The 41,800-nt window shown below is 71.7% G+C and carries 42 protein-coding genes and 1 pseudogene; 15 read left to right on the plus strand and 28 right to left on the minus strand.

Annotated elements, in window-relative coordinates:
• The 7 genes from TR50_RS29345 to hemL form a co-directional block, all read right to left on the minus strand.
• Positions 1-550 (minus strand): sacsin N-terminal ATP-binding-like domain-containing protein (locus TR50_RS29345; protein ID WP_042428813.1); only part of this gene is annotated, 550 nt, incomplete at its 3' end.
• Between the two features lie 131 nt (positions 551-681).
• Positions 682-1,839 carry a c-type cytochrome biogenesis protein CcsB gene (ccsB, locus tag TR50_RS29350; protein ID WP_042428916.1) on the minus strand — a complete coding sequence of 386 codons (1,158 nt, stop codon included), beginning with the start codon at positions 1,837-1,839 and terminating at the stop codon, positions 682-684.
• 5 nt (positions 1,840-1,844) lie between these two features.
• Entirely contained in the window at positions 1,845-3,566 is a 1,722-nt protein-coding gene (resB, locus tag TR50_RS29355) for a cytochrome c biogenesis protein ResB (protein ID WP_042428816.1), read from the minus strand.
• A complete protein-coding gene (locus tag TR50_RS29360) occupies positions 3,566-4,312 on the minus strand; it encodes a cytochrome c biogenesis CcdA family protein (protein WP_042428819.1) in 747 nt (248 codons plus the stop codon). Before TR50_RS29360 ends, resB begins: the two co-directional genes overlap by 1 nt.
• Positions 4,309-4,902, minus strand: a complete 594-nt coding sequence (locus TR50_RS29365) for a TlpA family protein disulfide reductase (protein ID WP_042428822.1) — start codon at positions 4,900-4,902, stop codon at positions 4,309-4,311. Before TR50_RS29365 ends, TR50_RS29360 begins: the two co-directional genes overlap by 4 nt.
• A gap of 110 nt (positions 4,903-5,012) precedes the next feature.
• Complete coding sequence (locus TR50_RS29370) at positions 5,013-5,654, minus strand: histidine phosphatase family protein (RefSeq protein ID WP_042428919.1); 642 nt, start codon at positions 5,652-5,654, stop codon at positions 5,013-5,015.
• Positions 5,655-5,699: 45 nt separating this feature from the next.
• Positions 5,700-7,064: a glutamate-1-semialdehyde 2,1-aminomutase gene (gene hemL / locus TR50_RS29375; RefSeq protein WP_236654633.1), complete on the minus strand. Its 1,365-nt coding sequence runs from the start codon at positions 7,062-7,064 to the stop codon at positions 5,700-5,702.
• A gap of 175 nt (positions 7,065-7,239) precedes the next feature.
• On the opposite strand from hemL, the gene TR50_RS29380 reads away from it, so the two are divergent.
• Together TR50_RS29380 and TR50_RS29385 are read left to right on the plus strand one after the other, a co-directional pair.
• Positions 7,240-7,860, plus strand: a complete 621-nt coding sequence (locus TR50_RS29380) for a hypothetical protein (RefSeq protein WP_439654255.1) — start codon at positions 7,240-7,242, stop codon at positions 7,858-7,860.
• Positions 7,857-8,534: a methyltransferase domain-containing protein gene (locus TR50_RS29385; RefSeq protein ID WP_236654634.1), complete on the plus strand. Its 678-nt coding sequence runs from the start codon at positions 7,857-7,859 to the stop codon at positions 8,532-8,534. The genes TR50_RS29380 and TR50_RS29385 overlap by 4 nt, the downstream gene beginning before the upstream one ends.
• 4 nt (positions 8,535-8,538) lie before the next feature.
• Here TR50_RS29385 and TR50_RS29390 read toward each other — a convergent pair whose 3' ends face one another.
• The 5 genes from TR50_RS29390 to TR50_RS29410 all read right to left on the minus strand — a co-directional run bounded on the left by TR50_RS29390 (position 8,539) and on the right by TR50_RS29410 (position 13,675).
• Positions 8,539-9,291: an ABC transporter permease gene (locus tag TR50_RS29390; RefSeq protein WP_042428825.1), complete on the minus strand. Its 753-nt coding sequence runs from the start codon at positions 9,289-9,291 to the stop codon at positions 8,539-8,541.
• A complete protein-coding gene (locus tag TR50_RS29395; protein WP_042428828.1) occupies positions 9,284-10,183 on the minus strand; it encodes an ABC transporter ATP-binding protein in 900 nt (299 codons plus the stop codon). The genes TR50_RS29390 and TR50_RS29395 overlap by 8 nt, the downstream gene beginning before the upstream one ends.
• A gap of 145 nt (positions 10,184-10,328) precedes the next feature.
• The gene (locus TR50_RS29400) at positions 10,329-11,474 is read right to left on the minus strand and encodes a sensor histidine kinase (protein WP_042428831.1); all 1,146 of its coding nucleotides are present in this window, start codon (positions 11,472-11,474) and stop codon (positions 10,329-10,331) included.
• A gap of 155 nt (positions 11,475-11,629) precedes the next feature.
• Positions 11,630-12,313 carry a response regulator gene (locus TR50_RS29405; protein ID WP_042428934.1) on the minus strand — a complete coding sequence of 228 codons (684 nt, stop codon included), beginning with the start codon at positions 12,311-12,313 and terminating at the stop codon, positions 11,630-11,632.
• 96 nt (positions 12,314-12,409) lie between these two features.
• Positions 12,410-13,675 carry a S53 family peptidase gene (locus TR50_RS29410; protein WP_439654256.1) on the minus strand — a complete coding sequence of 422 codons (1,266 nt, stop codon included), beginning with the start codon at positions 13,673-13,675 and terminating at the stop codon, positions 12,410-12,412.
• A 579-nt stretch (positions 13,676-14,254) separates the two neighbouring features.
• Between TR50_RS29410 and TR50_RS29415 the strand changes: the two genes are divergently transcribed.
• Positions 14,255-14,584 carry a hypothetical protein gene (locus TR50_RS29415; RefSeq protein ID WP_152648707.1) on the plus strand — a complete coding sequence of 110 codons (330 nt, stop codon included), beginning with the start codon at positions 14,255-14,257 and terminating at the stop codon, positions 14,582-14,584.
• 63 nt (positions 14,585-14,647) lie between these two features.
• Here TR50_RS29415 and TR50_RS29420 read toward each other — a convergent pair whose 3' ends face one another.
• The 5 genes from TR50_RS29420 to TR50_RS29440 form a co-directional block, all read right to left on the minus strand.
• Complete coding sequence (locus TR50_RS29420; RefSeq protein ID WP_042428839.1) at positions 14,648-15,298, minus strand: hypothetical protein; 651 nt, start codon at positions 15,296-15,298, stop codon at positions 14,648-14,650.
• Between the two features lie 109 nt (positions 15,299-15,407).
• Complete coding sequence (locus TR50_RS29425; protein ID WP_052441465.1) at positions 15,408-19,472, minus strand: SGNH/GDSL hydrolase family protein; 4,065 nt, start codon at positions 19,470-19,472, stop codon at positions 15,408-15,410.
• Positions 19,473-19,663: 191 nt separating this feature from the next.
• Positions 19,664-20,293, minus strand: a complete 630-nt coding sequence (locus tag TR50_RS29430) for a transglycosylase SLT domain-containing protein (RefSeq protein WP_042428842.1) — start codon at positions 20,291-20,293, stop codon at positions 19,664-19,666.
• A gap of 284 nt (positions 20,294-20,577) precedes the next feature.
• Positions 20,578-21,291, minus strand: coding sequence for an Lrp/AsnC family transcriptional regulator (locus TR50_RS43050; RefSeq protein ID WP_052441467.1), 714 nt, complete (start codon positions 21,289-21,291; stop codon positions 20,578-20,580).
• 400 nt (positions 21,292-21,691) lie between these two features.
• The gene (locus TR50_RS29440; RefSeq protein ID WP_042428845.1) at positions 21,692-23,032 is read right to left on the minus strand and encodes an MFS transporter; all 1,341 of its coding nucleotides are present in this window, start codon (positions 23,030-23,032) and stop codon (positions 21,692-21,694) included.
• Between the two features lie 252 nt (positions 23,033-23,284).
• Here TR50_RS29440 and TR50_RS29445 point away from each other — a divergent pair, with 252 nt between their 5' ends.
• Entirely contained in the window at positions 23,285-24,685 is a 1,401-nt protein-coding gene (locus TR50_RS29445) for a lipase maturation factor family protein (RefSeq protein ID WP_042428849.1), read from the plus strand.
• Positions 24,686-24,757: 72 nt separating this feature from the next.
• On the opposite strand, the gene TR50_RS29450 is transcribed toward TR50_RS29445, so the two are convergent.
• Entirely contained in the window at positions 24,758-25,582 is an 825-nt protein-coding gene (locus TR50_RS29450) for a MerR family transcriptional regulator (protein WP_042428853.1), read from the minus strand.
• Positions 25,583-25,723: 141 nt separating this feature from the next.
• Here TR50_RS29450 and TR50_RS29455 point away from each other — a divergent pair, with 141 nt between their 5' ends.
• Positions 25,724-27,463: a carbohydrate binding domain-containing protein gene (locus tag TR50_RS29455; RefSeq protein WP_042428855.1), complete on the plus strand. Its 1,740-nt coding sequence runs from the start codon at positions 25,724-25,726 to the stop codon at positions 27,461-27,463.
• A gap of 26 nt (positions 27,464-27,489) precedes the next feature.
• On the opposite strand, the gene TR50_RS29460 is transcribed toward TR50_RS29455, so the two are convergent.
• Positions 27,490-27,999, minus strand: a complete 510-nt coding sequence (locus TR50_RS29460; protein WP_042428856.1) for a hypothetical protein — start codon at positions 27,997-27,999, stop codon at positions 27,490-27,492.
• 218 nt (positions 28,000-28,217) lie between these two features.
• Between TR50_RS29460 and TR50_RS50425 the strand changes: the two genes are divergently transcribed.
• Entirely contained in the window at positions 28,218-28,655 is a 438-nt protein-coding gene (locus TR50_RS50425) for a chaplin (protein WP_063775167.1), read from the plus strand.
• Positions 28,656-28,811: 156 nt separating this feature from the next.
• Here the strand turns inward: TR50_RS50425 and TR50_RS29470 are convergent, their stop codons facing one another.
• On the minus strand, positions 28,812-29,057 hold the full coding sequence (locus TR50_RS29470) for a chaplin (protein WP_042428857.1): 246 nt from the start codon (positions 29,055-29,057) through the stop codon (positions 28,812-28,814).
• A gap of 363 nt (positions 29,058-29,420) precedes the next feature.
• On the opposite strand from TR50_RS29470, the pseudogene TR50_RS29475 reads away from it, so the two are divergent.
• The 4 genes and pseudogenes from TR50_RS29475 to TR50_RS29490 all read left to right on the plus strand — a co-directional run.
• A pseudogene (locus TR50_RS29475) lies at positions 29,421-29,660 on the plus strand (chaplin); the annotation flags it as partial.
• 213 nt (positions 29,661-29,873) lie between these two features.
• Positions 29,874-30,113, plus strand: a complete 240-nt coding sequence (locus TR50_RS29480) for a chaplin (protein ID WP_042428861.1) — start codon at positions 29,874-29,876, stop codon at positions 30,111-30,113.
• A gap of 26 nt (positions 30,114-30,139) precedes the next feature.
• The gene (locus tag TR50_RS29485; protein ID WP_042428863.1) at positions 30,140-30,385 is read left to right on the plus strand and encodes a chaplin; all 246 of its coding nucleotides are present in this window, start codon (positions 30,140-30,142) and stop codon (positions 30,383-30,385) included.
• Positions 30,386-30,488: 103 nt separating this feature from the next.
• Positions 30,489-30,878: a hypothetical protein gene (locus TR50_RS29490; protein ID WP_042428866.1), complete on the plus strand. Its 390-nt coding sequence runs from the start codon at positions 30,489-30,491 to the stop codon at positions 30,876-30,878.
• Positions 30,879-31,002: 124 nt separating this feature from the next.
• Here the strand turns inward: TR50_RS29490 and TR50_RS29495 are convergent, their stop codons facing one another.
• On the minus strand, positions 31,003-31,680 hold the full coding sequence (locus TR50_RS29495) for a hypothetical protein (protein ID WP_042428870.1): 678 nt from the start codon (positions 31,678-31,680) through the stop codon (positions 31,003-31,005).
• A 285-nt stretch (positions 31,681-31,965) separates the two neighbouring features.
• Here TR50_RS29495 and TR50_RS29500 point away from each other — a divergent pair, with 285 nt between their 5' ends.
• From TR50_RS29500 to TR50_RS29510, 3 genes are all read left to right on the plus strand, one after another.
• A complete protein-coding gene (locus TR50_RS29500; protein WP_042428873.1) occupies positions 31,966-32,304 on the plus strand; it encodes a hypothetical protein in 339 nt (112 codons plus the stop codon).
• Positions 32,305-32,411: 107 nt separating this feature from the next.
• Positions 32,412-32,750 carry a hypothetical protein gene (locus TR50_RS29505; RefSeq protein WP_042428877.1) on the plus strand — a complete coding sequence of 113 codons (339 nt, stop codon included), beginning with the start codon at positions 32,412-32,414 and terminating at the stop codon, positions 32,748-32,750.
• A gap of 68 nt (positions 32,751-32,818) precedes the next feature.
• Entirely contained in the window at positions 32,819-33,160 is a 342-nt protein-coding gene (locus TR50_RS29510) for a hypothetical protein (RefSeq protein ID WP_042374464.1), read from the plus strand.
• Positions 33,161-33,241: 81 nt separating this feature from the next.
• Here TR50_RS29510 and hemB read toward each other — a convergent pair whose 3' ends face one another.
• The 7 genes from hemB to TR50_RS29545 form a co-directional block, all read right to left on the minus strand.
• The gene (gene hemB / locus TR50_RS29515; protein ID WP_042428884.1) at positions 33,242-34,228 is read right to left on the minus strand and encodes a porphobilinogen synthase; all 987 of its coding nucleotides are present in this window, start codon (positions 34,226-34,228) and stop codon (positions 33,242-33,244) included.
• A 36-nt stretch (positions 34,229-34,264) separates the two neighbouring features.
• Positions 34,265-35,947, minus strand: coding sequence for a bifunctional uroporphyrinogen-III C-methyltransferase/uroporphyrinogen-III synthase (locus tag TR50_RS29520; protein ID WP_042428887.1), 1,683 nt, complete (start codon positions 35,945-35,947; stop codon positions 34,265-34,267).
• Entirely contained in the window at positions 35,944-36,918 is a 975-nt protein-coding gene (gene hemC / locus TR50_RS29525) for a hydroxymethylbilane synthase (protein ID WP_042428947.1), read from the minus strand. The genes TR50_RS29520 and hemC overlap by 4 nt, the downstream gene beginning before the upstream one ends.
• Before the next feature lie 14 nt (positions 36,919-36,932).
• Positions 36,933-38,240 carry a glutamyl-tRNA reductase gene (locus TR50_RS29530; RefSeq protein ID WP_042428892.1) on the minus strand — a complete coding sequence of 436 codons (1,308 nt, stop codon included), beginning with the start codon at positions 38,238-38,240 and terminating at the stop codon, positions 36,933-36,935.
• Entirely contained in the window at positions 38,237-39,085 is an 849-nt protein-coding gene (locus TR50_RS29535) for a redox-sensing transcriptional repressor Rex (RefSeq protein ID WP_042428895.1), read from the minus strand. The genes TR50_RS29530 and TR50_RS29535 overlap by 4 nt, the downstream gene beginning before the upstream one ends.
• 101 nt (positions 39,086-39,186) lie before the next feature.
• Entirely contained in the window at positions 39,187-39,915 is a 729-nt protein-coding gene (locus tag TR50_RS29540; protein ID WP_236654635.1) for a 3'-5' exonuclease, read from the minus strand.
• Positions 39,916-40,052: 137 nt separating this feature from the next.
• Complete coding sequence (locus TR50_RS29545; RefSeq protein WP_042428953.1) at positions 40,053-40,331, minus strand: glutaredoxin family protein; 279 nt, start codon at positions 40,329-40,331, stop codon at positions 40,053-40,055.
• A 94-nt stretch (positions 40,332-40,425) separates the two neighbouring features.
• Between TR50_RS29545 and TR50_RS29550 the strand changes: the two genes are divergently transcribed.
• Together TR50_RS29550 and TR50_RS45980 are read left to right on the plus strand one after the other, a co-directional pair.
• Complete coding sequence (locus TR50_RS29550) at positions 40,426-41,292, plus strand: HAD family hydrolase (RefSeq protein ID WP_042428899.1); 867 nt, start codon at positions 40,426-40,428, stop codon at positions 41,290-41,292.
• A gap of 318 nt (positions 41,293-41,610) precedes the next feature.
• Positions 41,611-41,800: hypothetical protein (locus TR50_RS45980; protein WP_152648708.1), on the plus strand; the 190-nt coding region annotated here is incomplete at its 3' end.

The following is a 41,800-nucleotide window of genomic DNA, read 5'->3' on the forward strand; positions in this document are numbered from 1 at the left end:
GGCCCTCGCGGCGGCGCAGCTCCTCGGCCAGGCCCGCGTCCGCGCCGGAGCGCTGCGCCGCCTCGGCGGCCAGCTGGCGTGCCTCGGCGAGCGACCAGCGCACACCGCCGGGGACGCCGATGACGCTCGGCTCGTCGGTGACGGACAGCACGGCGGAGAAGCCGACGCCGAACCGGCCGACGGAACCCGCGTCGCGGTCCCCGCGCTTGGAGGAGGCGCGCAGCGTGGAGAGCGACTCCACGCCCTCCGCGTCCAGGTGCGCGCCGGTGTTGGCGGCGGCCAGCACGCCGCCGCGCAGCGTCAGCCGCAGCCGGCCGGGGACGCCGGCGCGTCGGGCGGCGTCGGCGGCGTTCTGGGCGAGCTCGACGACGAGCCGGTCCCGGTAGCCGCCGAGGGCCAGCTCCTCCTCGGCGTTGGCGTCCTCACGGAAGCGGGCGGGCGCGGCGGCCCAAGCGTCCAGCACGCGCCTGCGCAGCGCGGCTGTGCCGAACGGGTCGGTGCCCTCGCTGCCGTCCGTTCCGAACGCGTCCGTAGCCGTCCTGGCGGTCATGCCGTCCTCCCGGTCCCCGTTGAAGCCGTGCAGAAAGCACTGGCCGCATTCTGCCCGCTTCGGGTGACAGCGACGAAAACGGGACGCCGGGTGTGTCACCCGGCGTCCCGTCGGACGGTGGAAGGACCGCCTCAGAGCCCGGCGTAGCTGTGCTTGCCGTTGATGAAGATGCTGACGCCGTAGGCGTTGAACAGGTAGCAGGCGAAGGCGATGAAGACCAGGATCGCGGCCTTGCGCCCCTTCCACCCGGCGGTGGCGCGGGCGTGCAGGTAGCAGGCGTAGGCGACCCAGGTGATGAACGCCCAGGTCTCGGTCGGGTCCCACTCCCAGTAGTGGCCCCAGGCGGCCTCGGCCCAGATGGCGCCCGCGATGATGGTGAAGGTCCACAGCGGGAAGACGAAGGCGTTGATCCGGTAGGACCACTTGTCCAGCGTCGCGGCGGCGGGCAGGCGCTCGAAGACGTCCGACCACCAGCCGCCCGCCTTGACCGCGTCCTTGGCCTTGCGGGTCTCGTAGACGTCCTTGGCGACGTAGAGGATCGCGGCGACCGCGCCGGCGTAGAGGGCGCCGCCGCAGACCATCGCGCCGGAGACGTGGATCCACAGCCAGTACGAGTGCAGCGCGGGGACCAGCTGCTCGGAGTCGACGTAGAACTCGGTGACGGCGATGCCGAGGCCGACCACCGCGCCGAAGGTGACCGGCAGGCCCATCCAGCGCACGTTCTTGCCGGCGGCCAGCAGCGCCACGAAGAGCAGCGAGGCGACCATCGTCAGCGCGACGGTGAACTCGTAGAGGTTGCCCCACGGCGGCCGGTGCGCGGAGATGCCGCGGGTGATGACGGCGCAGAGGTTGAGCAGCGCGGCGAGGGTGGTCAGCGAGACGGCGATGCGGCCGAAGCGGTCGGCGCCCTCGTCGCCGCCGGACGCGCCCACGCCGTCGACGGGCGGGGCGGCGTCGCCGCGGGTGACCACGTCGACCTTGCCGGCTTTGGCGGCGACGGTGCGGGTCAGCGTGGTGGTGCTGCCGCCCGCGCCGGTGACCTTGACCGCGACGGTCGGCGCGGTGCGCGCGGCCGTCTCCTCCGCCTCGGCGTCGGCGACGGCCTGACCGAGGGAGGAGCCGGCCTTGGCCGCGAGCGCCGCGGACTGCCGGGCGACGCGGCTGCGGCCGCCGAAGGTCCACTCGGCCGCGTAGGCCAGGAAGGCCAGCAGGAACACCGCCATCGCGGAGTAGACCAGGATGTTGGAGATGTTGGCGAACTTGGTGTCGATCGCCGCCTCGGCGAGGATCACGTTCACTCCTTCTCGGCTGCGGTGTCGGCGGTGTCGGCTGCTGCGGTGTCCGCGTCCGGCTGGTCGGCGGGCGCGGTGTCCTGGAGTTCCAGGGCGATCTCGGCGAGTTCCTCGGCGATGCGGGCCGACTCGCTGCGGGCGAGGCCCGCGACCTCGACGGTGGTGGCCCCGTCCGGTCCGGTCACGGCGCGGACCCAGATGCGGCGGCGCTGCACGAACAGCGAGCCGATCAGGCCCACGACCGCCATCATGGCGCTGCCCAGCGCCCAGCCGGTGCCGGGGTTGTGGGCGACGGTGAAGTTGGCCCACTGGTCGACGCCGGTGAAGGTCACCGTCCCGCCGTCGGGCAGCTTGAAGCCCTGGCCCGGCGTCCGGTCGAACTTCAGCGGCTGGCCGTCCAGCATGTACTGCTTCATGTGCTTGGTGTCGAGCTCGTAGATGCTCTGCGGCGCACCGGAGTTGTCGCCCAGGTCACCGTGGTACACGTTCAGGTACAGGTGCGGGTCGAGCAGCTCGGGGAAGATCGAGTGGGGGCCCATCGTCTTGAACTCGGACTGGGGCGCCGCGGTCGGGGTGAACAGCGCCGAGAAGCCGAGCTGGGTCGCGTTGCCCTTGTCGTCGACGTAGCCGTCGTTGACCTTGATCGCGCAGGTGGAGGTGTTGTTCCCGTCCTGCGGCAGACACGGGGTCGGGCCGTTGAAGATCACGTCGCCCTTGGCGTCGGTGACCTCGATGACCGGCGCGTAGCCGTTGTTGGTCAGGTAGACGTTGCTGCTGTCGATGCTCAGCGGGTGGTTGACCTCGATGGACGCCGACTTGGACTTCTTCGGGTCACTGCCGGTCCAGTAGGACACGTCGGCCTGGAAGTTTCGCGCGGTGCCGACCTGCGTGCCGCTGGTCTGGTACGACGCCTCGAGCTTGTTCAGCCTGAAGCCGAACGGCACCAGGCTGTCGGCGGTGTAGAAGGTGCTGGGCATGAAGTCGTCGTACATGGCGACGTTGTTGCTGAACGCCTTGCCCTCGATGACGAGGACGGTGCCCATCCCGCCGAAGAGCTTGCCGACCGCGAAGGCGATCAGCATGCCGAAGAGGGAGATGTGGAACAGCAGGTTGCCGACCTCGCGCAGGTAGCCCTTCTCCGAGGTGATCGCGCTGCCGTTGCGGGCGACCCGGAAGCGGCGTCGGCGCAGCAGCGCCTCGGCGGCGGCGAGGGTCCTCTCGGCGTCGGCGCCGCCCGCCGTGCCGCCCGAACCCTGCGCGCCTGAACCCTGCGGGCCGGAGCGCCAGGTGGCGTAGACGGGCAGCCGCACCAGGTGCTTGGGCGCGGCCGGCGGCTGCGCGCGCAGCACGCCGACGAACTGCCAGGTGCGCGGGATGATGCAGCCGGCGAGGGAGACGAAGAGCAGGATGTAGATCGCGGAGAACCAGAACGAGCTGTAGACGTGGAACAGCCCGAGCTTCTGGTAGATCGGCGCGAGGGTGTGGTGGTCGCTGACGAACTGGGCGACCCTGGTCGGCGACGCCGCGGTCTGCGGCACCAGCGAGCCGGGGATGGCCGCGAGCGAGAGCAGGAACAGCAGGATCAGCGCGGTGCGCATGGAGGTGAGCTGCCGCCAGCCCCAGCGCAGCCAGCCGAGCAGGCCGATGCCGACTTCTCCCCCGGCCCCGTCGTCCTCCGCGGGGGCGGAGCTCAGCCGCTCGGCGGCGTCGAGGTCGGTCGTCATCAGATACCCACCTGGTAGTTCGCGGTCCAGTACTGGAGCTGGTTCGTCAGGTCCGTCCACAGGCCGGTGACCAGCAGCACGCCGACAGCGACGAGCATGCCGCCGCCGATCCGCATCACCCACTGGTTGTGCCGCTTGATCCAGCTGAACGCGGAGAGCGTGCGCCGGAACGCGAGGGCCGCCAGGATGAACGGCAGCCCGAGGCCGAGGCAGTAGGCGACGGTCAGCAGCGCGCCGCGGCCTGCGCTGGACTGGTTCCAGGACAGGAACTGGACCGCACCCAGGGTCGGGCCGACGCAGGGCGTCCAGCCGAGGCCGAAGACGACGCCGAGGAGCGGCGCGCCGATCAGCCCCATGGTCGGCTTGCGGTGGCTGCGCAGCTCGCGCTGGGTGAAGCCGGGGAGCAGGCCCATGAAGGCCAGGCCCATCAGGATGATCAGCCCGCCGGAGATCTCGGTGATCAGCGTCTGGTGCTGCTTGACGGTCTCGCCGAAGAAGCCGAAGAAGGCGCCCATCGACACGAACACGGCGGAGAAGCCCAGCACGAACAGCACCGCGCCGAGCGCCATCCGGCCGCGGCGGCGGCCGTCGGCGTCGGCGAGGTCGGCGGCGGAGAAGCCGGTGACGTAGGAGAGGTAGCCGGGGACGAGCGGCAGCACGCACGGTGAGAAGAAGGACACCATTCCGGCGAGCAGCGCGACCGGGAGCGCGAGCAGCAGGGCTCCGTGCAGGACCGTCCCGCTCACGACTTCTCCGCGATCACCGGATCGAGGATCTTGCTGAGCTGGTCGCTGGTCAGCGGCTGGAGCGCGCGCACGGCGATGCGGCCCTGGCGGTCGAGGATCAGCGTGGACGGGATGGCCTGCGGGTTGAGGCTGCCCTTGGGGAACTGGAGGAGCAGCGAGCCGTCCTCGTCGTAGAAGCTCGGGTAGGTCAGCTTGTGCGCCGCGACGAACTGCTGGGCCTGGTCGATCTGGGTGTCGCGGGTGTTGATGCCGACGAACTCGACGCCCTTGGCCTGGTCGGCGGCGAAGACGCTCTCGAAGTCGTCCGCCTCGGCGCGGCAGGGGCCGCACCAGGAGCCCCAGACGTTGAGCACGACGACCTTGCCGCGGTAGGCGGCGAGGTCGAGCGGCTTGCCGTTCAGGTCCTTGCCGCTCAGGTTGATCGCCGCGCCGCGCTGCGCCGCCGGGACGGAGACGGACTCGCCGGTGCCGGCGACGTAGCCGCTGTCACTGCCGCCGCCGGTCTCGGCGGCGTTGGTGCCGCTGCAGGCGGAGAGCATCAGGACGCCGCTCAGGGCGGCAAGGGCGAGCAGAGAGCGGCGGCGCGTCATGTGAAGAGTTTCGCATGCTTGTTTAGGCCGATTTCACGGCCCCCACGAAAGCGTCGTGGTAGGCGCTTGACCTGCCACGACGCATCGTGTAGTGGATATTTAATTGATCTTTATGCCCCGAACGACTTGTTGGTCATCGGGCCCTTCTTGCCGGTCAGGTGGGCCGGAAGCAGATCGCGGGCCGGCTCGCTGTAACCGATGGAGACGATCTTGTCGCCCTCGTAGGTGAAGGACGTCAGGCTCGCCAGCGAGCACTGGCGGCGGCGCGGGTCGTGCCACAGCCTGCGGTGCTCGGCGAAGCAGCGGGTGACCCAGATCGGCAGTTGGTGGCTGACGCAGACCGCCTCGTGGCCGCGGGCGGCGTCGCGGGCCGCGCCGAGCGCGCCCATCATCCGCACGACCTGCTCGATGTACGGCTCGCCCCAGGACGGGCGGAACGGGTTGGTCAGGTACTTCCAGTGCGACGGGTTGCGCAGCGAGCCGTCGCCGACGCCGAAGGTCTTGCCCTCGAAGACGTTGGCGGCCTCGATCAGCCGCTCGTCCTTCGCCACGGCGAGACCGTGCGCGGCGGCGATCGGCGCGGCCGTCTCCTGGGCGCGGTCCAGCGGGGAGGCGACGACGTGGGTGACGTCACGTCCGGCGAGGTGGTCCGCGACCCGGTCGGCCATCTTCCGGCCCAGCTCGGAGAGGTGGTAGTCGGGCAGCCGCCCGTACAGCACGCCCTCCGGGTTGTGCACCTCGCCGTGCCGCATCAGGTGGACGACGGTGATGTCCTTGTTGCTCACAGCTCAGTGCTCCTAGGCAGTGGCTTCCGCCGCCGCACGGGCGGCCACGGGGAGGGCGGCGGCGATGCGCTCCAGCGCGCGCTCGTCGTGCGCGGAGGAGACGAACCACGACTCGAAGGCCGAGGGCGGCAGGTAGACGCCCTGGCTGAGCATGGCATGGAAGAAGGCCGTGAAGCGGAAGGACTCCTGGCCGCGCGCCTCGTCGTAGTTGGTGACGGGCTGCTCGGTGAAGAAGACCGAGAACATGTTCCCCGCGGTCTGCAGCCGGTGCGCGACGCCCTCCTTGTGCAGCGCCTCGGTGACCAGCGCGCCGACCTCGGCCGCGACCTGGTCCACCGTCGCGTAGACGGCGTCGGTGCAGGCGCGCAGCTGGGCCAGGCCCGCCGCGGTGGCGACCGGGTTACCGGAGAGGGTGCCCGCCTGGTAGACGGGGCCGGCGGGGGCGAGGTGGGCCATCACGTCGGCGCGGCCGCCGAAGGCCGCGGCGGGGAAGCCGCCGCCCATGACCTTGCCGAAGGTCATCAGGTCCGGCTTGACGTCCGCGGACCACCCTTCGTTCGCGGATTCGAACCCGTACCAGCCGGCCTTGGAGACGCGGAAGCCGGTCATCACCTCGTCGGAGACGAACAGCGCGCCGTTCGCGCGGCAGAGTTCGAGCAGGCCCTTGTTGAAGCCGGGCAGCGGCGGGACGACGCCCATGTTGCCGGGGGACGCCTCGGTGATCACGCAGGCGATCTCGCCGGGGTGCGCGGCGAAGGCGGCGCGGACGGCGTCGAGGTCGTTGTACGGCAGCACGATCGTGTCGCCGGCCTGGGCGCCGGTGACGCCGGGAGTGTCGGGCAGCGCGAAGGTCGCGACGCCGGAGCCGGCCGCGGCCAGCAGCGCGTCGACGTGACCGTGGTAACACCCGGCGAACTTCACGACCTTGGCGCGGCCGGTGAAGCCTCGGGCCAGGCGGATCGCGGACATGGTCGCCTCGGTGCCGGAGGAGACCAGGCGCACCTGCTCGACCGGGGTGATCCGCGCCACGATCTCCTCGGCCAGCTCGACCTCGCCCTGACCGGGCGTGCCGAACGAGGTGCCGCGCGCGACAGCCTCCTGAACTGCGGCGATGACCTCGGGGTGGGCGTGGCCGAGGATCATCGGACCCCAACTGCACACCAGGTCGACGTACTCGCGGCCGTCGGCGTCGGTCAGCCACGGCCCTTGGCCTGCGACCATGAAGCGCGGGGTGCCTCCGACCGCCTTGAAGGCGCGGACCGGGGAGTTCACTCCGCCGGGCGTCACGACGGATGCGCGTTCGAACAACGCCTGGGAGACGGGTGCCTCGTACGGGTACGGACTGCCGATGGTGTGCTTGCTCACGGGATCGCTCACGGGAACATGGTCTCAAATCGCTGTCGTTTCAAAATCGCAGCCTCGTATACGGCATGTCCGCGCCGATCATCTGGGACGATGATCGGGCCACCCGGCGCGCGTGCGTGTGCCCGTCCTGCGGAGGTACGCGGCGGCCTGTTGGCAAATCGACGACGGACGGTAAGGATGGTCCGGGGTGTCCGATCAGCGTGAGGACTCCGACTGCGGCGCGGAGCGTGGCCGCTCTGCGCGCCGTGCGCGCGGGTTGGACGGAACGACGTCGCGACGGCGCGACGGAGGTGGAGGTGCGGGCCGCGTGGGGGTGACCTACAAGTACTTCGGCGCACCCGACCGCGCCACGGCCGCCCGCGTCCCCACCGCCCTGGGCCGCGACGGCCTGGGCCTCGAAGCCGGCGACCTGGCCACCCTGGGCCGCCTCGGCGAGCTCTTCGGCCTCGACGGGGGCACCGAGGAGTCCATCAGCGGCAGCCTCTCCACCAAGATCAAGCCGGAGACCGTCAGCGCGATGGTCCTCACCGGCATCCTCGGCATGCCGCTCAACGAGGTGCCCCCGCTGGAACTCGTGGTCCTCCACCCGGACTACGCCGTCGTCCAGCTCCCCCAGACCGTCGTCGAACCGCTGCTGAAGGCGGACGAGGCCGTCCTCGGCAGCGCCGCCTTCATCTGGTCCACCGTCCCGGACCGGCGCGGCCCGCGCGACGCGTTCGTGATCTACCAGATGCTGCACGAGTGGCAGGACTTCGCGAACCGGCTGCACGAGGCGGGGCACCAGCTGTACTGCCTGATGTGGCCGTGAGCCAGGGGCTCCTGCTCTCGGACGGGGAGCTGGAGCAGAGCTCGGTCGTCGCCAACAACACGATGAACCGGGAACGCGGGCTCAGCGGCGTCAACAGCTACGCCCGTGAGCTGGGTTTCGACCCGGTCGCCCGGCTCCGCGGGCTCGAACGGCCGCGCTGGTTGGACCTGTGCAGCGGGGAGGGGCTCGCGCTGCGGGCGGCGGCGGCGCTGCTGCCCGCCGGGGCGGTCCTGACGGGTGTGGACCTGGTGGGGCCGCTGGGCGCGCGTCCGCTCCCGGCCGGTGTCGAGCTCGTCACCGCCTCCCTGGCCACATGGACGCCTCCGCCGGGCCGCTACGACCTGATCACCTGCGTCCACGGCCTCCACTACATCGGCGACAAACTCGCCCTGCTCGCCCGGGTCACCACGTGGCTCGCGCCGGGTGGGCTGTTCGTCGCCCATCTCGACCCGGACTCCTTCCGGCTCCCGGACGGCCGCTCCGCCGCCCGCCCGCTCCTGCGCGCCCTGCGCGACGCGGGGTACGGCTACGACGCCCGCCGCCACCTGCTGCGCCACGAGGGCGCCACCGACCAGCCGTTCGTCTTCCCCTTCACCCACCTCGGCGCGGACCCCGACGCCGGGCCGACCTGGACCGGCCAGCCGGGCGTGGGGACGTACGTGCAGCCGCGCTGAGGAGTCATCCGTCCCAACGCCACTGACGCAGGAAGCCGCAGGCGAGGGCGGCGGCCGTCCAGGCGAGCAGGACCGCGAAGCCGGTGACGGCGCGGTGGGAGCCGACGGTGAGCATCTGCAGGCCGGCCTGGTCGGGGAAGTACTGGGCCAGTTGCCGCGTGGCGCCGATGACGGTGAGGATGTGCGATCCCGCCAGCACCATGGGCAGCAGGACGGCGAGCGGGAGCACCGCGCTGCGGGCCGTCGCGGCGACTCCGAGCGCGAACAGGCTCATCAGCGTCAGATAGCCCACGGCTCCCCCGAGCGCGAGCGGTACCCCGGCGTCGCCGATCGAGGCGCCGTGGGGGCCGAGTGCCGCCTGGGTGGCCAGATAGCCGAGGACGGTGACGGGGATCGCGACGGCCGCGGTGACGGCGGCGGCGACCAGCGACTTGACGGCGAAGAGGCGGCCGCGCCGGGGCACGGCGAGCAGGGACACGCGCACCATGCCCGAGCCGTACTCGCTGGAGACGACGAGGACACCGAACACGATCAGGGCGAGCTGTCCGTACAGGATCCCGTCGAGACCGGCCTGTTGCGGGGTGAATCCCGCCCGAAGCAGGGGGTTGTGGGAGTCGATCGCGGAGCGGGCCGAGGCGCCGTCGAGGGCGGCGACCAGCAGGCTCAGCGGGACGAAGAGCAGCAGCGCGAGGTAGGTGGTGCGGACGCAGCGCACCTTGGTGAACTCGGCGCGGACCGCCGCGAGGGTCTCAGACACGGGCGTCGCTCCTGTCCCCGACGAGCCCCAGGAAGGTGTCCTCGAGGGAGCCGGTCTGGGTGCTCAGTTCGTCCAGGGTGAGCCCGGCCGCGGCGGCCAGGCGGTTGATCTCGGCGGCGGGCATCCCGCCGACCTCCAGACTGCCGTCGGGTGCCATGGTCGACGTCGCTCCCCGCCGGTCCAGTTCGCGGGCCAGCATGACCGCCTCCGGGGTCCGGACACGCACGTAGGAGCGCGCGTGGCGACGGATGAAGTCGGCTGTACTCGTGTCGGCCAGGAGCCTGCCGCGATGGACGACGATCAGGTGGTCGGCGACCAGCGACATCTCGGTCATCAGATGGCTGGAGACCAGCACGGTCCGTCCCTCGGCGGCCTGGTGGCGCAGCAGCTCACGCAGCCAGCGGATGCCCTCCGCGTCGAGGCCGTTGACGGGCTCGTCGAGCACGAGCACGGCCGGGTCGCCGAGCAGGGCGGCGGCCAGACCGAGGCGCTGCCCCATGCCGAGGGAGAAGGTGCCGAGCCGTTGCCGGGCCGCTCCCGAGAGCCCGACCAGGTCCAGCACCTGCGCGACCCGGCCGCGCGGGATGCCGTTGCTCTCCGCGATCCAGCGCAGGTGGTTCGCCGCGGTCAGGCCGCGGTGGGCCACCGCCGTCTCCAGCAGCGCCCCCACCTGCCGTACGGGGTGGCGCAGTTCATGGTAGGGCCGCCCGGCGATCCGGGCGGAGCCGGAGTCGGGGTGGGTCAGGCCGAGCATCATCCGCATCGTGGTGGACTTTCCCGCGCCGTTGGGGCCGAGGAAGCCCGTGACCGCCCCGGGGCGGACCGTGAAGCTCAGGCCGTCCACGACGGTGTTCTGTCCGTAGCGCTTGGTCAGGTCATAGACGTCGATCACCAGCCCAGTCTCGGCAGGCGGGGCCCCTTGCCGCATCAGCCCGGGGACGGGACTGCGGCTGCCCCGGCACGGCCGGGAGCCATACCTGAGGATGAGAGGCCGCACCGAACCCGGGACGTCGGCGGGCCACAGGGGTGAGGAGGCGTCAGAACGGCAGCGACGCGGACACCTGGAAGCCGCCCCCCGGGCGCGGCCCGGCGGTGAGGACACCGCCGTGCGCGGCTGCACGCTCACGCATCCCCACCAGGCCCAGCCCTCCGCCGGGCACGGCGGCGCGTGACCCGCGTGCGCGGGGGCCGTCGTCGTCGACATCGATGGTGATCACCTGCTGCTCGACCGTGACCCGGACCCGGCAGCCGGTGGGCGCGGCGTGCTTGACCACGTTGGTCAGCGCCTCCTGGACGATCCGGAAAGCCGACAGGGCGACACCGTCCGGGGGCGGCTCCTGACAGTCCACCTCGAGCGCCACGCGCACGCCCGCGGCATCGGCCGTGCGAACCAGTTCCGGCAGATCCGCCAGGCCGAGCACGGGACGCAGCTCCCCCTCCGGCCCTTCCTCGCGGCGCAGCAGCGTCAGGGTGGCCCGCAGGTCCCGCAGCGCCTTGCGGCTGACGTCCTCGATGACGGTGAGCGCCTGCTGCGCCTCCTCGGGATTGGTGACGGCGACGTGGTTGGCGATGCCCGCCTTGACGGCGATCAGGCCCACGCTGTGGGTGACGACGTCGTGGATGTCCCGCGCGATGCGCAGGCGTTCCTCGGCCTTTGCCCGCTCGGCGGCCTGTTCGATGGTCTGCCGCAGGCGCGCCCGCCGCTCGCGGACCGCCGAGCCCGCGGACCAGGTGGCTCCGAGAACCAGCAGGCCGAACACCACCTGTACGGCCCGCGTCCCGCCCGGGTAGTGCGGCGACCCGGTCATCGTCAGCGCTGCCGCACCCACCGCGCACACCCCTCCCACGACGACGGCCGACAGCCGGCGGGGCTGCGGACCGACGACTGCGACGAGGTAGAGCGCGTAGGCGACGGCGAGGAAGGCTGTCGGTGCGAGACCGAACGGCAGCGACACCAGCGCGACCACGAGCACGCTCAGCAGGACCGGCACCGGCCACAGCCGTCGCACGGCCAGCGGCAGCGCGGCGGCGAGCGACAGCGACCACACCGTGGCGCTGCCCGGGTCGCCCCCCAAGGCGTGGCGCAGCGGCAACAGTTCGGGGACCAGCGCGATTCCGAGAGCAGCCGCCGCGTCCAACTGGATCAGCCGCCGCGGGACGGCGCCGTCGCGAGCAAGGCTCATGGCCACGACCGTATGTGTGCGGTCATGACGCGTCCAGCGCCGCACCACAGCCGTCGCACGCGCGAGAGACGCCGGCCTGGGGAGAGCCGAGCACGGCAGCGCGGCCGGCTGAGCGCAGGCCCCGGCTGTTCTGTCCCGTGAGGTCGGGGATGTGGTCAGAGCACCTGGCCCGGCATTCCGCGTTCGGCGAGCCCGCTCTCGTAGGCGATGATGACCAACTGGGCGCGGTCCCTTGCCTGGAGCTTCGCGAGAAGGCTGCTCACATGGGTCTTGACCGTCGGAAGGCTGATGACCAGACGCTCGGCGATCTCCGCATTGGACAGCCCGTTGGCGACGAGGAGGAGCACCTCCTGCTCCCGGTGGGTGAGCCCTACCAGCCTCGGGGTCGGGCGCTGCGGCTCGGACGCCCCCGAGAACGTCGCGATGAGGCGGCGTGTCACGCTGGGCGCCAGAACGCTCTCGCCATCGGCGACGATGCGGATGCCGGCCACCAAGTCGGCGGGGGAGGCGTCCTTCAGCATGAACCCGCTGGCCCCGGCCTGGAGGGCGGGATAGACGTAGTCGTCCATGTCGAACATGGTGAGGACCAGCACGCGCACGCCCGCGGTCTCCTGGGCCGAGCAGATCTGCCGCGTCGCGGCGATCCCGTCGAGGCCGGGCATCCGCAGGTCCATCAGCACCACGTCCGGCACGAGTTCACGGGCCATGCGCACCGCCGTGGCACCGTCGCCGGCCTCGCCGATCGCCTGCATGCCGGGAGTGGAGTCGACGAGCACGCGAAAACTCCCGCGCAGCAACGCCTGGTCGTCCGCGATGAGCACACGGACCGTCTCAGCCATGGCCATGACGGCCACTGTACCCACCGCACAAGGCCGTCGAGGCCCGGCGCGTGGGGGCGCCGGGCCTCGAACGGGGTACGGGGTGCCCGCTCGGCGTCAGCCGGTGAAGGCGGTCAGGCCGTTCGGGGTGCCGAGGCCGGTCGGGCCGTCGTAGCCGGTCTCGGCGGTGCAGAGGTAGGCCGGGGAGCAGCTGGCCGTGGAGCCGGTGGTGACGTCGTTGAGCGAGGCGGTGTTGGCGTACAGGTTCTTGGCCGGGACCGAGGCGGTGTGGGCGCCCGCGTCGGCGTAGACGCCGGCGATGAGCGGGGCCGCGACGGAGGTGCCGCCGTAGACGCTCCAGCCGGACGCGCCGTAGGTCTGGTAGACCGCCACGCCGGTCGCCGGGTCGGCGACGGCGGAGACGTCGGCGACGGTCCGCTTCGAGCAGCCGCTGTCGGTCTGCCAGGACGGCTTGGGCTCATAGGCGGAGCAGCCGGAGCCGGCGCCCTCGGTGCTGGAGGTGGACCAGACGCTCTCGCTCCAACCACGGGTGTTGGACGCCTTGCTGAGCGAGGTGCCGCCGACCGCGGTGACGTTCGGGGACGCCGCCGGGTACTCCACGCCGTAGCCGCCGTCACCGGAGGAGACGGTGATCGGGATGCCGGGGTGGTTGAAGTAGGTGCTGTCGTAGCTGGTGTCGGCGGAGGACTCCGAGCCGCCGTAGCTGTTGGAGACCTCGGTGGCGCCCAGGCTGACGGCGGTGTTCACCGACTTGCCGAGGTCCGTCATGCTCGCGCTGGTCGCCTCGACCAGGATGATGTGCGCGTTGGGGGCGACCGCGGAGACCATGTCCAGGTCGAGCGAGATCTCGCCCGCCCAGCCGGAGTTGGAGCGCGGGAGCTTGCTGGTGCCGGTCTCGCCCACGATCTTCAGGCAGCCGCTGGCGGTGGTGCAGGCCGGCAGGCCGTACTGCGAGCGGTAGGTCGCCAGGTCCGCCGCGGCGTTGGGGTCGTTGTAGGCGTCGACGATCGCGACGGTCTGCCCCGCGCCGCCGTTGGCGGGGAGGTTGTAGGCGGAGAGCAGGTCGGACGGCCCGTAGCCGGAGGGGGTCGCGTTCGGGGTGACGCCCTTGGCGTTGACGTGCTCGGCGCTGCTGGTGACGTGCAGCGCGTTGCAGAAGGCGTGGCCGGGGGTCAGGTCGACGGCGCAGGTGCGCGTCCAGGCGACGCCGTGTCCGGCGGCCTGGGCGGGCAGGGCGGCGAGCAGACCGGAGACGGCGAGGGCGGCCGAGCCCAGGAGCGGGACGGCGACGCGGCGGGCGGTGGCTATCGAGGTGGTGCGCAACGTACGGCCTCCTGAGGCGGGATGTCCGGGGGCGTGCATGGTGCGACCGCGTCAAAGGGAGTGGCCCTGCCGCGGGTTGAGCGTGGCGGAACGAGTCGGGGCGTCGGCGCGAACACCATTTGGCGTGGTGTCAGCTGGCGAAGACCGTAGCGACGCGTTCGGTGCACGACAAGAGTGAGCGGAGGATGATCCTCACCTTTTACAGAGGCGACACAGAGGTGAATCACGGGCGCGGGGATCGAGGCCGCCGCAAACCCCGTGGACACTGCGCTCGTTCGGCGCACGGACCGCCACGGGCAGGCGCGGCTCGGGCCCGGACGATCAGCCGGCGGCCCGTACGACCCCCACGAAACCTTCACGATGCGCGGGCCCCGGAAGGCGGGTCGGCGGGGCGGCCGTCACAACAGATCGACATCGAATCGTCCCAGAAATTCGCGCTCTTCTGTGCAATGCAGCCGTTCCGAACTCTCATTGACCGCGGCCATGGGCGCAGGGTAGGTTCTTGGACGTCCCAATGGGACGCCGATCGTTTTTCGAGGGGGAATCTTGAAAACTCGCGCAAGGCGTGCACTGACAGGTGTCGCGACTGCCGCCGCCGCCGCGACCTTGGCTCTGGGGGTGGCAACGAACGCCGAGGCCGCCGTCATGTACTCGGTTTCCACGTACAGCTGCAAGGTGAGCCTGGACATCATTCACAACTACAACGGAAGCGGCCACGACTACGCCGCCGCGACCATCACCTCCGTCAACGGGGACTGCCTGGGCGCGCTCTGGCGCTCGAGCGACGGCGGGAAGACCTGGCTGGCCGGGAGCACCGACTACTACGAGAGCCCGGGGCACACCTTCACCACGAGCTACTACTACGACGGTCCGGGCTACGTCTCCAAGGCCCACATCCAGGAGAACGACGGCTGGGGCTTCGCAGACAAGTTCACGCCGTCCTACTGATTTCCACAGAACAATGTCCGGCCCGTCGAGCGAATCGACGGGCCGTTCCTTTTTCAGCGGTATTCAGTGGCTCTTCGCGCGCTCCGCGCGTTTTGAAAACAGGGTGTAGTAGGGCCGACTCAAGGTGATACTGAGCAGTTGCCAGTTCTCCTCGCGAGCCCGCTCCACATTCATGACCGCAGGGTCCCGGCTGAGGCGACCGGGCCTGATACTGAGCCGGTCGTCCTGGAATTCGTCGGTGAGTTCGCGACTCCCCGGAACGTCCCAGTCGATGAAGACCGGGCCGTCCTCGGTGTCCAGCACGATCAGCGCGTGCCTCGGGGACCGCGGATCGGATATGAACGGCTCCAAGTAGCTTCGCTGCCCCGCGTAGCAGCCCAGGATCCGTGGAATCAGTTCCTCCAGGGGGTCCGGCTGCGTGGCGGCGAGGAAGGCCGTGATCTGCCACCGGCAGCGCAGAGCCGTTCCCGTGCCCGTGAAGAGCGTGAGGCGTGAGGGCCGGGCCGCCTCGTCCGCGTAGGAGACGAACACGACCCGCAGTCGGTGCCGCTGAGCGAACGTCCTGATGGCCGCCTCCGCCTCGGCACGCGTCCGCTCGCGCAGTCGGTCCACTCGTTCGGAGCGGTCGATCCGCCGCAACCGCACGTTGCTGGGAATCCCCGACCGGACGGCCCGCACCGCGACCAGCCCGAACAGGGCAACCAGACCCGACACCCGCCTTGCACGGCTCGGTGATTGCTTCATGGCTCCCCCGGGTTGTCGTCAGTGCGACGAAGGTTCGACGGACGGGTGGGCGCGGAGCGAGCCGCGCCCACCCGTGAGACTACGGGTACATCTGCTTCAGTTCGGAGTTCAGGACGAGGGCGTAGAGCGCGGCGCCGTCGATGTTCGGGTGGAACGACTCCGCGGAAAGCCCGTAGCCGATCTTCGTCAAGACCGTGTTGAGCAGGGGGAAGTCGCGCGCCGGATTGTCACTCGCCCGGAGCTTGCTGACGAACCGGTTGATGTCCTCGGGGTTGCCGCACAGGGCGTGTCCCGCGAACACCTTCGTCGGATCGGCGAAGTAGGCCCGGTCCCCCTTGGCCGTGGCCTGGGTGGCCGCGCTCTGCATCGCCGTGGTGAGCTGGCCGCCGACGCTGTTGAGGAACGCCGCCGAGGCCGCCGACAACCCGACACTGAGCGGCGGGATCCCCAAGTTCAGGCACGATCCCTGCTTCTCGAAGAGCAGGGGGTAGCCCATCAGCACGATCTTCGCGTTCGGTGCCAGGGAGTGGATCTGGTCGAGGGTCTTCACCAGATCCGGCAGCACGATCTTGTTCATGATCGCCGGCAGGGCCACGTCGAGGGCCTGGCCGTTGAAGTCGGCGTACCTCTGGTCGCCTCCGGGCTTGCTCATGTCCTCGTTGAACTTCTCCGTGGCACAGCTGCTGCTGCCGTAGTCGAGCAGGCACTGCTGGACGACCGCCGAGAAGCGCATGTCGTTTCCACCGATCGACATCGTCACCAGGGTCGTGTTGCCGTCGAGGTAGCCCTGCTGGAGCTGGGGCAGTTCGCCGTACTCGACAGCACCGTCACCGTAGGCGCCCGTGTCCAGCAGGTTGGGGATGCGCGCACCCGAGCAGGCCAGCATGTGGTAGTCCATGCTCGGTGCCTGCTTGTCGGCCTGGGTGCCGATGTTGCTGGTCTGGCCGGGGACATAGGCGACACGCGACCACGCGTAGTAGGAGCGGTGGCAGGCGTCCGTAGCGTTGGTGGGTCCCGCGTCCTTGTAGTTGCTGTCGGCCGTGTAGTCGCTGTCGGCCTTCGCCGCGCCCTCGCCGGAGGAGAACGAGTCGCCCAGCGAGACCACGAAGTTGGCGGGCTTCGCGGCCAGCGGCACGATGGCCACGCCGTCCCAGGCGATGTCGTCGTCCGCGGTGCCGTTGTAGGCGAAGTTGCTGAGTGACACGCCCTGGTGACCGCTTCCGGAGAAGTGGAAGACACCGAGCTGGAGCCACTTGTTCTGCCGCCAGTGCAGGCTCAGGGCCCGGTTGGTGTCACCGCTTCCGGTGTGGACGGTGTAGATGGCCTGCTGAGTCGTCGCACCGGTGTCGGGCACGTGGATCAGGACCCGCGCCCAGCTGTTGATGTTCTGGTTCAGCTGGTAGTTGCCGGTCACGGCCATGGAGCCCGAGACGACGCCGGGGATCCGCGGGTCGGCGGAACTGTTGGTCACCGGCCCGGTGTCGGTGGTCCCGCTACGGGTGTGGCTGTACCAGAAGTGTCCGCCGAAGCCTCCACCGATCTGGTGCAGATCCTCCTTCGCCTCATAGTGGTTGTCGGCGTCCGGTTGGAAGCTGAAGCTCAGCGTGCCGGCGTCGTGCCAGGTGCGCTGGCAGCCGTCGACCATGGGCGGAACCTGGCCGCTCACGGAGTCGATGACGAGCGCGTTGGCGGGCAACGCGCTCGTGTCGCAGTCGGGAGCGGAGGTCTTGCCGTCACCGGGCTCCGACCGGAGCGTCATGTAGGTGAGGCTGCCGTGGCCGCAGGAGGTGGCGCAGTCCGGCTTCCACGTCGCGGACGAGTTCCACCAGTGGTACGAGTCGCAGCCCTTGATCTTCTGGGTCTCGCACGGGGGCGGGCTGTTGACGTCGCAGGCGTTTCCGGCGGTCGTGCAGAACGTGCCGAGCGGCGGCTTGACCGAGCTGCGGTCGGACGCAGTGTCCCACCAGGCCGGCGCGAAGCCCGCAGTGCTGTAGCCGGGCGTCCCCTCCGACTGAAGGTTGCCGCTGTCGTCGTACGAGCGGCCGGTGTCGATGGACCAAGCGGCCCAGCCGAGCACCTTCTCCTGGTAGGGCCAGTCCTGGGGTTTGGCGGCGTCGGAGAACGTGTTGCCGTCCAGGAACGGGTGCCGGCCCGCCGGGTAGATCGGGTTGGCCGGGTTGTTGTACCAACCGAGCCCCGCGGCGGTCGGGTTGGCCGGGTCGGAACCCTGCTTGTTGTAGCCCTCGTTGTAGTCCCACAGGGCCGCGAACCAGTTCTCCGGCCGGGAGGAACTGCCGTCGTTGACCGTCAGCGGCGGAGTGAGGCTCTGCAACTCGTTCCACTTGCCCGCGAGGATCACGGCCGACTCGGCGATGTTGGAGGCGTAGTCGAGGGCCACGGCCTTCTGCTGGGCGTAGCTGAGTGTGGTCTGGCCGATCCTCATGCCATCGGTGACCTGCCCGATGCCGTACCCGCAGTCCGACTTGGACCAGTCGATCTGCCAGATCGCCTGACGGTTGAACACGGCCGAGGGATTGCCGTACCAGTTGGGGTTGATCGAGTTCCCGGTCTGGCCTGGCAGAGCGCCGCCCTCGGCCTGCCACAGGTTCGATTCCTGGGTCATCACGCCGAGCAGGACCTGCGGCGGGATGGTGCCTCCGCCGACCAGGGCCGGAAGCGGGAACATGCCTTGCGGGTCCACCGTGCCGAGACCGTCGGCACCGCGCCAACCGCCCTGCGTGAGCCAGTTGGAGCGCAGATCGGAGCGGACGGCCATGTCGACGGCCCACACGACCTGGTTCGGAGTCGGCTGGTACGCCTGCTCCGCCGGGTCGTTGCGGGGGATCGCGCAGGACCGGTCCGGGTCCCAGGTCTCGCTGCCCGGGCCTGAACCGCTGACGCGCGGCGACGCTCCGTGACCCGTGACCGTCGAGGCGGTCCCGAGGGCAGGCGAGGCGTCAGCCCCTGCTCCGCTGTGCCCCTCCGGCACACTGAAGTCGATCTTGGTTCCGTTGCCGGTGACAACGGCGGAGATCTGGACCGGGGCGGTACCGTCGACGCCGGAGCCAGCCATCCCCTGGGCGACGTGCGAGGCCATGGCGGCCGACGCCGCACTGGTGACAGCGAGTCCGCCCAGGGTGGAGACGGCGGCATCGGCGGAGGCGCCGATCCGGCTGACTCCCGTCGGCAGCGAGGAGGAGACCCGGGCGGCGAGCCTGCCCGCGTCCGCCCCCGTGATGAAGACCCGGCCGCCCGCGCCCTGCTGGACGCCGAGCTGCGAGGCGCCCGCAGTCGCGAGGGTGGTGGTCCTGCTGCCCGCCAGGTCGCGCACCCACTCGGAGTGGCTGTCCTGCTCCGCGTAGACGACATCGCCCTTCGCGGTGACGTGCAACGCATAGGCGGTGCCATGGGTCTTCGCCAGAGCGGTGACGGCGCCGTTCGGGGCGACTCGGACGAGTTCTCCGGCGCGCGCCGCGACGGTGCCGACGGTGGTCGGCACCGCGGAGGTGACCTCGCCGGCGGTCACCGCCTGGCCTACGATCCGGCCCTGGCTGTCGATCGTGACGAGGCGCGTCCTGTCGACCGTGTCGTTGATCTGCGTCAGCACTGCCGTGTGGGTGGCGGTGTTGCAGGACGGGTCGAAGTAGGCCAGCGACGCGGTGACCGGGAGCTTGGTGACCTTTCCCGATTCAAGGTCGACGACGGCCGAGAAGCCGCCCTCCTCCATCAGCTGCTGCTTGTTGGTGAAGCTGCGCGGCCCGTAGACGACCACTGCGTGGGACGGGTCCGTCAGACAGTAGTCGCCCACCCACAGGTCGGTGGAGAAACCGGGCTCCGACAAGTCCGCGACCGTGCTCCAGGCGTACGCGTCGCGGCTGTCCGCCTTCATCACGCGAAGCCCGTTCTGGTCGCCGGAGACGGCCACGGCCCGGTCCTGGGACTGCTGCCAGCCCTTGGGCAGAGTGCCGCCGGGGCTCGGGACGCGGGTGTCGGGCGCGACCGCCCCCGCCGTCGGCGACGCCTGGACGCCCGGGTGCGGCTGCGGCTGCGGCTCGGCCGCCGCCGCGGTCGGCGCGAGCAACCCACCGACCACCGCCACGACGGCGGTGAACTTCAGCGGGTTACCGCGACTGCGGTGTATCAAGATTCTCCCCCTCGGCTGTCAAAGACGGGCCGGGGGGCCAGCTGTCACTGTTCGGTTGGCGCCCGCGCGGAGACGAGACCGCCTCAGGCTTGGTTACCCCCCCGTAACCCGGTTTTGACTATGCCCTGTTGAGGGTGTTGCTCAAAGAAAGCTGAGAGTTTCCTGAGCAAGATTTGAGGTACTGGGGCTGGTCAGTAGCCCTGCTTGCCGTAGGCGATGGTCTCGAAGGAGCCGTAGCGGTCGTTGGCGTAGCGGACGCCCGCGATGATGCTGTCCACGGGGTTGAGGATGTCCTTGTGGCCGGGCAGGGACCACTCGGCGAAGGTCGGCTTGATGGTCTGGATCAGGCCGTAGGTGCCGCCGTAGAGGGCCTGGTTGCCGTCCCAGTGGTTCTCGGCGCGGGGGTTGCCGGAGGACTCGGTCATCGCGCGGGCCTTGATGGAGGCGGCCGAGGGGACCTTGTCGCCGTGGGCGCGCAGGATGTCGCGGGCCTGGGCGATCCAGCCGTCGAGGTTGTTCGGGTAGGTCTTCTTCGCCGGCGCGGGCTTGGCCGGGGCCGGCTTCGCCGGGGCGGGCTTGGCCGGGGCCGGCTTCGCCGGGGCGGGCTTGGCGGGCGCGGGCTTCGCCGGGGCCGGCTTGGCGTCGGTCTTCACGGCGGCCTGCTGGGCGGTGTGCTGGGCCGGGGCCGACGCCGCGGCGTCCTTGGGTGCCGCGTCGGCCGGAAGGGCGTGCTGGCCGACGAACAGGGCCGCACCGACGCAGGACGCCATGAGGACGTTGGCGGTGAGGCGGGCACGGGTACGGGGGAGGCCGAGACGCATGTCACTCCAGAGGTCGTGGGCGGCACGCTGCCCCCGCCCGCGAACAGGGCGGGCGGGCAGCAGGGCGCCGCTCGGGGAAACTGGCTGGCTGTTCTCGACACGGCCGACGCACACACACGCGCTGGGGCTCTTCGGTCGAGCGTGTTCACGGGGCTGATCCGCCGGGCTCCGGGTTCTGGCACCGGGCCCTCTCGCGGCGCTGGGTTGCTGCCGCGTTCCGCTGAACGGTCTCCACGTTCACACGACCGTCGCGGCGGGGGCAAGAAACTTCGGCCTCAAGTGGTTCAAGCCACAGGAAGCAGGATCAATAGCCCCAAAGGCATTGGATCCCAAGGAATACGGGCAAATCGGCTCTGTTGAGCCGTGGACGGCCCCCACGCGGGCCCCTCCGAACCGTCGAACAGGGCCCGGGTGCGGTGAGCCCCGTCACGCGGGGACCGGGCAGCCCTCAGCCGTGCTGGACGGTGACGCGGGTCACCCCGGGGCGCTTCATTCAATGCCTCGCCGACGATCACCGTCTCGGCGGCGTCCACGCCGAGCGCGCCGAGGTCGCGGGTGATGAAGGCGTAGAGCTCCGCGAGGTCGCGGAACCAGACGGCGACGTTGAGGTTGGACTCGCCGGTGGTGGCGAGCGCGCCGTGGACGGCGGGGTGGGCGGCGAGCGCCCGGCCGACCGCGTCCAGACGGCCGGGCGCGACACGCAGCAGCACGTTGGCGTCCACGGCGAGGCCGAACCGCCGCACCTCCACGGCGACGTGCGTGCGCAGCCCGCCGGTGCGGACCAGTGCCGCCAGGCCGCGGCGGACGGTGGACTCGGGCAGGCCGAGCCGGGTGGCGAGCGTCACGGCCGGAAGCCAGCCGTCGACGGCGAGTTCGGCGAGCAGGGCGAGGTCGGTGGGGTCCGTCACAGGCGTGGGCTGCGTCACGGAGGTGGCCTGCGTCACGGAGGTGGCCTGCGTCACGGAGGTGGCCTGCGTCACGGAGGTGGCCTGGGTCACGGGCGTGGGGTGAGGGCTGCTCGTTCGGCGGGGGTGAGCACGTCGAGCCGCCAGTCGGCGGCTTCCGCGAAGACGCCCGCCGCGCTGCCCCCCGCTCGTCGACGCCGCCCGCGAGGCGGGCGCCCCGCTGCTGCGCAGCCCGCGCCCCACCCTCGCCACGGACGTCGCGGGCCTCCGCCGGTCCTTCGACGCCGCCGAGGCGCCGCTGCTGGCGCTGCTGCGGGAGCGGCTGGCTGGCAGCTGGGTCAGGACGACGGCAACCTGCTGGGCGGCGTGCTCGTCGCCCGCGAGGCCGGCGCGCTCGCCACCGACTGGCACGGCGAGCCGTGGCGGGCCGGCTCCGGCAGTGTCCTCGTCGCGGGACCCGGCCTGCACGGGCGGCTGCTCGCGCCCCTGCGCGTCACAGCTCCGCGTGGAGCGGCTCCGTCGCGTGCAGAGGCTCCGTCGACCGCAGCGAGTGGTCCGGGCGCGCCGCTCGCGCCGTCCGCGCCGTCCGCCTGAGGAGGAGGGCGACCAGCGCGACGAGCAGCAGCACGACGCCCGACGCGAAGACGCCGCGGGCTCCGGACGGGGCCGACAGGAGCAGCCCGCCGACGGCGGAGCCGCCCGCGACGCCGAGGTTGAAGGCCGTGCTCACCCACGCGCCGCCCTCGGTCCGGGCGCCCTCGGGCACGAGCTCCTCGACCAGCAGGTAGGCGGTGATGAGCACGCAGTCGGTCGCCGCACCGCCGAGGAGGAGTCCGACGGCGGCGCCCGCGGGGGCGAAGCAGAGCGTCATGAGTGCCTCGCCGCCCACGGCCGCGGCGACGAGCCACGCGAGCCGCCGGTGCGGCGGACGCTGCCAGGCGCGACGGCCGTAGCCGAGCCCGCCCAGCACGCCGCCGACGGAGAGGAGCGCCAGCAGCGGACCCGCGACGCCCGCGCCCCAGGCGGCGACCGAGGCCAGCTCCGCCAGTGCGCCGGCGGCGCCGACGGCGAGGACCGCGATCAGCACGGACGCGAACGCCGCGGAGCGCAGCGGCACCCGGGGCCGGTCCGGGGACGCGCCGTCGCCCACCTCACCCACATCACCCGTGTCGCCCTTGTCGCCCACAGCGCCCGCAGCGCCCGCGTCCATCTCGGCATCCATCTCGGCACGCGCTGCGGGAAGGTCGCGGAAGACGGCGGCCAGGGCCAGGAATCCGAGAGCGAAGCAGAGCGCGCACAGGCCGAGCACGACGGGCGCGGCGAGGACCGTCAGCAGCGCTCCGGCGAGCGCCGGGGCGAGGGCGAAGACGGTCGACTCCGCCACCGCGTCCAGGCTGAGTGCCGCCTGCCGCTCCGCGTCGGTGCGGACGAGCACGCCCCAGCGGGCCCGGACCAGCGGACCGACGGGCGGTGAGAGCAGCCCGGCCACGGGGGCGAGCAGTTCCGCGCCCCAGCCGGCGCGGGCTCCGGCGAGCAGCGCGAGTGCGGCGAGGAGCAGGGCGAACCCGCCCGCGAGCCAGGGCAGGGCGGCGGGCCGCCGCTCCACCAGGCGCGCGCGGTAGGGCCCGAGGAGGGCGCCGGCCAGCGAGTACGCGCCGACGGCGGCCCCGGCGACGGCGTAGGAGCCGCCCGCTTCACGCAGCGCGAGCAGCAGCGGGAGCGGGCTCAGACCATAGGGAAGCCGGGCGAGCGCACCGGCGGCGAACAGGCCGCGGGCACGCGGCAGGGTGAGGACGGCGCGCAGCGAGGCGCCGCCCTTGGCGGGGCGGGACATGGGAACTCTCCAGGCGAACGCGAACGGGAACGCGACAGGGGCGCACAGAGGCGACGACGAGGCACACAGCGCGTCGAGAGACGCGGCGTCGGCGCTCGGTCTAGTGCGGCCCGGAGAGATGCATGGAACAGATGCTAGTGGAAGGACTCGTGACTTCGCATCAGGGAAAGCCCAGCGAGCAGCCGTCACCGCGGGTCCGTCGCCGGGCGGGGCGCGGGTGAGGACGGCGCGGATGTGGTGCATGGTGAAGCCATGCGGTGGTTGGACGCGTCCGGTGGCTGGCTGGGCAACGCCTGGCTGGGCAGGCTGCTGTTCCAGCGGGCGCTGGCGGCCGTGTACCTGGTGGGCTTCCTCGCCGCCGCGCGGCAGGGCCGGGCGCTGCTGGGTGCGCACGGGCTGACGCCGATCCCCCGGTTCCTGGCCTACCGGACGTTCCGGGAGGCCCCGTCGCTGTTCCACTGGCGCTACTCCGACCGCCTCTTCGCGGCCGTCGCCTGGACGGGCTGCGCGTTGGCGGCGGCCGTGGCCGCGGGCGCGGCGGACGCCGTGCCGCTGGGGGCGGCGATGGCGCTGTGGGCGTTGCTGTGGGCGCTGTACCTGTCGATCGTCAACGTCGGGCAGACCTGGTACTCCTTCGGCTGGGAGTCGCTGCTGCTGGAGACGGGCGCGCTGGCGGTCTTCCTCGGCAACGACCACGTCGCGCCGCCGGTCACGACGCTGGTGCTGATCCGCTGGATCCTGTTCCGGGTCGAGGTCGGCGCGGGGCTGATCAAGCTGCGCGGCGACCGCTGCTGGCGCGAGCTGACCTGCCTGTACTACCACCACGAGACGCAGCCGATGCCGGGCCCGTTCAGCTGGTGGTTCCACCGGCTGCCGCGCCCGCTCCACCGTGTCGAGGCGGGCGCCAACCATGTCGTGCAGCTGGGCGCGCCCGTCGCGCTGTTCCTGCCGCAGCCCGGGGCGACGGTGGCGGCGGGGCTGGTCGTGGTGACGCAGCTGTGGCTGGTCCTGTCGGGCAACTTCGCATGGCTGAACTGGCTGACGATCACGCTGGCGCTGAGCGCGGTCAGCGGCCCGGCCCGGCACGGGTACCCCGCGACGCCGCTCTGGTTCCAGGTGCTGGTGCTCGCGTACGCGGCGCTGGTGCTGGCGCTCAGCTACCGCCCGGCGCGGAATCTGCTCTCGTCGCGGCAGCTGATGAACGCCTCGTTCGACAGCCTGCACCTGGTCAACACCTACGGCGCGTTCGGCAGTGTGACCCGGCTGCGGCACGAGGTGGAGCTGGAGGGCAGCGCGGACGGACGGACCTGGCTGGCCTACGGCTTCCGGGGCAAGCCCGGCCCGGTCGGGCGCCGCCCGCGCCAGTTCGCGCCGTACCACCTGCGCCTGGACTGGCTGATGTGGTTCGCCGCGCTCAACCCCGGCTATGCGCGCGGATGGCTGACGCCGCTGCTGCGCAAACTGCTGGCCGGGGACCGGGCGACGCTGCGGCTGCTGAGGCGCGACGGGAATCCGTTCCCCGACGCGCCTCCGGCCTTCGTCCGGGCGACGCTGTACCGCTACCGGTTCACCACCCGGGCGGAGCGGCGCAGCACGGGCGCGTGGTGGCACCGGGAGTTCGTCGGCCCGTACCACCGGACGCTGTCGCGCTGACCGCCGCCCTCACCGCGCGTGCCACCTCACCGCGCGCGCCACCTCACCGCGCGCGCCACCTCGCCGTGCGCGCTACTTGAGCGGCCACTGGATCTCGGTCACCCACTCCTCCTGCGGGCCGCAGGACTGGAGGTAGAGCTCCCGGCCGAGGCGGTCCGCCTGGTGGCCGGCCGACTCGATCCAGCGCGCGAGGGTCTGCACCGAGGTGAGGACGCCGTCCATGGAGCCGTGGTGGACGATCGTCGCCGCCCGCTCGACCGCGGGGAGGTCGACGACGTCGACGCCGGGGATCTCGCCGGGGGCGGCGGAGACGGAGACGCCGGCGTGGACGACGATCCCGTCGCCGAGCGCGCCGTCGCCGTCCTGCTGGTACCAGGCGATGTCCGGGCCGGTGACCGGCACGCCCGCCGCGCTCAGCTTCTGGTGCAGCGCGGCGTAGAGCGGACCGATGACGGGGGTGACGTGGCGGGGGTCGAAGCTCTCGGCGACGCCGGTGGCGACGGCCAGCCGGGCGGCGGGGAGGGACTTCAGGACGACTTCGGAGGCGGGCATGTGCCCCTCGCTTTCGATGGTGCGGAGCCTCGTCTCGACCTGGGCGAGCCGCGCGGTCGCGGCGGCGACGGCCTCGGCCAGCTCGGCCTGCCGCAGCCGCAGCATGCCGCGCAGTTCCTCCGGACCGATCCTCGCGTCCAGGACCTCGCCGACCTGCTGCAGGCTGAAGCCGAGGTCCTTGAGTGCGATGACGCGGTTGAGGCGCGACAGCTGGGCCGCCTCGTAGTACCGGTAGCCGGTGAACGGGTCGACGCGGGCAGGTCGCAGCAGGCCGAGGGCGTCGTAGTGCCTCAGCATGCGGATCGACACCTGCCCCAGGCGGGCGAAGTCTCCGATGGTGAACATGACCTCTCCAGTGACGGGCCTCTCACTGTGTCAGGGTCAAGCCCGTTAATTGTTAGGACTCTTGACAGTTATATGGTCCAGACCAATCATTGGCAGGGCTCAGACACGTCACTGCACCACTCCACCCCACGGGAGTCCTGCATGAGATCAGTCCGCGCCCTACTCACCGCCGCGCTGCTCGGCGCCGGCCTGGCCGCCGTCGCCGCCCCCACCGCGCACGCGGCCAACACGCCCGTCCCCGCCCACGTCTTCTCGCCCTACTTCGAGGCGTACAGCGGGGACAACCCCGCGACGCTCTCGTCCCAGTCCGGCGCCAAGTACCTGAGCATGGCCTTCATCCAGGCCGCCACCAAAGGCTCGTGCACCGCCTACTGGGACGGCGACACCAGCCAGCCGATCAGCTCCTCGACCTTCGGCAGCCAGATCGCCTCGATCCAGGCAGCCGGCGGGGACGTCGTCCCCTCCTTCGGCGGCTACACCGCCGACGACACCGGCACCGAGATCGCCGACAGCTGCACCAATGTCAACTCCATCGCCCAGGTGTACGAGAGCGTGATCACCACCTACGGCGTCACCAGGATCGACCTCGACACCGAGGACAACTCGCTGACCAACAGCGCCGGCATCGACCGCCGCAACAAGGCGATCGCGCAGGTGGAGTCCTGGGCCGCGAGCACCGGACGCACCGTCCAGTTCTCCTACACCCTGCCGACCACCACCAGCGGTCTGGCCGCGAGCGGTCTCGCGGTGCTGCAGAACGCCGTCCAGAACAACGCCCGCGTCGACGTGGTCAACATCATGACCTTCGACTACTACGACGGCGCCACGCACGAGATGGGCACCGACGCCGAGCACGCGGCCACCGGACTCGAAGGCCAGCTCGCGCAGCTGTACCCGTCCAAGAGCGCCGCGCAGCTGTGGAACATGATCGGCATCACCATGATGCCGGGCATCGACGACTACGGCGCCGCCGAGACCACCACCGTCGCCGACGCGTCGAACGTCGAGAGCTGGGCCGCCGGCAAGGGCCTGGCCGAGCTGTCCTTCTGGGCGCTGGAGCGCGACAACGGCGGCTGCCCCGGCACGGGCGGGTCCGACACCTGCTCCGGCATCAGCCAGAACACCTGGGACTTCAGCCACGCCATGGAGCCGTTCACCAGCGGCGGCGGGCAGACCCAGAACGACTTCTCGCTGAGCCTCAACCCCTCCTCCGCCTCGGTCGCGCAGGGCGCGTCGGCGACGGCCACCGTCTCCACCGCCGTCACCTCCGGCAGCGCGCAGAGCGTCAGCCTGAGCGCGAGCGGCGCGCCGTCGGGCGTCAGCGTCTCCTTCAGCCCGGCGTCGGTCACCGCGGGCGGGTCCAGCACGCTCACCGCGACCGTCGGCTCCTCCGTCGCCGCCGGGACCTACCCGATCACGGTCACCGGCACCGCCGCCTCCGGCAGCCACAGTGCCGCCTACTCGCTGACCGTCACCGGCACCGGCGGGGGCGGCGGCAGCGGCAGCCTGGTCAACGGCGGTTTCGAGAGCGGCAGCCTCAGCCCCTGGACCTGCCAGAGCGGCGGCGGCGTCGTGTCGACCCCGGTCCACAGCGGCAGCCACGCGCTGGCCGTCGTGCCGAGCTCGTCCGCGACGGGCGAGTGCGACCAGTCGGTCACCCTCCAGCCGAACCACAGCTACACGCTGACCGGCTGGGTCCAGGGCTCCTACGCGTACATCGGCGTGAGCGGCGGCGCCAGCGCCAGCACCTGGTCCTCCAACGGCAGCTGGAACCAGCTGACGGTGCACTTCACCACCGGCAGCAGCGGCGCGGTCACCGTCTTCGTGCACGGGTGGTACGCGCAGGGGAACGTCTACGCGGACGACTTCACCCTGGCGTAGCGGGGCTGCTCAGTTCGCGAGGCTGCTCAGTTCGCGAGGACGGGAACGTCGATCCTGACCATCCCCGCGATGCCGAACTGCAGCATCACCGGAACGGTGCCGCCCGGCTTCAGGGCGGCGCCGTTCGTCAGCACCACCTTCGGGCCGTTCGCCGCGCCGAAGGAGGCGGTCGAGCCCGAGCCGATCAGCACGCCGGCGACCGACTTCGCGTTGTCGGCGGCGCCGTCCAGCGTGGCCACCTTGCCCTGGACCGCGGCCAGCGCGAGGTGCTCGGTGACCGGGCCGGAGTTGGTCACGCCCATCTCCAGCTGCGCGCCGCCCGTCGCCCCGAGGTGCACGGCAGCCTTGTCGATCCTCAGGTCGACGTTGCGGCCCTGCACCGAGTAGTCGGTGCCGTCCGCGCCGACCGACGCCGAGGACTGCGCCGTGCCGGGAAGCTCCCGCTGGACGCCGCCGCTGGCGCAGCCGGACAGGGCGAGCGCGGCGGACAGGGCCAGGGCGGGAAGCGCGATCGCGGCGCGGGAACGGGGACGCATAGCAGCATTATCGCCACCCGCCCACGGCGCCCCCGCGCCCGGGGTGCCGGTACCGGCGACCACCGGCGACCACCGGGGGCACACGTCCGGACGGGCGACTTGGCGTCGTGCCGACCGGGGGCGGCGGCGGGGGGAGCGCAGAGTGAAGCTGTGCACACGAAGGGCGACCGAGGTGCGAACATCGGCCCGGCGTCCCCCGACCACAGCAAGGAGCAAGCATGCGCAAGCCCTCACGGCTGGCAGCCGCCGGGGTCCTCGCGGCCGGTCTGGTACTCGGCGCCTGCGGCGTGGCGAGCGCCGACGCCACCGCGAACGGGGTGGCGACCAACTCGCCGGGCTTCCTGTCCGGCAACCTGATCCAGGTCCCGGTCCACATCCCGGTCAACATCTGCGGCAACACGGTCAACGTGCTCGCCGCCGGCAATCCGGCGGGCGGCAACCTCTGCGTCAACGGCGAACACGTGGTCGGCGCCGGCCACGAGATGGGCGCGGACCACGAGATGGGCGCCGGCCACGAGATGGGCGCGGACCACATGGCGTGGCAGCACCACTGGTGGCAGCACAGCGACGCGGCGACCGACCAGAACCGCGGTGACGACCAGAGCCAGGCCGACGACCAGAGCCAGAGCGACGACCACGGCCAGGACTGCGATTGATACCGATCCCGTCCGCCCGAAGCACCGCGCGCTCTGACGCGCCGTCACCCCCGATAATACGCATCGGCCCTGCTCCCGAGCATGGAGCAGGGCCGATCCGTGTGCCGCGGACGACGCCGCGGACGATGCGACGGCTGGCGCCGCGCGCGCTGGCAGTCAGCCGACGTTGGCGGCGTGGTTGCCGAAGGCCGGGTTCAGCAGGCCGACCACGTTGGCGGAGTTGCCGACCACGTTGACCGGGATGTGGACCGGCAACTGCAGCTCGTTGCCGCTGACCGCGCCCGGGGAGTTCGAGGCGTCGCCGCAGGCGTGGGAGCTGGCGAAGGCGGCACCGGCCCCGGCCGCGACGACCGCACCGGCGGCGACGGAGGCGACCATGGCGCCCTTCAGAACGTTCGACATGACTCTCGATTCCTCGCACGTGTGGAGCACGTTTGGACCACGCCACCGGGTCCGACCGGGGCGGGGCCCGCGGTCACCGAACCGCAGGCACCGAGCCCAACGAGGCCGGTTCGCAGCCGTCACCGGCCATTTTCGACATTCACCCGGACGACGGATTCCACCGAACATGCGCCCATTCGGGTGGAGCTGGAGTTGACCCATGTCCTCGTGAACGAAAGGTCGTTGGAGAGTCCGGATGAACAAGAGCGGAACACGGCGAACGCCCCCGGCCGGATCGAGACCCGAGACGCACCGGAGCAGCGAGGCCTGACCGCCGATCCCGAGATCTTCGTACCAAGAGAATCACGAGAGGGGACACCTCCCATGCTCAACACCAAGCGCGGCCTTCTGGTCACCGTCGCCGCGGCCGGCCTGCTCGCCGCCGGTGGTGGCGTCGCAGCCGCCAGCAGCACCGCTCAGGGCACCGCGGCCAACTCGCCGGGCTTCCTGTCCGGCAACCTGGTCCAGGTCCCGGTCCACGTCCCGGTCAACCTGTGCGGCAACACGGTCAACGTGATCGCCCTGCTGAACCCGGCGTTCGGCAACCACTGCGCCAACGAGGGCTGATCTCCCGTCCTCGCAAGCGTGGGGCCCGGCCGCGAGCAGCGGCCGGGCCCTTCCTCCATCGAAGCGATGTGCGATCGGCTGTCCGAGTGGTCGTTCGAGTCGGCTCGTGACCGCGCGGTCCGACGCTCGTTTCGTCATGCGTCCCCTCCTTTTTCGAAGGGGCGCTCGGAAACGCACACCAGCAACATCCCAGACCGAAGGGTTCCCATCATGAGCAAGGTCATCAAGGCCGCCGCGCTTGGCGCCGCCGCCGCTGCCGTCACCCTCGTCGGCGCGGGCATCGCCTCCGCCGACTCCACCGCGAACGGCGTCGCCGCCAACTCCCCGGGCTTCCTCTCCGGCAACCTGGTCCAGGTCCCGGTCCACATCCCGGTCAACGTCTGCGGCAACTCGGTCGACGTGGTCGGCCTGCTGAACCCGGCGTTCGGCAACGCCTGCCTCAACAAGTAAGGCACGTCCAAGATTGGAGATCCACCGTGCGTAAGCTCACGACCGCAGGCGCCGTCTCCCTCGCCTCCGTCGGCCTGCTGACGGGCGCCGCGGGAGCCGCCTCGGCCGACGCAGGGGCGAACGGCGTCGCCGCCAACTCCCCCGGCGCCGTGTCCGGCAACGCGATCCAGGTGCCGGTCCACATCCCGGTCAACCTGTGCGGCAACTCAATCGACGTGATCGGCGCGCTGAACCCCGCGTTCGGCAACACCTGCGAGAACGCGCCCTGCTGACGCCCTGCTGACCCTCACCCAGCAAGGCGGGTCCGCCGCGTCCCCCGCGCCTCGTCGGTGCGGGGGGTCGCGGTGCGCCCATCACCGGATCGGGAGACCCTCCATGAAAACGGCCCGCGCAGCGGCGTTCGGCACCCTTCTTCTCTCCGTGGCCGGCCTCGTCGCCGCCTCCCCTGCCCAGGCGGCCGACTCGTCCCGGGCGGCCGGAACCTCCTCCGGCGCCCAGCCCAAGGCGGCCCTGCAGCCGCTCTCCGTCAGCCCCACCGTCACCGGGCTGACCGCGGCGGTCCCGAACGTGGTCCGCCCCGCGAAGGACTTCCGTCTCGACCCGCTGGCCAACTCCGCGGCCGACCCGCTCAACAACGGCGTCGCCCTCAAGCCCGACCAGGGCGGGCCCGTCTCGACGCAGCCGGTCACCTCCGGGTTGAGCAACGGCGGCGGGCTGACCAGCCTGCCCCTGGTCGGCGGAGTCGCCGGCCTGCTGCCGGGCTGATCCCCACCGCGCGGCCTCGTCGCCACGCAGACCTCCGCCGGTCCTGCCTACTCCTCCTTCGGCAGGACCGGCGGATTCTTGCTGCTCAGGACTCGGGACCCCGCAGGGCCCCCGGGATCACGGGTCAGCCGCGCGCGGAGTTGAGGGCGCCGTCGGCGCTGGCGACGACGTCCTGGACGGGCTGGATCAGGTTGGCGTCCGGGGTCCGCTGGTCCAGCGAGAGCTGGCCGCCGGGCGCGCTCTGCACGCGCGGCGGGGTGACCTCGGGCTGCAGCCGGGTCAGGTCGAGCTGCGGCAGCCGGGTGTCGGTCGTCGGCGCCGCGTAGGGCAGCGAACGGCCCTGGTAGGTGACCGGGTGGCCGACGCCGAGCGCGGCGCTGACGGCCTTGAGCGGCGCGGCCGGGACGGCCAGCCGTGCGCCGCCGTCGTGGACGGCGCCGTCGGCGGCCGGCATCGGGGCGGTCAGGCCCAGCTCCGGCGTGCGGTCCGCCGAGTCGAGGGCCGGCAGCAGCGGGTCGGGGATCAGCGCGTGCTGGTCCCGGCCCTGCACCGGCGGCTTGAGCGGCATGGCCGGCATGCTGCCGGCGAGTCCGCTGTCCGAGTGCTGCCCGGTCACGTGCTGCACCAGCGTGCCCAGCGGCACGGCGAAGGGCACCTCCATCCGGCCGACGCTCTGCTCCAGCGCCTCCTGCTGCTGCGGCGAGAGCGGTTCCGCCTGGGCGCTGGTCGCGCTCACCGCGGCCAGGACCGGCGCCGCGCAGGCCGCCAGGGCGACGGCCGTTCCGCGGAGGGACTTGTTCATCGTGAAGCTCCTGACGCTCCGGTACGAGGCATGGGTTGGGGGCAAGGGTTGAGGGCGATTCAACAACGCCGAAGGGGTGGAGATTTCAGAAATCCACCCGTACGGCCCAGTACCTGCCCCGGAATTCCCTCCGTCGCTCACGAATTTCCCCCTTGCGGGTGAGTGACGGTCAGGCACGCGCGCCATCGGATTCCCTCGATCGGAGTCGCAACCACGTTGCCCCCGGTCTCGTTGGTTTGTGTGCCAGCACGACGGATTGATAGGTGTTCAGAAAGGCGCGCAGCAATGCTCAAGAAGTCCTTTGCCGGTGTCGGTATGGCGGTGGCCGCTTTCGCGGCGACGGTCACTCCGGCGATGGCCATCGGCAACGCGGACGGCATGGCCAGCTCTGTGGAGGGCCCGGGCGGCACCAACGTCACCGGGACGTGGGGCAACGACAGCCCCAACTTCCACTTCCTGGACAACCCGAACATCTGCCTGCCCGAGATCCACCACGTCCAGGTCGGCCTCGTGCCGATCCAGGCGGACGTGCCGATCGGCAACCAGCAGCTGCACCAGACCTGCAACGTCGGCCAGGCCACCCAGTCCACGGGCGACGGCGCGGCCTCGCACCTGATCGGCTGATCGGGTTCCACGCGCAGTTCCGCAGCACCCGCAGCACCCGCAGTGCGCAGTACCGAAGTGCGCAGTACCGAACGAACGATCTGAACCAACTCACCAGGAGAAATCCCGTGATCAAGAAGTCCCTGGCCGCCGTCGGCCTCGCCGCCACCGCGCTCGCCGTGACCGCCGCCCCGTCCTTCGCCATCGGCGACAGCGACGGCGCCGCGTACTCGACCCAGGGCGCGGGCGGCACCGACGTCACCGGCACCTGGGGCAACGGCAGCCCGAACTTCCACACCGCGGACAACCCGAACGTCTGCCTGCCCGAGATCCACCACGTCCAGGTCGGCCTCGTGCCGATCCAGGCGGACGTCCCGGTCCTCAACCAGCAGGGCCACCAGATCTGCAACGTCGGCCAGACCACGCAGACCTTCGGCGACGCCCCGCTGAGCCACCTGATCGGCTGACCTTCCCCGATCGGTCACCGATCGGCGGGTCCCGCCCACCCCAGTCGGACAGAAAAGAGAACCACCCCATGCTGAAGAAGGCCCTCGCCTACGCCGGTGTCGCGGCCGCCGCGATCGCCGCCACGGCGACGCCCGCCTCGGCCATCGGCGACACGGACGGCTCCGCCGTCTCCACGCAGGGCGCCGGCGGCACCAACGTCACCGGGACCTGGGGCAACGACAGCCCCAACTTCCACTTCCTGGACAACCCGAACATCTGCCTGCCCGAGGTCCACCACGTGCAGGTCGGTCTGCTGGTCCCCGTCCAGGTCGACGTCCCGGTCGGCAACCAGCAGCTGCACCAGGTCTGCAATGTCGGCCAGGCGACCCAGTCCACGGGCGACGGCGCGGCCTCGCACCTGATCGGCTGAGCAGTACCCAGACCCTCCAGGATGTAGCAGGAAGGGCCCGGGAGTCTTCGACTCCCGGGCCCTTCCTGCTCTCACCCAAACTCAGCTGTCGCGCAGCCAGCGGGCGGCCTCGACGGCCCAGTAGGTGAGGATCTGCTCGGCGCCCGCGCGGCGGATCGAGGTGAGGGTCTCCATGATCATCCGGTCCCGGTCGATCCAGCCGTTGGCCGCGGCGGCCTCGACCATCGCGTACTCGCCGGACACCTGGTAGGCGGCGACCGGCACCGGGCTGTGGTCGGCGACCTCGCGCAGCACGTCCAGATAGGCCATCGCGGGCTTGACCATCACCAGGTCCGCGCCCTCGGCGACGTCCAGCTCCAGTTCGCGCAGCGACTCACGGGCGTTGGCCGGGTCCTGCTGGTAGGCCTTGCGGTCGCCCTTGAGGGAGGAGCCGACGGCCTCGCGGAACGGACCGAAGAACGCGGAGGCGTACTTCGCGGTGTAGGCGAGGATCGACACGTCCTGGTGCCCCGCCTCGTCCAGCGCCTGGCGGATCACCGCGACCTGACCGTCCATCATCCCGGAGGGCCCCACCATGTGGACGCCGGCGTCGGCCTGGACCCGGGCCATCTCCGCGTAGCGCAGCAGGGTCGCGTCGTTGTCGACGCTGCCGTCGGCGGCGAGGACGCCGCAGTGGCCGTGGTCGGTGTACTCGTCCAGGCACAGGTCGGACATGACCACGACCTGGTCCCCGACCTCCGCGACGACGTCGCGGATGGCCTGCTGGAGGATCCCGTCGGGGTTGGTCCCCTCGGAGCCGACGGCGTCCTGCACGGCCGGGACGCCGAACAGCATGATGCCGCCGACGCCCGCGGCCGCGGCCTCGTTGGCGGCCTTCTTCAGGGTGTCCCGGGTGTGCTGGACCACGCCGGGCATGGAGGCGACGGGAACCGGCTCCTTGATCCCCTCCCGCACGAACATCGGCAGGATCAGCTCGGCCGGGTGGAGCCGGGTCTCCGCGACGAGCCGCCGGACGGCGGGAGTCGTACGAAGTCGCCGAGGGCGGATGTACGGACTCTCGATACCCATTTACTGCGCTCCTTCAGTTCCACGAGCCGGACGAGGTTAGCGGGCCTTCCGACGTGACCCAGGCCGTCGCTCCGAGGGGCGGTAGACCGGCTCGCCCGCCTCGTGGGCCGCGTCCCGGCGCGCCGCGCCGAACTCGGCGAGGGCCTCGGCGAGAGCGTGGACGGACGGGGCGGGAGCGAGGACGTCGACGCGGAGCCCGTGCTCCTCGGCCGTCTTCGCCGTCGCGGGGCCGATGCAGGCGATGACGGTCACGTTGTGCGGCTTGCCCGCGATGCCGACCAGGTTCCGCACGGTCGACGACGACGTGAAGATCACCGCGTCGAAGCCGCCGCCCTTGATCGCCTCGCGGGTCTCCGCCGGCGGCGGCGCCGCGCGGACGGTGCGGTAGGCGGTGACGTCGTCGACCTCCCAGCCCAGCTCCACCAGGCCCGCGATCAGCGTCTCGGTGGCGATGTCGGCGCGGGGCAGCAGCACGCGGTCGATCGGGTCGAAGACCGGGTCGTAGGGCGGCCAGTCCTCCAGCAGCCCGGCGGCGCTCTGCTCGCCGCTCGGCACCAGATCCGGCTTGACGCCGAAGTCGACCAGCGCCTTGGCCGTGGTCTCGCCGACCGCCGCGACCTTGATGCCCGCGAAGGCACGGGCGTCGAGCCCGTACTCCTCGAACTTCTCGCGCACGGCCTTGACCGCGTTGACCGAGGTGAACGCGATCCACTCGTAACGGCCGGTCACCAGGCCCTTGATGGCGCGTTCCATCTGCTGCGGGGTGCGCGGCGGCTCGACGGCGATGGTCGGGACCTCGCTGGGGACCGCGCCGTAGCCGCGCAGCTGGTCGCTGAGCGCGCCGGCCTGGTCCTTGGTGCGCGGGACGAGGACGTTCCAGCCGAAGAGCGGCTTGGTCTCGAACCAGGACAGCTCCGCCCGGTGCTCGACCTGCTCGCCGACGACCACGATGACGTTGCTGGCCGGGTCCACCGGCGCCGAGACCGGCGAGGGGAGGACCTTGGCCGCCTTCAGCTCGGCCGCGATCGAGCCGAGCGTGCCGCACCAGGTGCGCTGACGCGTCGTCGTGCCCTCGAGGGTGACCGAGACCGGCGTCTCCGGCTTGCGACCGTTGGTCACCAGGGACGAGGCCGTGGACGGGATCGAGCCGAGTATGGTGCGGACCACGAGCGTCGACTCGCAGGCGCCGAGGTCGGCCCAGACCGACTCCGGGAGCAGGCCGGCCGCGTCGACGAAGCGGACGTCCGCACCGCGCGCGCCCGCGCGCAGCGGGACGCCGGCGTAGGCGGGGACGCCGACGGACTGGGCGATGCCGGGCACGACCTGGAAGGGGACGTGCGCCTGGGCGCAGGCCAGCATCTCCTCGGCGGCGCGGCCGTCGAGGCCGGGGTCGCCGTCGACGGTGCGCACGACGTGCTTGCCGCCGCGGACCGCGCCGAAGAAGCGAGAGACCGCGGCGCCGCCGTCGCCGCCCAGCACGCCGCCCTCGTCGAGGACGAAGGCGTCGGAGGCGTCGGCGGCCTGGTGCATCTCGACGTGCGCGGGGCAGTGGGCGCGCACGGCCGCTGCGGTGAGCGGGTCGGCCACGAGCACGTCGGCGGAGGCGAGCACCTCCACCGCACGCAGCGTCAACAGGCCGGGGTCGCCGGGACCGGCACCGAGGAAGGTGACCTGGCCGACGGCGCGACGCGGGTTGTCGGGACTGGCGGTGGGGCTCACTTGGCTCGCTCCCCCATGAGACCGGCAGCGCCGGCGGCGAGCAGGCGCGCGGCGAGGCCGCGTCCCAGCTCGTCGGGGGCGCCGTGGCCGGTGGCGGACAACTGCACGACGGTGTCTCCGTCGACGGTGCCGACGACGGCCCGCAGTTCGAGCTCGTCGGCGTGGGTGGTGGCTGGTGTGGTGGCGAGCGCGCCGACCGGCGCGGAGCAGCCGGCCTCCAGGGCGGCCAGCAGGGTGCGCTCGGCGGTGACGGCGGCGCGGGTGGGCGCGTCGTCGAGGGCGGCCAGGGCGGCGACCAGCACGGGGTCGCCCGCGGCGCACTCGATGGCGAGGGCGCCCTGGCCGGGGGCCGGGAGCATCACGTCGGTGTCGATGACCTCGGTGGCCTCGGCGAGGCGGCCGAGACGGCTCAGACCGGCGGCGGCGAGGATCACGCCGTCGAGGCGGCCGTCGCGGACGTAGCCGATGCGGGTGTCGACGTTGCCGCGGATCGGGACCGTCTCGATCGCCAGGCCCTCGGCTCGGGCCCAGGCGTGGAGCTGCGCCATGCGGCGCGGGGAGCCGGTGCCTATCCGGGCCGGGTGGGCCGGGTCGGCCTTCTCCAGCAGCTCGCTCAGGGTCAGCCCGTCGCGGGCGACGATCGCGTCCCGCGGGTCCTCGCGCTTCGGGACGGCGGCGAGGACGAGCCCCTCCGGCGCGGCCGTGGGCAGGTCCTTGAGGGAGTGGACGGCGAAGTCGATCGTCCCGGCGAGCAGCGCGTCGCGCAGCGCGGAGACGAAGACGCCGGTGCCGCCGATCTGCGCGAGCGCCTCGCGGGAGGTGTCGCCGTAGGTGGTGATCTCGACCAGCTCGACGCGGCGCCCGGTGGCGGCGGTGACGGCTTCGGCGACCATGCCGGACTGGGCCATGGCCAGCGCGCTGCGCCGGGTGCCGAGCCGTAGCGCGGGTGGTGGGGAGGAGGGCTGAGTCATGCTCGTCTGACCCGTCATGAGATCATCCTGGTGGTGCTGACGGCCTCAACGGCCATGGGATCGAGGTCGAACAGTTCGCGCAGCGCCTCGGCGTAGGAGGCCCCGCCGGGCTCCCCGGCCAGTTGCTTGACACGGACGGTGGGCTGGTGGAGCAGCTTGTCCACGACGCGGCGGACGGTCTGCTGGATCTCCGCGCGGGTGCGGGTGTCCAGCTCGGGGAGGCGCCCGTCGAGTCGCTCCAGCTCGGCGTTGACCAGCTCGGTGGCCATGGCGCGCAGGGCGACGACGGTCGGGGTGATCGCGGCCGCGCGCTGGGCGGCGCCGAAGGCGTCGACCTCCTCGGCCACGATGCGGCGGACCGCGTCGACGTCGAGGGCGCCGGAGTCGGCGTGCTGGGCGGCGGTCGCGAGAGTCTCCAGGTCGACCAGGTGGACGCCGGGGAGGGCGTGCGCGGCCGGGTCGACGTCGCGCGGCATGGCCAGGTCGAGCACGGACAGCGGGCCGGCGAAGGCGCTGCGCTTCTCGGCCGCCAGGGCGAGGTCCTCGGCGGTCAGCACGATCCCGGCCGCCCCGGTACAGGAGATGACGACGTCGGCCTCGGCGAGGGCGGCGCCGACCTCGTCGAAGGGGACGGCCCGGCCGCCGAGCTGCTCGGCGAGGCGTTCCGCCTTCTTCTGTGTGCGGTTGGCGATGACCAGCTCGGCGACGCCCTCGCGGGCGAGGGTGGCGGCGGCGAGCGAGCTCATGGATCCGGCCCCGACGACCAGCGCGCGGCGTTCGGCGACGGGCCCGGCGACGGCGGCGATCTGCTCCAGGCCGAAGGTGACCAGCGTCTGCCCGGCCTTGTCGATGGCGGTCTCGCTGTGGGCGCGCTTGCCGACCCGCAGGGCCTGCTGGAACAGCTCGTTGAGGCCCCGGGCCGCGGTGTGCTGGTCCTGCGCCAGGTGCAGCGCGTCGCGCAGCTGGCCGAGGATCTGACCCTCGCCGACGACCATCGAGTCCAGGCCGCAGGCCACCGAGAAGAGGTGGTGCACGGCGCGGTCCTCGTAGTGCACGTAGAGGTGCGCGGTGAGCTCGTCCAGGGCGACGCCGGAGTGCTCGGCGAGCAGCGTGGACAGCTCGGCGACCCCGGCGTGGAACTTGTCCACGTCGGCGTAGAGCTCGATGCGGTTGCAGGTGTTCAGCAGGGCGGCCTCGGCCACCGGCGTCGCCGCGGCGGCGGAGTGCAGCAGCCGGGACGGCTGATGCCCCGTCAGCGCGGCGCGCTCCAACAGACCGACCGGCGCGCTGCGGTGGCTCAGTCCCACGACCAGCAGGCTCATCCCGCCGCCTCCTCGTACTCCTGGCCCTGCTCGTGCCCGTGGCCGTGTCCGGGCGCCACGGCGCGTTCCGGAGTGGAGACTACTGCGGCGGCGGGGGCGGAAGGGACTTCCGCGTCGGCGTCCGCCTCGGTGGGCCCGTCATCGTCGCGGTACTCGTCGCCGGCCTTGCGCTGCTCGTGGAAGGCCAGGATCTGCAGCTCGATGGAGAGGTCGACCTTGCGCACGTCGACGCCGTCCGGCACGTTCAGCACGGTCGGGGCGAAGTTGAGGATGCTGGTGACGCCGGCGGCGACGAGGCGGTCGCAGACCTGCTGGGCGGCGCCGGGCGGGGTGGTGATGACGCCGATGGAGACCCGCTCGGAGCGGATGATCTCCTCCATCTCGTCGGTGTGGCGCACCGGCAGGCCGGCCACCACGTTCCCGGTGATGGCGGGGTCGGCGTCGAGCAGGGCGGCGACGCGGAAGCCGCGGGAGGCGAAGCCGCCGTAGTTGGCGAGGGCGTGGCCCAGGTTTCCGATGCCGACGATGACCACGGGCCAGTCCTGGGTCAGGCCCAGCTCGCGGGAGATCTGGTAGACGAGGTACTCGACGTCGTAGCCGACGCCGCGGGTCCCGTAGGAGCCGAGGTAGGAGAAGTCCTTGCGCAGCTTGGCGGAGTTGACGCCGGCCGCGGCGGCGAGCTCCTCGGAGGAGACCGTGGGCACCGAGCGCTCGGACAGGGCGGTGAGCGCGCGGAGGTACAGCGGCAGCCGGGCGACCGTCGCATCGGGAATACCCCGGCCCCGGCTGCGGCGGGTGCCTGCGGCGGGGTTGGGGTTGTGCTGAGTGGATCGGCCAGTTGCCACGGTGCTCCTGAGGGTGAAGCTGGGCTGCGAACGCCAGGCTATGTCTTTGTGAACGCGTGCACAAAGATGGTGTCCGTTTTGTCCACCAGGAGTGATGCGCATCACGCCCGCCCCCCGGGAACCGCGGGACACACTGCCGATACGCCGTACGGTACGGCGCACGGTACGCCGTACGCCTCGAGCCCGGAGACAGCGGAACGATTCTGCGTGTGCAGAGCCTGCGCCCGGCGGCGCAGCTTCGGCCACAGGGCGCGCTGAGCCTGCTCGACGGCCGCGCGCACCGGCTCGACGCCGCCGGCCGGAGTGGACAGGGCGCGGCGCAGCACCCGCGCGGTGGCGCGGGCGTCGCCGAGCGCGGTGTGCGCGTCGAAGCCGGGCAGCCCGAACGCGGCAGTGCAGGCGAGCAGTGAACGGCCGGCGAGCCGCGCGCCGAGGACGCGCTCGGCGAGCGCCATCGTGCACAGCGTCGGCACCTCCGGCACGGCGACCCCGATCCGGGCGAACTCCCGCACCAGGAAGCCCACGTCGCAGGCGACGTGGTGGCCGACCAGCACCCGGCCGCGCAGCAGGTCCGCCAGGTGGGGGGCGATCTCACGGAACACCGGCGCGCCCGCGACCTGTTCCTGCGCGATGCGGTGCACGGACGTCGGCCCGACCGGCCCGCCGGGGTCGACCAGGGTGGTGAACTCGTCCTCGACGCGCAGCAGCGGGTAGTCGAGCAGCACGACGCCGACCTCGACCACACGGTGCCGCCAGGGGCTGCGCCCGCTCGCCTCGACGTCCACCACGGCGAACCCGCGAGCGGGCGGCGGCGTGGACGGGGGCTGCACGGGGGGCTCCTTCTCGGTCGTCCCCCCGCGGCACAAAACCCCTCGATGGTAAGCGCACTAACAGCGGACGCCTACATCCTTACAACCGGGTGAACCGGACATATCTTCCCCCGGCCTCATAGTTGGAGGCGCAATCGTTATGCGCCCAGCGCCTTGCGCAGGCGCACCGGGTCGACCTTCCAGAAGTCGTGCTGCCGTCCGTCGATCAGCGTGACCGGGATCTGCTCCCAGTACGTGCGGAACAGCTCCTTGTCCTCGTTGATGTCCAACTCCTCCACCGAGAAGCCGAGCTCCTCCGCGAGCCGGAGCACGACCGCGCGGGCGTCGTCGCACAGATGGCAGTCGGGCTTGCCGATCAGCGTCACCACGTGATCGGCGGGCTGCTTGGCGCTACGGCGCGGAAGAAGTGGAGCCATGGCCACATTGTGGACCCGTCCGGCAGCCATGAGTTAACTCCCCCTCCACGCTGCGGATACAAGTTTCCGGCCGGTATCTGGCTATGCTCGCGGCATGGCCAGGCAGCGGAACACCACGCGGCTCGCGGGCGAAGCCTCCGCGGAGGCAGCCGCGGAGCAGGAGCGACCGACCGGGGATCTCTCGGTCGACCCGGCTGCGGGCGCGTTCTTCGACTGCGACAACACGATCATGCAGGGCGCGGCGATCTTCTACCTGGGCCGGGGCCTCTACAAGCGCAAGTTCTTCTCCACCCGCGAGCTGGCCCGCTTCGCCTGGCAGCAGGCGTACTTCCGGCTGCACGGCGCGGAGAACGCCGGGCACATGGCCGACGCCAAGGAGAGCGCCCTGTCCATCGTGCAGGGCCACCGCGCGGCGGACCTCGAGGCGATCTGCGAGGACGTCTTCGACGAGTTCATGGCCGAGAAGATCTGGCCCGGCACGCGCGCCCTGGTGCAGATGCACCTGGAGGCGGGCCAGCGCGTCTGGCTGGTCACCGCCGCGCCGCAGGAGGCGGCGCGCGTCATCGCCGCCCGGCTCGGCATGACCGGGGCGCTCGGCACGGTCGCCGAGACCATCGACGGCGTCTACACCGGCCGGCTGGTCGGCGAGCCGCTGCACGGCCCCGCCAAGGCCGAGGCGGTCAAGGCGCTCGCCGCCCGCGAGGATCTGGACCTCGCGCGCTGCGCCGCCTACAGCGACTCCGCCAACGACATCCCGATGCTCTCCCTCGTCGGCTACCCCTACGTCATCAACCCGGACGCCGAGCTGCGGCGGCACGCCCGGCGCAACGGCTGGCGGGTCCGGGACTTCCGCACCGGCCGCAAGGCGGCCAAGGTCGGCATCCCCGCCGCGGCCGGGCTCGGCGCGGCCGCGGGCGGTACCGCGGCGGCGGTCGCGATCTACCGCAACCGGCGCCGCTGAGCGCTTTTGGCGCAGTGAGCGCCCTGCATGCCAACTGACCGGTTCTGACCGGTCCTTGCTCGCGCGTATGCGCGGGATTCTCGCGCGACGCGCCCGGGAAGCCCCCCGGATCCGATCAGCCCCGGCCGGGCGCGGATCAACTCCGACCAGAGCTCCGGCAACCGAGCAGGACAGAGATGGTCACATTCTGCCACCGGGAGGTAACAGATGTGACTGAAGCGGTGAATTTGGCAACTGGGTGTAGCTGTTGTTGCACGAAGCGTTATCCTCGTGCAGCGGTCCCACCCTGCACACCACAGTCCTGCCTCTGGGAGTCCCGTGTACCCACACGTCCGTGAAGACGCCGGCCTGACCCTGCTGCGCAGCCTGGTGCGTCGGGAGCAGTTGCTCCCTACGCCTGTTCTCGCGGTCGCGGGCGGCCCGGTGATCGCGCCGCTCGCGCCCCTGCCGACGCCCGCCGTGCTGCGCACCCGCACCACGGCGGGCGCACGCCCACGCGGCGCCGCGG

Origin of the sequence: Streptacidiphilus anmyonensis, from assembly GCF_000787855.1 — a bacterium.
Taxonomy (GTDB): domain Bacteria; phylum Actinomycetota; class Actinomycetes; order Streptomycetales; family Streptomycetaceae; genus Streptacidiphilus; species Streptacidiphilus anmyonensis.

What these genes read in the sequence shown, in the direction of transcription:
- resB (WP_042428816.1), bottom strand. Translation starts at nt 3,566, where the DNA reads ATGACGACCGACCTCGACGCCGCCGAGCGGCTGAGCTCCGCCCCCGCG.
- TR50_RS29365 (WP_042428822.1), bottom strand. Translation starts at nt 4,902, where the DNA reads ATGACGCGCCGCCGCTCTCTGCTCGCCCTTGCCGCCCTGAGCGGCGTC.
- TR50_RS29370 (WP_042428919.1), bottom strand. Translation starts at nt 5,654, where the DNA reads ATGCGGCACGGCGAGGTGCACAACCCGGAGGGCGTGCTGTACGGGCGG.
- TR50_RS29400 (WP_042428831.1), bottom strand. Translation starts at nt 11,474, where the DNA reads ATGAGCCTTGCTCGCGACGGCGCCGTCCCGCGGCGGCTGATCCAGTTG.
- TR50_RS29405 (WP_042428934.1), bottom strand. Translation starts at nt 12,313, where the DNA reads ATGGCTGAGACGGTCCGTGTGCTCATCGCGGACGACCAGGCGTTGCTG.
- TR50_RS29410 (WP_439654256.1), bottom strand. Translation starts at nt 13,675, where the DNA reads ATGCACGCCCCCGGACATCCCGCCTCAGGAGGCCGTACGTTGCGCACC.
- TR50_RS29430 (WP_042428842.1), bottom strand. Translation starts at nt 20,293, where the DNA reads ATGCGTCTCGGCCTCCCCCGTACCCGTGCCCGCCTCACCGCCAACGTC.
- TR50_RS29440 (WP_042428845.1), bottom strand. Translation starts at nt 23,032, where the DNA reads ATGTCCCGCCCCGCCAAGGGCGGCGCCTCGCTGCGCGCCGTCCTCACC.
- TR50_RS29445 (WP_042428849.1), top strand. Translation starts at nt 23,285, where the DNA reads ATGCGGTGGTTGGACGCGTCCGGTGGCTGGCTGGGCAACGCCTGGCTG.
- TR50_RS29450 (WP_042428853.1), bottom strand. Translation starts at nt 25,582, where the DNA reads ATGTTCACCATCGGAGACTTCGCCCGCCTGGGGCAGGTGTCGATCCGC.
- TR50_RS29455 (WP_042428855.1), top strand. Translation starts at nt 25,724, where the DNA reads ATGAGATCAGTCCGCGCCCTACTCACCGCCGCGCTGCTCGGCGCCGGC.
- TR50_RS29460 (WP_042428856.1), bottom strand. Translation starts at nt 27,999, where the DNA reads ATGCGTCCCCGTTCCCGCGCCGCGATCGCGCTTCCCGCCCTGGCCCTG.
- TR50_RS50425 (WP_063775167.1), top strand. Translation starts at nt 28,218, where the DNA reads ATGCGCAAGCCCTCACGGCTGGCAGCCGCCGGGGTCCTCGCGGCCGGT.
- TR50_RS29470 (WP_042428857.1), bottom strand. Translation starts at nt 29,057, where the DNA reads ATGTCGAACGTTCTGAAGGGCGCCATGGTCGCCTCCGTCGCCGCCGGT.
- TR50_RS29480 (WP_042428861.1), top strand. Translation starts at nt 29,874, where the DNA reads ATGAGCAAGGTCATCAAGGCCGCCGCGCTTGGCGCCGCCGCCGCTGCC.
- TR50_RS29490 (WP_042428866.1), top strand. Translation starts at nt 30,489, where the DNA reads ATGAAAACGGCCCGCGCAGCGGCGTTCGGCACCCTTCTTCTCTCCGTG.
- TR50_RS29495 (WP_042428870.1), bottom strand. Translation starts at nt 31,680, where the DNA reads ATGAACAAGTCCCTCCGCGGAACGGCCGTCGCCCTGGCGGCCTGCGCG.
- TR50_RS29500 (WP_042428873.1), top strand. Translation starts at nt 31,966, where the DNA reads ATGCTCAAGAAGTCCTTTGCCGGTGTCGGTATGGCGGTGGCCGCTTTC.
- TR50_RS29510 (WP_042374464.1), top strand. Translation starts at nt 32,819, where the DNA reads ATGCTGAAGAAGGCCCTCGCCTACGCCGGTGTCGCGGCCGCCGCGATC.
- hemB (WP_042428884.1), bottom strand. Translation starts at nt 34,228, where the DNA reads ATGGGTATCGAGAGTCCGTACATCCGCCCTCGGCGACTTCGTACGACT.
- hemC (WP_042428947.1), bottom strand. Translation starts at nt 36,918, where the DNA reads ATGACTCAGCCCTCCTCCCCACCACCCGCGCTACGGCTCGGCACCCGG.
- TR50_RS29530 (WP_042428892.1), bottom strand. Translation starts at nt 38,240, where the DNA reads ATGAGCCTGCTGGTCGTGGGACTGAGCCACCGCAGCGCGCCGGTCGGT.
- TR50_RS29545 (WP_042428953.1), bottom strand. Translation starts at nt 40,331, where the DNA reads ATGGCTCCACTTCTTCCGCGCCGTAGCGCCAAGCAGCCCGCCGATCAC.
- TR50_RS29550 (WP_042428899.1), top strand. Translation starts at nt 40,426, where the DNA reads ATGGCCAGGCAGCGGAACACCACGCGGCTCGCGGGCGAAGCCTCCGCG.